The following is a 56,332-nucleotide window of genomic DNA, read 5'->3' as shown; positions in this document are numbered from 1 at the left end:
ATGGCTTCGGGAGTTTTGGCCGTGGGAAAGGTGACTTCGGTCAGGACTTTCCAGGATTGCTCGGTCAGGCCGTATTGCTGCGCGGTCGCCGGCATGGGCAAGTCGCGGGTTTTATCGGGGTTGCGTTGGGGTTGAGCCATGATCGTTCTCCTAAAAAAAGGGGAACGACATTGCCCCACGGGGGATGTGTTCCCCGGTGGGTGAATGGTTGCGCCTGAAAGACGCTGGATTTGAAGACTGAGCTTGACGCACTCAGTACGGAAACGTCAGTTCCCGCCGCCTAAAGACGGAACGCCTGCGGTGCAGGATTTTCAGCGTGCAATTACGCTAAAAACTAGGACCAAGTTATAACAAAAAAAATTGATCGGTGGAAGTGGTATTGGGGCGCTGGAGAGTATCCGGTCGAAAAGCGCTTGTACATTACTTTCTTACTTACTTACTTTATTTCTTGTTATATGCCAAACTAGGGCCGTCGCTAACGATGGGGGGTACACCATGCAAGAAGAAATCTTAGAGTTAAACGCCAACTTGGGCCGCCCGGCCAATATCGACAACGATCAGATTCTCGACGCCGGTAGGATGCTCACCAAGGCCAATCGCAATGTGACAGGATTTGCTTTACGGAAAATAATAGGTGGTGGCGATCCCAAAAGGCTCAAGGAAGTCTGGGACAGGCACAATGCCGCTCAAGCGGTGACGAATGCAGAGCCGGTGGCCGAGTTACCGGTGGAAGTCGCTGAAACCTTGTCCGCGTTGACCAAAGCCCTGGTCGACAAAGTTAACGCATTAGCGCTGGAATTAAACGACAAAGCCGTCAAAACCCAAGAGCGACGAGTGGGAGAGGTGTTAAGGGCGGCTAACGAGCAGCAAGCCCAGGCGGAACGCGAACTGGCCGATGCCTCGCAAGCCGTGGATGAACTGGAAGCCATGCTGGCGGACGAACAGGCCAGGACGGAAGCGTTGACCAAACGGCTGGCCGATTCGCAGGCGGAGAACCAAGCCCAGGCGGTCGAGCTGGCCACTTTGCGCGAACGATTGGAGGCGGCCGAGAAAAACGCGAAGGCGGCGACCGAACAGCATGAAGCCGAGCAAGCCAAACTGCGGCAACAATTGACGGGTCAAAAACAAGCCGCCCAATCTATCGTAGCCGAACGGGATCAATTGAAAACGGAATTGGTGAAAGTGCAGACCAAGGCGGATGCCGCCGAGGAGTCCCGTAAGGACGAAAGGAAACGAGCGGCGGCGGAACTTCAACGAACCGCCGATAAACTGATCAAGCTCGAAGCGGAGACGGACAACGCTAAACGAGAAGCGGGGAGTGCTCGAGAGCAGGTCGCCCAACTAACCGGCCAACTGACAGCCATGAAATCGCAGGTCGAGCAATTAATGAAAGCCATTGGGAATTAGGGGTCTGCAACAGCATCGTGGTTCGATGACTGATGGTCATGTCGGCTGTTGAGCGCAAAGAGCTGGAGGACTGAAAAGCCGCCGTTGGCGACCTTACACAATCGGCCAAAACAGGACATTAAAGTAGATGAAACGAGCTGTTCAATAATGGCCGGTTTGGGTTTTATAGCTGACCACTTTCTTGAGTAAAGGTATGGACACTAGCTTACTTCCAAAACAACAAGTTAAAACAACTGACCCTTAAAACACGGTATCAACATGTAACTACATGATCCCATCTATAGATCGGGTATTGTGCGCGAAGTTGCGCCATTTCCCTGATGGTCGCCAGTTTCGTGCGCGGATAGCGGGATGCCAGAAATCCAACGCATTTAACAAAGTAATTCTAACTAGACTACAGCAACTGGGAGCCCCTAACGGCCCTACTGCTCTTAAACGAACTACTATCATGACTCGCCCCTGCGCAATAGCCTTGGACTTGAGCTTGAGAAAAAGCCTTCTGAAATTAAATACTTAAAGAGCAAATCTCATTCTAAGATTCGGTCACCATCCGCCTCCTAATGCTTTGAACAAGGCCACATGAGTATTCGCCCAAGCCAATTGGCTTTGTGCAAGTTGCTCGCGGCTTTCATGCCAGGTTCGGCGAGTATCCAATACAACTTGTAAGTCAACTTCACCTTCTCGATAAAAAGCCAGTGCTGTATTTGCGGCTTTCGCAGCTGCCTGTTCTGCGCTTTCCAGTGACTCACGCTGTTTTTTTACGCCCTGTGCAGAGGCCAGACTGTCCTCTACTTCTCGTAATGCGGTTAATACTGTTTTGTCGTATAAGGCTATCGATTCTTGATGGCGTTGCTCCTGTGCGTCGATGTTTGCCAACAATCGTCCAGCCTGGAAGATCGGTAACGAAAGACGTGGGCCAAAACCATAAAAACCACTCGACAAGCTGGTGAAATTGCTCAGGTCTTGGCTTTGAAAACCGGCTGCACCGGTCAACGAAATTTTCGGGAACAATTCAGCCACTGCCGCGCCGATCGATGCAGAAGCTGCTGCAACCGTGCGCTCTGCTTGGCGAATATCCGGTCTGCGCTTTAAAACTTCAGAAGGCAGGCCGGGTTGAATGCTGGGGGGAAGCGGGATAGACAGGGGTAAGTTTGCCAGTTGTTGATCCAAACTCCCCGGACTTAAACCGAGCAATGTCGCCAACGCATGGCGGTTGTTCTTGATCTGGGCAACAAGGGGAGCAAGGGTACTTTCAACTGATGACAGTTCAGCATTTACTCGCTGCCTGTCTAGAGCGGTCACGAAGCCTTCGCCGTAGTTAGCCTCGGTGAGTCGCTGTAATTCATGTTGATTCTTCAGACGATCTTCAGCGATTTGTAATCGAATTTGGAGAGCACGGTGCTCCAAATACAACCGCGCAACCTCAGCGCACAGACTGACCTGAATGTCATGCAAGCTCTCACCAATGGCTTCAGCATTGGCATTCGCCGCTTCTTCTTGGCGGCGAATGCCTCCGAACAAGTCCAGTTCCCAACTGGCATCAAAACCGGCCTGGAACAGATTAAAAGGCGTCCCTAAGGGACCTAGCGTTGACAATATGCCGCTGTTGCTGGCATTGTTTCCGCCCTGGATAGAGCCGAGAGCACCGAGCAAGGCATTTGGACTGATTCGTTGCCGCTGGTAGGCACTGGAGGCATTCACGCTAGGCCATCGCTCAGCCTCGGTTGCAGTAATTTGGGCTCTGGCGGCTTGAATTCGGGTTTTGGCCGCCTTCAAATCGAGATTGCCCTGCAACGCGCGTTCGATCAACTGATTGAGCTGCTGATCCTGGAAGCCACGCCACCAATGCGTGAAGTCTTCCAGGTTGACAGTGCTCGGCGATGGGTCAGCTTCAATCCATTGTGATGGGACACTTGGCTGTGGTTTTTGATAATCAGGCCCTACAGTGCAAGCCTCAAGCAGTAACGCGAAGCTAAAGATTGCCAATTTTTGGAAAGGGCCGGTACGAAACAAAACTGTTGGCATGGCCGGTTACTCCTCTGTTATTCCAAACCAAGTTGCATACAAAGCAGGCAAGAACAGCATTGTCAGTACTGTCGCCACCAGCAACCCACCCATAATCGCGACGGCCATGGGTCCCCAGAACACACTGGCGGTCAGCGGTATCATGGCTAAAATTGCCGCTGCGGCCGTCAATAGGATTGGGCGTAAACGACGCACCGCCGCCTCAATAATGGCATCCCGAGGGCGTTGTCCCGCAGCAATGTCCTGATCGATCTGATCGACCAGAATGATCGAGTTACGCATAATCATGCCAGCCAAGGCAATAACTCCCAGAGTGGCCACAAATCCAAATGGAATACCGAAAATCAATAGAAAAGCGGTGACCCCGATCATCCCCAGTGGCGCGGTCAGCAACACCATTGCAGTGCGCTTGATGCTTTGCAGCTGCATCATCAAAAGGGTGACTAAAAGAAAGAGCATAATCGGCATCACGGCATTGATGGATGCTTCAGCCTTGGCGCTGCTCTCAACGGCGCCACCCAGTTCTATGCGATAGCCCGCCGGAAGCTTGGCACGAATGGGTGCCAACAAGGGTTCGATTTCAGCGGCAACATCGGGTGCTTGCGCATCATCGCGAATATCGCTACGCACCGTGAAGGTTGGAAAGCGATCACGCCGCCAGATAATACCTTCCTCGAAGCCGTATTCAATCCGTACCAACTGGCTTAGTGGCACGGCTTTCCCGTTGCGTGCCTGAATGTTGATTTCCCCAAGTAGTGAAGGATCTAGCCGCTCGTTTGGCTCACCGCGTCCCACAACATCAATCAGCTTATTGTCTTCGCGGTATTCAGTAATCTTCAGTCCGGTCAACAGCGTATTTAAGGCGAAAGCGATGTCTTTAGAACTGACCCCTAATACCCGAGCCTTGTCTTGGTCGACCGCCAGGTGAGCCACCTTACTGGGCTCACTCCAATCCAATTGGGCATCTAAAGTATGCGGATTGGCCCGCACCACCTCTGCCACTTCTTCAGCGATACGGCGGGTTTCGTTAATGTTGCGTCCTGAGACGCGAAACTGGATCGGGAAGCCTACTGGCGGACCGTTCTCCAATCGGTTAAGTCGGGCGCGTAGTTCGGTGAAGCCATTGTCGAACTCCCCGCGTAGTCGCGTTAACAACCGCTCCCTCGCTTCTAAATCTTTCGTGAGTACTACGAGTTGGGCAAAGTTGTTATGGTCTTGCTGTTGATCTAAAGGGAGGTAAAACCGAGGCGATCCCGATCCAACATAACTGACGTAATTGACCACATCGGGATCATTAGTCAGCAAGGCTTCGGCTTTCTTAGTTTGCTGCTCGGTGGCATGTATCGAGGAGCCTTGCGGTAACCACAAATCAATCAATACTTCTGGTCGATCTGAGAACGGAAAGAACTGCTGCTCCACCAGCCGAAAGGCACCAATGGACAATGCGAACAAACAGGCTGTGCCAAACAGAACCCAACGCCGCCGACGCAGGCAAACGGCGATTAGCTGCCTAAACCGAGTGTAAAAGTTACCGCTGTAGGCATGGCCCCCATCATGTTGGTCCTTATTATGCAGGTCCGGCAGAATGAGATAGCCGATGTAGGGCGTGAAAATAACAGCCACAAACCAAGAAGCAAGTAAAGCGATGCCGACCACGGCAAAAATCGAGAAGCAATATTCGCCAGCGGAGGATTTGGCAAATCCCACTGGCGTGAAGGCGGCAGCCGTTACTAAAGTGCCAGTAAGCATGGGAAATGACGTTGAGGTATAAGCGAACGTGGCTGCCTTGATTCGATCCCAACCTTGTTCCATCTTCACGACCATCATTTCCACTGAAATGATCGCATCGTCAACTAATAACCCCAGTGCGATAATCAACGCACCCAGAGAAATCCGCTGCAAATCGATACCCACCAACTGCATCACCACGAAAGTGATCGCCAATACCAAAGGAATCGATAAGGCCACCACCAAGCCCGTGCGCCAACCTAGGGACAAAAAGCTCACACCGAGAACGATGATCACTGCTTCAATCAAAGTCTTCATGAACTCGTTGACGGAATGCATGACAACTTTCGGCTGATCTGAAACTTGGAGTATGTCGATACCCATTGGTAAGTCAGCCTTTAGGCGCTCAATCTCGGCCGAGAGACGCTCGCCCAGCGTCAAGATGTCGCCGCCCTTGGTCATAACGACCGCTAAACCAATGGCATCCTCACCTCGATAGCGGAATTTTGGGTTAATAGGCTCTGCATAGGCCCGGTAGATACGGGCGATATCGCCCAAACGGAATTGCTTCCCGTTGGCTTCGATACCAATTTCGCGGATCGCCTCGATAGAATTAAGGTCTCCGCTAACCCGTAGGTAAAGCTGATCACTAACGGTTTCGATGCTACCAGCGGGGTTCATTGCGTTCTGTTCCCGCAAAGTCTCGCTGATCTGTTGCGGATCGATACCCAGCGTAGCCAATTTACGGTGCGAAATCTCAATGTAGATCTTTTCCTGCTGGACTCCGATCAGGTCAACCTTAGCTACATCGGGTATACGCAGCAACTCCTGACGCACGTCATCAACGGCATCTTTCAATTCGGCATAATTGAAGCCGTCGGCGGTGAACGCGTAGATCGTACCGTATGTGTCGCCGAATTCGTCGTTAAAGAACGGTCCCAGGACACCTTCTGGCAGGGTATGACCAATGTCCCGCAGCTTCTTACGAACTTCATACCACGCATAAGGCACCAGCGCATTAGGGGCATAATCTTTGAGATTGACGAAGACAAGGCAGTGACCAGGTTCGGAAAAGCTTTGCACAAAATCCAAGAAGGGCGTTTCTTGTAACTTTTTTTCCAGCCTGTCTGTTACTTGTTGTTCCATTTCGCGAGCCGTCGCTCCGGGCCACTCGGCACTGACAACCATGGTTTTAATGGTGAATTCAGGATCTTCCGCCCGACCTAGCGTGAGATAGGCCATTAACCCGGCAATGACGATTACTCCCAACAGATAAACGACAAACGACTGATGGCGTAACGCCCAGTCGGAAAGGTTGAAAGATTTCATGGCTGCACCTCCAAAAGACGAACCTTCTGGTTGGCAATCAGTTTATGTACGCCGGCCGTAACCACCTGCTCGCCTTCGGCAACGCCGCCCAGCACCGTTACCGCAGTACTGTCATAACCCGCTAAAGTAACACTCCTTGGTTTAACCGACTGAGCATCGGGGTCCACTACCCACACTGTAGGTTGATCTTTGAATGTGGTCAAAGCCGTTAGGGGCAAACGGGCCGATGGGTTAGCTGATGGTGTTTCCACCTGCACAGTTGCGGTCATGCCCAAAGCCACAGTGTTATCAGTACCTGTTAGCGCAATTTTGGCCGTGTAAGTCCGCAATACCGGATCGACACCAGGTGATATTTCCCTGAGCCGCCCAACGTAATGATTTTCAGGGGCAGCCCAAAGACTAACCCGAAGGGCAGAAGCTGCACGTAAATCCTGCAAGCGATTTTCCGGCACGCTAATAATTACTTCTTTGGCATCCGTACGGGCGAGCCGGACAATCGTTTGGCCTGCCTCGATAACCTGTCCGGGTTCAGCTTCGACAGCAGTAATGACCCCGTTAAAATCTGAACGCAGCTCGCTATAGCCTGATTTTCGGGTAGCTTGTCCGTGCAACGCTCGGGCTGAGATAACCTTGGCTTCCGCAGCGTTCACCTGATCCCTCCTACGCTCCAAAGTCGCCTCACTCGCCAGCTCCATTTGTTCAAGATTGGTTAAGTGACGCAACTCACGACGTGCTAAATCTAATTCAGCTTGGGCTGCCGCCAATTGTCCCGCTGAACCCGCTTGGTCAAGCAGAATGTCAGCCGGGTCAATGATTGCCAGAATTTGACCCTGTTTGACAACCGTACCGACATCAACCAGACGTTTAACTAACTTACCACTAACCTGGAAAGCCAATGGATTTTCATAACGGGCTTTGATCTCACCGGAATAACGGACACTGGTGCTACCGGTGTCAAAGTGAATGGATGTGACCCGCACCGGCCGAGGCTTAGGCTCTGGTGCGGGTTCATGAGAACAAGCACTCAAACAGAAAATGAATGCCGCCAAACTTACCCGACTGCGTTGACAAGTGGCTAGGTCAATATGATTCTTCATTTCATCCATCCCTTTAACATAGTGTCGATAATCAAACGAGCGGTATCCTCCAGGGTGCGCCATTCGACCCAAGGATCGCCGTAATTGGCAAAGTGCAACGCAACTGCGCCGTGGATGCTCCCCCAATACGCTTGTGCCAATAAATGCGGATCGGTCAGGTAAGGCTGAAAACTCCCCTGGCTGATTGCTTCGGTCACCGTATCCAATAAAAAGGCATAGGCATCTTGTTGAGGATTGCCGTGCCCCATCACGTCCAAGTCTTCTTCTCGGATAATCCACCCGCTCATAAATAGGAAACGGTAATGATTTGGCCGCTCAATACCGAAACCAACATAGGCCAACCCGATTTCGCGCAGTCGTTCTAATGGAGCTGGGTTTTTTGCTATAGCTTGGAAAGATTCTGCCAGTGTTGCGCAATCAATCATGCACAACTCACGTATCAAGGTATCTTTGTCTTTGAAGTGTTGATACAGGGCCGTCGCGGAATACTCAACTGCATTGGCGATACGTCGCATCGTGACCGCTTCATAGCCTTCGGCGGCAAAAAGCTCACGAGCAGCATCGAGGATTTGACTGCGGACATTCAGGCGGTGCCGCTCCCGACGATTAAGATTCAACATAAACAAAGTTAATTAAGTTAACGTTGTTAGATATTATTACGCCGGTATTTTTTGTCAAGTGAAATATTTGCCAATTTACGAGGTAAAGGTTTTACGAAGGTAGTGTTTACCCAACGGGCAAAATCACTGGCTCAATCCACTAGAGATTGCATCGACTATCACAGCGACATGTATTGGAGTCGAGGGCACGTAGCTTTTATTGCCCGCACTCACAGGAACCTGATCTCGAAAGCCAGTAACATCAAGCTGATGCGATGATCGATCATTTAGCGAGGGGCGGATTTACTGAGTTCGGTTTATAGGTAAGGAATCCATCTCAGAAAGCCACAACCAATTTCAAACTTTCGGAGGATTAAAAACTTTCTTGGGGCTACTTTGGGGCCATACCAAGGAGTTACGAGAGGGGAAGCCAGACTAGACTTATTTCGAAGGGACTGATCGATAGCCTGCTGAAGGCGCGAGAAATCCAGATCGATCTGAAAGACCTTTAGAATTGAAGGTGTCGCCTACGCCTATTTCCTCGGTGTCCGCCGACGTTCGCATCAACGACGACTAATTGCCGATTAGTATCAACATACAAAGCGTGAAGCAAGGGCTAGATCGGTGTGAATGTCCGCTAATAGTAACACTGTGGACATAATTGACTTTTATATGTGATAGGCAGCTTGGGGTCGTAAAGCGCCGGCCAGATCTTCTTTTTCATCGCCCGAAAGCGGTCTTTCCCGATAAGACACCCGCCAAGCAATGCCCAATGAACGTAAATCGAGGTGGTGGCGATGTTTTGTGACTGTGATTAACCGATCGGTTTGAGCTGCCGGTCCCGCAAATGGGCATTGATTTCGTCTATCAGTCGTGGGCGATCGGGACTTGGCGTTGCGCCTTGCCTTTTCCGACTACGTTTAAGCCTTGGATCCAGCCCCGTACCAGCGCCAGTTCCGTTGGGTTCATCCGGCCGCCTTGTCCGGGGTGGATGGGGTCGGCCGGCGTTGTTTCCTGACCAGCTCTTGAAGCTTGCGGCTTTTGTCTTTTTCGGCTTGAAGTTCCGCCTCTCGCAAGGCCAACTGCTCGCGTAACTGGGCGAGATCGGCTTCCCATTTGAGTTGATGTGCATGGCGTTCGCCGAGTTGTTGCATCAACTGGGTAATCCGGGCCTGAGCGGTGGCTCGTTCTAATCTGGACTCTTCCGCCGCGCGCTCGAGCGTCGCAATGGTCCTGGCGTGTTCCTGACGGGCGGCGTCTTTTTCCTGCTCGATGCGGTTCAAGTGCCAACCGTGCTGTTGTTCGAAGCGATCCGACCAAGCGGTTTCTTGCGCTTGAAGCGCGGCATTGGCCGCCGTTAAGCTGCCTTCCGCTCTGGACAAGGCCTCACGAGTCGTCGCCAGTTCGGCAGTCGTCTGGCTGATGGAAAGCCGTGCTTCGGCCAACGAGGTCGACAATTCGGTGTTGGCTTGCCGTAGTTCGGCGTTGTGTTGGTTCTGTTGCGCGCGCTCCGCCGCCCATTGGGCTTGCTGCGCGGCCAATTGTTGTTGCAGTTCGGCGACCAGTGCCCGATCGCTGGCAGCGTTTTGTTCGAATGCTTGGCGCTGTTCGTCGAAGGTTTTATCGGCTTCCTTCACGGCCAGTTGCCACAGCGAGGTGGCGGCATCCACCAACACCGCGGGCATATCCGGCCGCTCGAAGGCTTGTCGGTGCTTGTCGACAAAATGCACGGTCCAGTCTTTGATCGCCCGGCTGATCACGGTCGGACTATTCACGCCGATGCGATCACGAATCGCTTCAATGGTCGGAAAGCGGCCATCTTCCATCAAGACGATATCGCAGCATTCGTACGCCAGGGCATAGGTATCGGATTGTTTACGCATTGGCGGAGCCATGAGTTAGGAAATAGGGGCCATCTTCGCATGAAATTCAGGACATGCAACCGAACAACCCGCTGGGAAGATGCGTTTTAAAAGCATCTAGCCAGCGGGTTGAAAAAATCAAATGCGTTAGCATGGCAGACTCTCAAATCCTGTTAGGTAGGTGAATGTCATGGCTGAAACGCAACCCGAAACCACGCTCTATAGTCGCCCCAGTTTTACCCAGACCTTGGTGCTCAATAGCGAATACACCAAGCGTGTTCACCAACGCTACTTCAGATCGGTGGTCACCGCGCTGTACATGCTCGATACGATTTTGTACGTCATCGGCGAGAAGGCGCATATCGATCAGGTGCAAGCGGGGGTGTCCCAGCTGATCGAAGCTTGCACCAGCGATTTGGGCAGGGAAATCGAGCGTTTGGAGAAACTGAGAGACGATAACGGTATTTCCGGAACGCCCAAGTACAGCAATCCCGGCAGCTACGAGATCGAAATAGTCTCGCCGCAAGTGTCGCAATTCGTAGCGTTGATGCTGAAAATGGACGACGTCATGAAGTTGGTCGATACCTTGTGGCTGAGCAACGTGATTGCGAACGACAAGCGAGCGGACACCGAACATCAATGGCAATTACGGATTCAGAAACTGGCCCGTCGCATCATCAGTTTGCGCACCGCAGCCTATCGGGAAGCCCGAACACGCGGCAAGACCGACGAAGTGGCCTCCGCCCGGCAGGTATTGATCGATAAAGGCATCGACTTGGATGACGACGAGAAGGACGATGCGGATGCGGAACTCGACGCGGCGGCGTCATAGCGAAATGCGCGCGATTTGGGGGGGGGGGCATGCCCTGCGGTTTGGAAAAAACCCGCTGGGAAGATGCGTTTTAAAAGCATCTAGCCAGCGGGTTTGAAATGCGATTTTTGCTATAACGGTTCTCGCTAACGTTCAAGGAAGTCGCTGGCTTCTTAAAAAAATCAGCATATCTAACCGACGCCCGGCAACGGGCCGTCCATTTCAACCCTAAACGGGGGAATCCTCCGTTTAGGGGTTCCTCCGTGTTTTAGGAGGAGCTTATGCAAAAGCGTACAGCCACTGCCAGGCGGGTGTATCCCGGCGTGGAGCAGTTCGATATCTTCGTGATCGATTGGGACAAACTGCCCCAATTCACGGAACAGGAATTCAGCGAGTTGCGGTATCGCTTGCTGTTGGTGATGTTAGGTTCGCTCAAAGACGGACGGGTTTCGGCCGAAGAAAAGTCGGAATCGCGGGAATGGTTAATGAGCGAGGACCTGACGCCGTTTTCGTTTCGCGCTTGTTGCGAATCGGAAGGGGTTGATTACCTGGAGATGCGTGATCTGATTTTGGATCACTTGAAAATGTAACTTACCAACGCATCCCATGTTTCATGGGATGCACTTCTATCGACGGCCTCGAGGAACGGTTCGATGAGCCCAATGGAACATGCTAAACAGCCTGGCGCCGAGACCGAATCGGCCGGCGAGACCCAGCCTTTCAAGATCCGTCGAGTCAAACCCCCTTTTTGCGATCCCGGTTACCACCATCCGGATGTTGCTTGCCCGGTGTGCGGTACCGGCCACTACGCCGATGACGCTGCCGACCGTTCGATCATTGAGGAAGCAACATGAGTCATTATCGCGTCGGAACGATCGAATTCACTGAGGACCACGGCCACCTCCAGACGATCTTGAAACAGGCCTACGCCAACCAACAACGGCCGTTGTGTTTATGCACGGCTCAGGGTGTCGAGCTGTATATTGCCTTTGCTTACGACCGCTATTGGTTGAAACGGATGCCCAATTCCGGCGAGCGGCATCATCCGGGCTGTGATTCTTACGAACCGCCGGCGGAATTGTCCGGTCTGGGACAGGTATATGGATCGGCCATCAAGGACAATCTCGAGACCGGCATCACCCAATTGAAATTCGATTTTCGTTTGGCGCCAGGTAAAAGCCGAACGCCGGTCGCGCCTGTCGAGGGCGAGGAAGCGACCAAGCCGACCAGCATCAAGGCGTCCGAGGCCAAGCTCGGCCTGCGCGGTTTGCTGCATTATCTGTGGGAGCAAAGCGGTTGGCAGCGCTGGACGCCGGCGGCGGATTCCCGGCGCAATTGGTATGGGCTGCGCAAAGCCCTACTCGAAGCCTGTGCCGGCAAAGTCGCCAAAGCGACGGCCTTGGATCGGTTGGTGTTTATCCCGGAAACCTTCAGCCTGGACAAAAAGGACGAGATTAACGCCCGAATCGCCAAGGACTTGGCGTATTCGGACAACCTCAACCGCTTTCGTGTGCTGATCGGCGAACTCAAGGAGGTCAAGCCGGCCCGATTCGGGCAAAAGCTCATCATCAAACACCTGCCGGAGTACCCGTTCTATCTAAACGATCAGACCTACAAGCGCGTAGTCAAGCAGTTCGATACGGAATGGTTGTTGTGGCGGGGTAATGAGTCCAGCCGTCTGATGGTCATTGCTACGTTCTCGATTCGGCTGGGTGGCTATCCGGAAATCGATCAGCTCAGCCTGATGAATGTTTCTTCGCAGTGGATTCCGTTCGAGACGGCCGAGGAACTGGCTTTGATTGACTATTTGGTGGCTCACGGCCGTTCATTTTCAAAATGCCTGCGCTACAACCTGGCCAGATCAAAACCGCTGGCGGCGGCGGTGCTGGTGGATACCGACACGCCTAGCGCGGTCTACGTGGGAGACACCGCTGCCCATGACGAATCAACCGCCGCACTGCGTGACATCATCGCCGAGAGCCGAACCCCGTCGCTGATCTGGGATCCTTTACATCAGGCCTTGTGCGAGGCATGAGGACCGATACGATCATCGGCGTGGTAACGCTGCATTCCGCGCCGGACGACGGCGGATGGTTTTGTGTCGGCAACTTCCAACCTGTGCGGGTCACCGCCGGCGTAAAAGCCTGGATCGAAACGACCGACTTAACCGGACTATTGGCGGCGGTGGTGTCTGATCTGTTACCCCTCTCCGCACAGTATCCCTGGCTTAGAATCGAGTTGGTTTACGGCGCCGGACTGGCGCAATGGTCGGTGACCGACGGTGAGGGTCGAGCGGTGATGGAGACTGCCGTGGCGTGCTCTACTCCGAACGTCGGGCGGCGGTTGTTCTATTGGGCGGATCGGGTTTTCATGGTGGCCGACGAATATTGAGTCAGCAAATTGAGTCTGGGCTGTAACAGTGTGTAGGCGCGGGAGCACCAATCATGACACATCAAGAAGCAAAACAAATTCTAGAGCAATCGGATGCAAAGATCAGTATTGATGAAGATGCAGGAACGGCAACAATCGACGGCGAACTTACTATTGAGGAACTGCACGCTGTTTTGCAACTGCTTGAGTACGGCGCATAAAGTAGAGTGAATATTATCATTTGAGTGCCGAATTATCAAAATACAAAGAAGGTGTATCGCTCTGATCTATCCAACGTGTAGATTCGATGAAGTCCTCGTATCCCTAAATTAATACCACCGGTTTGGCTATTGCATATTCAATTATCCGTGCGATGTTTTTTTCGTGAAATGCACTGACCACCTTAATTCATGCAATAGGAGAAGACCAATGGCAAGCGCAAAATCCAAAGCGACCCAATTACCGAATTTAACGTATTTACCACTGGATAATATTTCAATCCAAGAGGGGTTCAATCCCAGAGTTTATTTTTGCAACAACGAAATGCAGGAATTAATCGCATCGATTAAAGCCGAAGGCGTGTTGCAAGCCATTATCGTCCGACCGCAACCGGGCGGGGACACGTATTGGGTCGTGGCCGGCGAGCGGCGGTATCGGGCCGCCGTCGCGGCGGGAATGTCCGACATTCCGGCCGTGGTGCGTCACCTGGATGACAAGCAGGCACGGCTGCTGGCCACCATTGAAAACACCCAGCGAGCCGATATGAGTCCAGGGGAGGAAGCGGTCGCCGCCAGAAATGTGCTGAGCGATTGCGGGGGCGATAGAGCGGAAGCATTACGGTTGTTAGGCTGGTCCGCTCAAAAGTTCGAGGGGAGGTTGCTGCTGTTACACGCTTCCGTAGAGGTCTTAAATGCCCTGACGGCACGGACGATTAAACTGGGCCATGCCGAGCTACTCAGCCAATTACCGACCGACTTTCAAAATGCGACCTTGGAGAAATTGCTCGAGCATCACTATTCGGTGGCCGAACTGAAAGTGCGACTTAGCCAATTTGCCAGACCGTTGGCCAGCGCGATTTTCGATACCGCCGACTGTGCGGCCTGTCATCACAATTCGCGTTTGCAAGCGACGTTGTTCGATGAGCATGTTGAAGAAGGCCGATGCGCCAACCCGGATTGCTTCTATCAAAAAATTCAGGACACGGTTGAAATGCGAAAGCGCGATCTGCAAGACCGGTTCGCGGCCGTGTTCGTCGACACCGAAAAGCCGCCCCACAGCTTCACGGTCGTCATGCAATTGGGCCAAACCGGGGTCGGTAAAACGCAGTTGGAAACCGGTTGCCGCCAATGCCAACATTTCGGGGCGTTGCTGTCGACCAACCCCGATTCACCGGGGAAGGTCACCGAAGATTGTTGTTTTGAGCTGGACTGTCACAGCCAGAAAGTTCAGCACTATCAGAAAAGCCTGTTACCCCCGACTTCCTCCAAGGCCAGGGCAGGCGCTCAGGCGGCCAGGAACGTAGCGAGCGGTGCGGGTCACCCGGACCCAAACGATCCGGCTAAAAAGCCAGCCACCGCAACCAGTGCCGCCCCGCCGGGTAAAGTGCTCGAACACATCGAAGGTTTCTTCCGCGATACCAGCGCCCAGCACATCGGCCAACACCGGCATGCAAAGTTGTTGGTTAACAGTTTTGCCCTGTACCGACTGATACAAAGCACCTTTCCCAAGGAGGCCTTGCCGGCCGTTCCCGCAACGACGCCAGCGAGTTGGCCAATGTTCGGCAACCTACGCGACTTCATCGACGCCTTCGGTGGTCTGAGCGTTGAAGAAGCGATGGCTTTCAACGAGCGAATGCTGATGCACTTGCTGGGACAGCATGAGCGGACGAATACCACAATGAGCAAAGGGTGGGCGATGGGTTCGGCCGGGGTATGCCGGTTTATGGGAATTGCGCTCCAGGAAGCCTTTATCGTGACCCGCGAGTTTCTCAGTGGCTTTACCAAATCGGGGATGGAGGGCTTACTACGGGAAGCGGTCAATGGCAACGGGGTGGGGTTTGTCCGATATTACGAAGGCCTCAACGAGAAAAACACCTTCGCCAACCTGATGAAACAGAAAAATGGCGAGATATTGGATGAGGTATTCAGTTGCGGCTATGACTTTGCCGGATTCGTCCCGGCTTGCGTTATCCAATTCCTGGGAGAGGATAAATCCGTCGCCGTTACCAACGCCACGCACGCGGTCACGACAACCATTGATGCTTTAGGGTTGCAGGCGACCAACGATACCACTGAGCTGGACTGGTTCGATGACGATGACGAGCGCATCGCCCATCCTGGCTACACATTCGACCCTGAATTAGAGGTTTAACCATGTTTGCACAGTTCGAAGCAATTTTGGGCGATGGGGAACGCGTCGACTTCTCTATCCGCCGGCAAGGCGATCGTTTGACGGTATTAATTCAACCCTGTTTCAAGGGACCGGAACCCGCGATCGACGACCCGCAATTGGAACAGGTCAGAGCCGCACTGTCGATGCCGCTATGCGTCACCGATACCGCCGCGAATCTGGACCGGGAGTTTCCGTCCTCTTTGTTGCAATACGTGGGCGGGGTATCGGACGGCAAAACAGCGTTGAGTCAGGCGCTATCCCGGATCAAAGAAGCCGGGAAAACGGCGACAACGTTGGTGGCGCCGAGCACGGCAGGGGAGGCCCAGCCCACCGAAGCCACCGCCGAGCCGCGCGAAAACGGCACGGCGGCGATTGGCGCCCATTCTTCAACCGCTAGCAAAAGCTTATTTTGAGGAACACGACATGACCGATGCCATCGTTATCAGACCGACCCGCGTCTTTAAAATGGGCGCTATCCGACTGGAGGACCCCAACCCGACGTTAGCGCCCGCCGAAGCGGTCAAGCTTTATGAAAAAGCCTATCCGCATCTGGCCCATGCCGAGCTGGGCGAGCCGCAACTGATCGGTGAGGAATTGCACTTTCCCATCAAGACCCATGACGTTAAGACCAAAGGCTAAGGCGGATCACCTCGCCACGTTGCGCCAGTGGGCCAGCGAAGCGGCCACGACCGACGACAACCCGACACCGGAGGTGATGCCATGCTTTTTATTCCAACTTCGGAAAAAGCACCGTGGGAAGCGCTCGGCGCTGACCCAGGTCGACGCGCGAACCTTGCCCCTGATTTGAACCCGATGTTCAGGGAAATCCATTTGGACTTCGACTTACCCGCGCTGGTCAGCGAGATGGTCGAACAGCAATCGATCGCGTTATTCCGGCAAAACAGAGCGGTGTACAGCACAGCAATCCTATTGGCGCATGAAATGGGGGTGGTTTCGCTCGACGAGGTTGACACCGGCTTTGCTGGCGGACCGCCAGCCATCACCGAGTTATACCGGGAAAGCTTGCAGCGGATCGATGGGCAGCTTAACGCGCTCGCTCAAGCGGTGGTTGGCGAGGATGACGAGGCGTTCGAAACGATCGGTTTCGAATTCAGGGAGCGGGATCGCTCCCTGAGTGACGGGCGTCACCATCAGGTCGATCTGGTATTGGCGGTCAATCCGCGTTTCACGCCGTTGAACTTGGTCGAGATAGCGCTGGATCTGGCGAAGGTGGTCATTGGCTGTCTTCACTATATCCAACAAGCCGGCGGAATCGGCCTCTGTACCGGCGACATTCAGCGGACCGGCGTGGGGTTCTATCTCGACGAGGAACTGACCGCACTGCAAAACGCGTTCAATGCCGGCGAGGCCGGCAGCGATCGGGAGTTGGCCGAGCGGTTTCTCGAAGAAGCTCGGCCGCCGTTCAACGAAATCACCGATGAGGTCGATTATTTGGAAGAGCGTATCGGCTTGCTACGGCAGATTATCGAACACAACCCCGAGAAGGCTTTCGGCGACATACCCGATTTGAAGGGGATTCGCCGGTTTTTTAAAGCCCATAAAACGCAAGCCGTCTATGTCGACCATCTCTGGTGGCCGTTCATTGCCGAAACCCTGGCCTTTAGTCGGTTTGTCGAAAACATTAAGCGGCGCCATCCGCCCGAGTTTTCGATCTTCGAGGCTGATTTCTTTTATAGCGATTGCGGGATTGGCATCGGTCATGCGGTGGGTTTTGGCTTCGACTGGGAGGAAGAACTCGTCGCTCAGCTATACGAAGATATTGCCAATGCCGGCGAAACGCCGATGAGTCACATGGTGGTAGACCCGCTTGCATTAAGCGCGACCGTTGAGAAACTGAGGATACTGGCTAAAGCGCGAGGTTTACTGCGGTTGGCCGAAATCATTGAACTCACACAGCAAGATTACGATGACTGAATTTTTTGCACACTGCGTCGAACCGTCCGCCCGGATTCAACCGTGGACCGCCATCGTCATACACGAGTTGAAACACCAGGGGGCAGGCCCCTATAGCAACGGCACAAGCCAACTGATCGCCTCCGCGCACGATTTTTTCAACGACGGTGCCGGCCAGCCGACCGTGGGCGCCGGCCGGTTAATGGGCCGTCACGACCTGGAAAATTTGCTGCGGGAAATCCTGAATCGCACGGCCAGGAAAGCGGAATTATTGCCCGCGTCGGTGGTGTCGGTCAGCCATACCCATATCGCCTGGACCACGCCGGCGGCGGTGCGGCCCATGTTGTTTAAACCGGTAGGCTTGTCGCCGCAAACGCTTAGGGTACCTTGGCCGCGCTTGCTGATGGTGGCGAACAGTCATGGGCAGCTCTCGGTCGCCGCGCTCGCCAGTCGCCGGCCGGTCGCTGCCGGCTCGAAGCTTTACCATGCCCCGCTGATGAATGTCGACCAACAGGGTAGGGTGTGTACCGGTAATGCGCTGTTGCCGGGCTATTGCGATGGCGGCAGCTTACCGGCCTGGGAAGCGGTGATGTTCGAATCGGCCTTCACCCACGTCAATCATCCGCACAGCCTGAAAACAGGGCAGCCAAAACGGGTGGTCGAAACCAAGGACGCCTTTGGATTCTGGTCGGACTTGGCCCGGCAACCCGTGGAGCGATTCCCGAACCGCGCACTCAATCCGCTCAAGCTTTCGGTCACGGATTTTATCAGCCGACACGCCTAGATCGCCAACGATGATAACGGATACCTATTTAACCGATCCGCGCGACCGGATTTTATTTGGCGAAACGCCGACCTATCTGCAACCGCTGTTCGGTGACAAGCTGCCGGCGCCGGCGCTGGGCAAGCACCGCTTTGTGATGGGCCAGGAAGGCGTGGTGCTGGAAGCGGTGAATGAGGTGCTCGAGGTCAGGCTCCCGGTGGCCCGCTCGATCATCCCATTGCCCTACGGCGCGCTGGGTGAGCAAGGGATTCGACTTCGAAACGGGCCAATACCGAGACCAATATTAGAAACCATCGAGTACAAGGCCGCATCGGCGTGCCCCAACGAATGGGCGGGCTGGGTGATTTGGGATGTTGTTCAGCAGCGCTACGCGCTGTTCGAGCCGGCGATCCTCAGCGTCGGATCGGGGCATGTGTCGTATCGCAATCGGATACCCCGCCACGCCGTGCTCGTTATGGACGTGCATTCGCACGGACTTCATCCCGCGTACTTCTCCGAAACCGACGATCTATCCGACCAACAAGGGTTTTACGTGGCCGGCGTGATCGGCCACTGCCAGGGGCCAAAAAGCTACGCCTCCCGAATGAACGTGAATGGACATTTCTTCGATGGCGTGGATTTCAGATCACTGTTCCAATGACAAAGGCGATGGCTTTGACCATTCGCAGGACGATTTTATGGGGTCACTATGAGTCAAACGCATTTTAATTTTTATACCCCGACGGACTGGTTGGATAAGCGCGTGAAAATCGCGTTGATCGGTATCGGCGGCACCGGATCGGAAGTGCTGACCAGTTTAGCTCGCATCGATTATGCGATTCGCGAATTAGGCCATGAAGGCTTCCATGTCACCGCGTGGGACGGCGATCGGGTCGAGCGGCCCAATATCGGCCGGCAAGCGTTCTACCCGGCCGATTTGGGCCATAACAAGGCGGTATTAACCATCCAGCGGATTAATTTTTTGTACGGCCAGGATTGGGTCGGTATCCCGGACATGTTTGGTATCGGCCGCGATAAGCCGGAAGCTTTCGATCTAGTAATTACCTGCGTGGACGTGGCGCAATTTAGAGCCGATTTGAGCCAAGCGTGCCGGTCGAAATATTGCCGAACGCTTTGGTTGGATACCGGTAATGGGTCGCACACCGGGCAAGTGATATTAGGTCGTTTATCGCATCACGCCGAGAATCCCATCACGTTGCCCTCCGTATTCGATTTTCACCCGGAATTGGAGGGCATGGAGGATCACAATACGCCGTCTTGCAGTATGGAAGAAGCATTAGCCAGCCAAGAATTACCGATCAACCGGGCGATCGCCAATGTGGCCATGCAATTGATTTGGGGCTTGGTCAGACAAGGTGGATTAAACTGGCAAGGAGCTTATCTTGATATTACAAAAGGCTCGCAGATACCGATTAATATCGTCTAATTCTTTCTCGGACAATGACTATGAACCGGTTTTATCGTATAGTATGATGCTCGTTTATTCCATGAATAAAGATTCTAATGTGCGATATTTATATGGAACGCCACGATGAGGCATCGAATGTCCATCGATTCTATACCTTGACCGTTTCGCCCGGTATTTTTGACAATTGGTCGTTGGTGCGTGAATGGGGACGAATTGGATCACCAGGAACCGTGCGCTCTAACTGGTATCGTTCGGAAGAGGAAGCGGTTACTGCTAAAAATGAGTTACTCAGCGCAAAACAAAAAAGAGGCTATTTATTAGTGGGAATATTTTGCTAGGCTTTTTCCGCTTTGAAAGGATTGTGGCAACATGCAATCTGTTTTTTTAACTGTTATCGATCTAAGGAAATGTAATGTCTGTGTTTGAACTTGAAAGTAAATCGGAAGCTGAATTAACCCGTCTTATTCAAAACGCGAATCAAGAACTTCAGGCGAGAATCAACGAGAAGCGTAAGGACGTGATTCGCCAAATTCGCGCGTTAGCCGACTCCATCCAGGTCACCGTGGAATTGATCGAGATTTCCGGCAAGGGTTCGATCGCCAGCAACAGTAAGGTCGTGGCCAAATACCGTAACCCGGCCAATGCCGCTCAAACCTGGACCGGTCGCGGCGTGGCGCCAAAATGGATGCAGGCATTGCTGGAGGCCGGGCGGGACAAAGCAGAGTTTGCGATATGAGATATCCGGTCAATGCGCGGTGCAATGGGTCCCGATACGCGTAAAGATCGACGTATGACCAGGCGCCGCACGTTCTTGGTGTCGATCGGCGTGATCGTCTGGCTGGGTCTAAACGGCTGCACGTCGCATATTACGCTAAAACCCGATGCCGACGATAAGGCAAAGAATTACGCGGCCTGCCGGGAACGAGCCGATAGCCTGTATGCGGTGACCCCCAGGTACCCGACCCATAGCCGCTATCCTTGGCGGACCTATTCGCCGTATACACCGGGGTTTCGGTTCAATATGGGGGATAACCTGGACGACGGCGATCTGGATGTGGCCGCCGTTGGGAAATTGCCCTGTTTTCGGCAGTCGCCGCCCGCCGGCGTCGTACTCGACGAACGCATCTGGGGGCAGATTCTGAGAGAACGCGAGTTTTTGACGACCGGCGAATATTTTCAAATGCGCGCTCTGTGCGGCGATCGGTACCAGTTTCTCGATGAATGTCCGGAATATCAAATCCGGGCTGATTTGTGCCAAGAAAAAGGCCGCAATTGCAAGCTTGACATGACCGATCTCACCGACGAAAACCGGAAAATTGCGATGAATGCCTATTTGCGGAGCTTGCTCATTAGAACCTTGCGCAAGGAAGGGCGCATCGATGATAAAGGCCACATCATTCGCGGTAATAGGCCAAATTACCTTCAATGAATAGAGAGAAGGACTGATGAATCAGAATACAATTTCTAAACTGAAAAGAGTCGCGCCGATTTCTTTGATAGTTGCCATATTGTTCGCCATGCGCTATGGCTGGACGTTATTTCCCACCATAACCTTGATGCTATCGGTATTGGTATTGAGCCTAGGTAACTAGCAAGCTGGCGATTTTGATGCACGCCTTATGCTGTCCTCGATAATCCTTGCTGCCTCAGAAGCTATCTTTCCGTTTTAAAAATTCGGTACACGTCGGCTGTCCGTCACTGCCAATTTGCCATTGTGCAGGATAATCATCCTCCTCGATTTGATACAGGGCAGTCTTGCCTGGAATTGTGCAATGCGTTTCCAATTGACACCGCCAACAATATTCCGACATGAATAGATCCCCTTCCGTCCCGTTGCTGGGACGGTATTTCTGGCCTGCATCTTCTTTTAGTATTTCAGCTTGATAGTCCGGAAACATCGATACCTCACGTTGACCAACGGTTTAACACCCAGTGAATTTCCTTGAAATTAATCTTGTGGCCTGGAATGAAGCTTTCGGTCTGCCCCGACTGCGCCAGGCCGGACGAACCAATGTCGCCAATGCCTTGCAATCGCATGTTTTCTCGAGCAACCTCGAAGCCATCGGTATAGCGCACCAGAATCTCCAGGCGCTTTAACGAGTCCGGCTCAATGTCCTTGGGTAAATACAAATCGCAGCGGCCGAACCCGCCGGCCCTGGCCACCCGGCCGCGAATTTGATGCAAGGTATTGAGGCCAAGCCGTTCCGGATGCACGATGACCACGTGGCGTAGTCGTGGTAAATCGATACCGGTCTCGATCGCCGTGGTGCTGATAAGCAGGTCGGCGTCGTTGTCCCGCATCGCCTGCACGGCATTCAGTTTGTCTTGATCCGACAAACGGCCGTGGATATAGCGCACGCGGCCTGGAAAAACCGCATCCCATAGTGTAAAGGCTCCTTCGGCCGATTTACGGTCTTTGACCCACTCCGTTGACGACTCTGCCAAGGGGTAGACGACCAGGGCTTGATGGCCAGTCTGGATAGTACGCTTAAGGGATTCGAACAGCGGTATGCGGTGCGCTTTGGTTAGTAATCGGGTTTTAATGGTTTTATCGACATGGGGCCTGGTTAAGCAGGAAACGGCCATGCCGGCAAAGGCCACTAACGCCGCCGTTCGCGGAATACAGGTCGCCGTGCAGTTAAGAAAATGGGTGTGCTCGCCAATAAGTGACCGAATTTGAGCGAGCCCGAACTTCTGCGATTCGTCGCAAACCAGAAAATTGATTTGCTTATTCGGCGGCAGACGATGCATGAGTGCTGTGGTACCTACCATAAAGCGAGCTACGGATGCCGTTTGCGCTTGGTTACCGAGGATCAAGGCCGGTTCGAGATCCGGCCACCACCCAGCAATGGCTTGTTGCGTTTGCACGGCGAGCGGCTGATTCGGGCATAACCAGGCTACCGTGCCGCCGGATCGAAAAACCGCGGCCGCGGCGGCGGCGGCCACATAGGTTTTTCCGAAGCCCACGTCGGCGGACAACAAGCGGTTCATCGGGGTGTTCGAACGCAAGTCTCGGCAAATATCCTCGACCACTGCTTGCTGCTCCGGGGTGGGTGTTAGGGCGGCTTCCGAGAACAATTTAGCGGGCAACGCCGGGGAGATCGATATGGCCGCATGTCCATTCACTGGCCGTTGCGCCTCACGTTTCGCACGACTCAATACATGGCCTGTCGCCACCAGCTTGAGCAATTGAATCGCTTTGCCGCCTAATTCCACTGTCGCTGGCTGATGGATGGCAGTTAACAAGGCGGAAAGCCTGCTATCCCCATTGCCGTTGAGTACCAAGCCGATTTTTTCCGATTCTTCGGCCACGCTCCAATTCAGATCCTCCAACAGCTTTTGAGCACAGGCCGGTATCGCCTCCGGCAACAGGGCTTGCATCGTCTCGAATACCCTAGCGGAATGGATGACGCGAGGTTTTCCTGGATAAACCGGTATCACCCGGCCCAATTGGGTTTCATCCACCCATTCGGGATTTTTGAGTTGCGGTCGACCCGAAAAAAAACTCATCGTTCCGGTCATGGCCACGGTGCTATGTTGCTTGTCGGCCAAAATGGGTAGTAGGTCTTTCGTCCGACCGAAAAAGGTGGCTTGTACCGTTAACCCTGATGTGTCGACCAAGGTCACAATCATGCGATTCGGAACGCTGTCCCGCACGACGCGATACTCCGTTAATACGCCACGAACCACACAAAACCGCCCTTCTAACCAGACGCGAAATTGTTCGACAATGGCTGAATCGCGCAGATCGATATAGTGTTTAGGCAGTAATAATGGTAATTGCCAAAACTCCAAAATACCGAGCGTATTTAATTTACCGAGTGGTGTCGCGTTCATAGAGAATAATGCCCTGCTAAAACATAACTCAATCTTCTCACGACTTAGCAAGATTGCAACGGCTAGTTTTTGATGTTCCTTTTTTACGTGACGGACAAATACTTTGTAGTGAACGTTCAGAATCATTACCCATACCGATCCTGGTTTTTATTCTCTATTGCATATTCACAGAACGCTATTAATTTAATCGCAAAACTGGCGTGGTCGTAGTCAGTTGATTCACTCCCCCTTATCTTTTTAGCGAGCGTACCATGACTTCAAACAATCCGTTGGTCGAAGAAAAACACTTTCCATTTTATTCAGGGCCAGGCGTGGCTTTTATCACTCTGTCGACGAACGATCTGTGCTTTCAAATCCTGTATTGCCCCTACATGCTAACGAATCACCCCGTGACCACGGGCTACCATCCTTTGCAAATTCGATTAGTGAAATGTTTTATTGGCGAAGTGAACGCTAGCGAACCGATTGCTGAGTTTGTCTCATTATTGGATGGATTTGAAGGGGCGAAATCCATCGTGCATTCCTTGATAAACAGCCAGCAGATATCCCCATAATACGCGGTTGCATTATTGAGATGCCGTATTAGATTGACTTCATCATTTAGAAAACTAAGGATAATTTAATGACTTCGCCTTCAAGCCTTGAAAAAACGATGACCGATCGATTGAATGAAATGGTCGAATCGCGTTTCGAGTTGATTAAAAACGCGCAATTTTTGTCTATTTTAGGCATCGATAATAAAACGACATCGCCTTATTACATTGGTCATTGTATAGAGTCTGTCGCTGAACAAGCGATTAATGAGCTATGCCAGAAACTCACGCGGCAACACGCCAAAGGAACCCCCGCGAGAATTCATGTTGAGACTGGCCTCTACAAAGTGATCTCCGATCGATATAGCGATCATTCAATTCGAGAATATTACATCCGTCATGCAGAAGGTAGTTTGGATGACGACAAACAGTTAGTTTCGGTTTATTTGTCTCACGTTGATTTCGCTGGCATCACCCGGTCCATCGAGGAACAGGTTAAGCATTTGGAAAGCGCTGGATTGTCGATGTTGGCAACGAGTGTGGTCGATGAATTCGGCTTGCGTTATTTGGATCGACATCATTCCTTTCATGCCAAAAACGGCTGGTTCATTTGCCAAACCTATGCGCCGAATTGGAATCATAGTTTTGATAGTCAATGCCAAACCCGCTACAGCAACATTCTCAGTGCGTTTCGATGGATACGGGAAGATGCCGGCATTGATTTAGAGCCCAGTTTCTCGAATTACGTCGACGCGGTAAAGGGATTAACCTATTCCAATGCTCGAATCGAATCGCGAACCGTATTCGGTAAAGGCTCTTCGCTACAAATCGCCTGTTTCAAAGACAAGATCGAGTATCGCTTCACCCGCAGCGCGTTTGAAGCGTTAGCGGCTTTTTTAATGCTGAATGGGTTCGTGCCTCAAGCGACCGCTATTCTGGCCAGAATGAATACCTTGCAGGCGGCATGATGGCGACGGTGCATTTACCCGCTGAGTTAGGGCGGCTGGTTTCCAGGGGTAGCCAGGCAGAGAAACCCGGCTCGCTGGCCGGTTTACATGCGACTCGCAAAGAAACGTTGTCTCAGTTTTTTACGCCGGCCTGGCTTGCTCGTTACCTCTGGGAGGCCATCCAGCCGGCGTTCGATGCCGAAGAACGTTACCGCTTGCTCGACAACAGTCTCGGCAACGCCGGACTATTTCGGTTTGCCGATCCCAAGCGCTTTCATTTGTGCGGCTTGGATGTCGACGAGACGTTGTTAAACGAAGTCATTCGAATCGTCGACACCACCGACTTCGAAACCGATTTCATCGTTGCCGGCATGGAGGCTGTCGAACTGGACCGATTTAGCGCGGCGCTGATTAATCCGCCGTTCTCGATCACGCTATCCAGCCCACATATGCAGGCTTACGAAGGGATCACGCATTACGGGAAACACGGCCCCAACACCTCGGCTTTATCCCATGAATACGCACTCGCTCAAGCCCTAGCCCATTGCGATATCGTCGCGGCCGTGGTGCCGGCCTCTGTCATGGCCTTAGTCGAATCGATCCCGGCCTACCGTGCCCGGCTCCGGGCGGTATTCGTTCTACCCAGCGATACGTTTCAGGCTGAAAATGTCGAATCGGTGAGCACGGTATTACTGATTCTCGGCTCGGAAGACCATCGCAATCCGGCACATGGTCATCGCATTGTTCGGGAAACCATCACACCCGAATCGATACCGCCTCATTTGGAAAATTTGTCCTGCCGTACCCGTGAAGCGTTAGGGAAATCGACCTTCCCGATTCGTCCCGTGTGGGTGGAAAGCCGCAAAGCGGTCGTGACGACGCCGCTCAGCGACGATAAAACGGTGATCCTCAATCGGGCGGGACGCTGGATTAAGCTCAAATTTTGCGATGGCGCCACCGAAGGCCGGGTTATGAATGCCTTGTATCGTAGCCGTCTGTATTCGACAGAAATCCATCGATACCCACGATCGACCCGCTATGCTGGTCAATTTCAACTCAATTTGGATGTGATTAGCCTACAGTCGGATCCTTTCCTGGCTTTGCGCCAGGTCGCGGAAACCATCCGCGCCGCCGGCGGGAAACCGGTTATTTCGCAACAGCTCATCGGCGGCCTGAAAGCGATTCTGCGCGAAAACGCCAAAATGCAAATCCCGTTCGGCCGCACGGCATACCGGAAAGGGGCTCCCAAATTTAGCGCCGTGGCTGGCAAAATGGGTTTCATCAATCCCGCCGAGCCGGCCTCCGTCGTACGCAAAGGCGATACGGTCCAAGCGGAACGTCAGGCGTCGGGGTTTGCTGTCACCACGTCGCGCGGTACCTTCACCTGCGATGAGGTTCGCTTTTTCGATGGATTTCTCCCACAAAGCGAGGTGATCGATGCCGGCTACTGGGAAACAATCTACCCGCCGATCGAGCAGAGCTTTCCGGGCGATATCGACCGGTTAAAAGTCAAGGCCCGCGCTTTAGGCATAGACCGCTGGTTAACCTGGGATTTTCAGCTAGAGGACTTATGCGAATTGGCGTTTAAGCCTCGCGGGGCGATCTGTGCTTGGCAAATGGCGCTTGGTAAATCTCGGCTGGCCATTTCATTGGCCTTATTACTGGAGGGAAGGTCCCTCATCGTGCTGAAGTCGCGCTTAATCGCCGAAATGGAGAACGAACTTATAACATTGGGTATTCGCGATTACACGATCATTCGGGAGAGGGCGGATCTTTCCGCACTTAACAAACTCAATGTCATCAGCTATGAACGCCTAAAGCGCCCTTTTGACCCACGCTATCCGAAATTAACCCTGGCTAAAGCCCTGCGAAAACGGATTAAGAACGTGATTTGCGACGAAGGCGGGCTGCTGGCGAATCAATTTTCGCAGCAAAGCCAAGCGGTTTGGTGCTTGGGCGCCAAACGTCGCTATCTATTCGATGGCACGCCGTTTCCTAACTATGTCAGAGAATCGCAAAGCCTGGCGGCCTTCACCGCCGGTCAGGAGCGAGCCTATCAGCCTTTTTCATTGAAGGGCGGCTTTCTGGAACGGCGATTGTTCACCAGCGCGGAATTTCAACCGACCGGCCGGGATGAATTCGCCAAACGCTATGTGACGCTGGAATGGGCCACCAACGAATTTAAGGACACTCACGAGCGCGGCGCCAAGCGTGAAATACCGAAAATCAACCCGGCCTATCTGGACGATTATCGGGCGTGGGTCGCGCCCTTGGTCAAACGCCGCGTGCAACAAGAGCCGGACGTGGCCAAGCATGTGCGCTTTCCGGAGCCGATACTGCACCCGCCCATTAGGGTCGAGTGGGCAATCGATCATTTAGTGCTGTACATCAAAACCGCCGAGGAATTCGCTAGCTGGTACCGGCAATACGCCAAGGCGCAGCAAGATAGGCAAAAAGCCCTCAATTTGACGATGATCCTCGCGCGGCTGGAAGCCTGTTTCAAGGCGGCCAATACGCCGAGCATCGTCTCGGGCTACGGTCGCGGTTTCGCCGAGCTGACCACCAAAGAGCGGGCGTGTATTGAACTGGTGAAGCAGCAAGTCGAACAAGACTTGAGGCCGATTGTATTCGCGCGCAATCCCTTGGTGCTGCGCAGACTGTCTAAAGCGTTAGACCAATCCGGGATCAGCCATTTGGTGTTTTCCGGGGAGGAAACGATCGACAAGCGAATTAGCCGGCTAAACGACCGCATCCGCAATGGCACCGATCAGGTCATGCTGGCCAGCTTGGGCGTCACACAAGACGGATTGAATTTGCCGATGCTCAATAGTGTGATCTTCTACAACCGCAGTTATAAGGCGAGAGAAGAAAGCCAAGCCATTTACCGATTAATTCGGCCCCAACAAAAACATCCGGTGAATTGTTATTTCCTGGAATTGGCTGGCAGCATCGACGAGTACATGAGTCAATTGGTCTCGTGGAAGAAAATGGCCAGCGAAGCCGGCTTGGATTACGGCGATCAGGTCGACGGCGCCGATTTTGTGCATTTCGACGCGTTCATATACCGCTTCATCAACTCAATTCCGGAACTGAAAGAAACCTTGGCTTGCATTAAACGGGCGGCGTGAGAGGATAACTAAAAAAACCGATCTATTTATCAGAATTATTAAAACCGCTGGTTATGCGGTTGTTCACTTGTACATACGGAGATATGAATTATGTTTTCGGTTAGTTATTATTTCCAACCTGCCACTCGTCTATCAGACTATGAGATGAATAGCGCACACCCTCATAGAATATTGAATGGCGGCGGTTCTGGTGGTGCGAACGATTATCCGGACGAGTTGTGGGCGTGCGCAAAACAGCGTCATGCGGAGGTGTTGGCCTTTGCCGATCAATGCGTAAATAAACCGACAGTCCGGTTTGAATGGAAAAAGGGCTGGCCGGCTGGATATGCTGTTTGTGAAGGTTCGTTTTGCTCCCTTGATGGTCACCCCGAGGAAATATCCATGGCTGTAATACCGGACAACAAAACACCAAGAGTCCGTATAGAAAGTTAATAATGAATGCTTTAAAACCATACAAAACCATTAAAGAAATTCAGATAGTGCCTGATGAACATGGCCTCGCTGAAACCGTCTATATTCGGTTTTCTGGACTCGCCAAGGCCATCACGGCTAAATGCCTCGAGCTTAGAACGGACGAACATGGTAATATCACTTATCTTTTGTTAGATAGGTTGATTCATAGCGGTTCTGATATCGGTTTTGAACTGCGAAAACCTGATCACGATAATATTTATTATGCGGTAAGTGGGTGTTATGTTAGCGAATTATTTAGGATTAATTAAATTTAAACTTAAGAGGTATGTATCTTATAGCGCATTGTCAGACCATTTTAGACGTCTGATATTAGACTACTCGCCTTTTCGCGCCGTTTATGTTGAGAATCACGATTCGATTGGATGCCTTACACCGTGGGCAGCCATCAAGGAAGCAAAGGATTGGAAACTTGATGAAGAACGAATCTGGGAGACGGATTGTGGCGATTTCGATGTACGCTTATTTGGTTTCCTTATTAAACGGTTCTGATGGAATATCAATTATTAAACTCTGTATTTCTATATAAACTAATGAACGGCTAATGAAACTAATAGTTGTTATTCTAATTTCGATTGCTATCGTTTTCGCCGCGTCCTTAGTCTTAGGCAGGCCACCGGAATGGCTGATCGACGGTGCAAATGATAATCCCGTATTAACGGCTATATTCTTGATCTGGTGTAGTTTCTGCTCATGGATGATGACTTTTGTGCCGAGTCGAAGTAATGATTAGGTATATCTATCCAGATGGCAGTGAAGGTAACGAATACCAAGTTGGCGATTTAGTGATTGTAACTCCGGATCACTACAATCAAACCCGATGTGAAGCCGAAATTGAAGCGATAGGTGAAGTAGTTAGCCTATTGCCTTTTATTTACGAATGGAATCGCCACACGGGAACCTATCTTGTTAGGTCTCCCGTGTTTTACGGGGCTGATAAATGCGTTGGCTACCAACTTAGGCCTACCGCAGAAACCATAAAAGTCGCAGAATTAATTTTCGTTGACGTTAAAAATATCCCTAAAAACAATTGAGAATTAATCAGATCGAAGGCAATAGTATAGGGCGAATGCAAGAATTGGAAAATCTGGTCGAGCGTGAAGGTACAGGCTTGGAATTTTGCCTTGGACGGTGAGTTGTTGTGGCTGGGGTAGAGCAAAACAACGAATCATTTTCCATAGATAATTTGGATATGGATAATGATAGATGGATTGGCTGCAGAGGAGTGGTGTCGAAAATAAAAAAACGTTAAAATTCTGATAGAACCAATTGTTATGTTTAGACATTCATATTTACATTACCAACTAAATGATATTCCGTATCGTCGATATTTTTTAAATAATCCCCGGCCTTTCGCCGGAGCGCCAAGGAGAAACCATGAATACAAAGATCAATAACGTATCACATTTAGAAGCTGACGCTTTCTTGATGAATTACGAATATTATGATTATACGATTAGCTTTGACGAGTTTGACGAATTAGACAACGATGGACCCGGTCGATACTATGGAGTAATTGTTTCAGACGAACAGGCTAATATATATATTGACGTTATTGCTAAATTAAAATTAAGCGGGATCGACCCGTTATCTGAATTAGGATTAGCTGAGCGTCTTCGTGCCTCAGGTAAGCGTGAGAATAATTCCTATCGTGAGTTAGTTGCCTTAGCCATTGAAAGACGCCAAGTCGATGAACAGCGAGAAACAGAAAATATACAATTTAATCGCATTACTAGCGGATATTTCAACATCGGTGCTGATAGCTATAGCGGTGAATGGTGGGGGCTAAATAAAAGAGCCGATTTACCTGTATTGTTTTCCTGCAAAGATCACAGGCTATTACAATTGCCTAACGGTGATATTATGCAGATACATAAAGGTGTCACCTGGTCGCGCTGGACTCTGGATCAAGAAATTATCGATGATTACTTGAGAAGGAAGGCTATTTCTGGTTGGCAATACTCAAAAGAATTAGTGCTACTTATCTGCGCTGCTGAAAAAACCGGGCTATCAAATGTTGGTTTATTTAGCTATCTGGGCGGCACAGCCATGATTGACGGTTTTGCTCAATCCGGATTTATCCATAATTACACTGGTGGACACGCCGAAACAGGACCGGAAAAAATTTTGTCTGCGATTAAATTCTTCACTGGAATCAATCCAAATACCGATGAAGACAAAGCGATAATCGCCGAAATTTTGGAGAAGTTGATCCCTGGATCTATCACTGAGATCTACTTGGCGGAATAACAAAAGTCCTACAAATTATCCCAGACTTTTAGCATCAATCCGGCTCACCGCCGGAGGAGCGACAAATGACACACCACAAACACACGGCGCAGGAAATGCGCAGCAAATTCCGAATCAAATCCGAGAATCACCAAGGGCAAAGGGTTGCCTGGGTCAAGTACAACGACACGCTCCGTCTCGGCAGTATCGTCAACAATCAATACGTGCCGCGCACCACGCCGCAAACTATGGCATGGCTGGCAGAGGCAGGTAATGCCGCCGAACTTGACGATTGGCTGACGACGAAACTCGCAACGCCGCCTGACGTAGCGTGGCCGCCAATGGTGCCTATGCAGCCAGTGCCACGAATAGCCGTAGCCTATGCGCCGCCCGGAGCCGACCCTGTCGCCGGTTGGCACTACTGGAGCATCATACCCAACTGGGACACCGAACCTCTTTTGCCGCATCCACAAGCTGGATGGACGGTCTACCGCGCAGCAGATACGACAGAACTTGATTTGCCAACCGGTTGGACATGGGCTGATCCGCTGGACACATCGGCCGACGATATTGCCGCCGTCGAATCATTCCGCAAGACTAAGGCGGAAGAGAATCGCCGAAAAATCGACGCCGGTGAGATCTCAGATGACGACGCCGTAGATTTGGAGACCACTTATCGCTCTGGGTTGATCACGCCGGATACAGTGAGGGCCTGGCGTGGAGACCCGTATCTCGACGAGAATTTATTGCATGCTGCTTTGGCTTGCCATGCTGGCCAAGCCAGCATCGCCGCTGCGGAGCATTTTGATAGCCGGCACCGCAACATCGTTATCCGTGCCTACGGCGACAAAGATAAACAGCGCTGGACTGCGCATACCGGAGTTGGAGGTTTTATGACAATTTGCCCTGGAGCGCCGTCTTACGCGACCAAATCGGAAGCGATAACAGCCGGTATTGCCTGGTGGCGTGCAGGCGTTGTCAATCGGATTTCTGAGATCGCCAAGATGCGCGGAGGCACTTGCGCATGGGGCTGGCGGTTGAATGTGCGGCAATCTCCAGAGATTAGTGTTTACGATTGGAATGGCGAGATCATCGAGGAAAGCGACTAAGACTAAATTAGTCGTTTAAATTTCTGTCGGTTCTTCAATGAGGCCTTGATGATCCCGAGGCCAACTATATAGCAAAGTGGTGACAAAATGGAATCTGATGAAATAAAAAAACTGGCCGAAGCGCTGTTCTCGGCATTAACTGACTCTCAGGACGCGCTTGACGTGCCTGAAACGGAAGTAAACCTGTTGCACGCGCTTGGGGATTATCTTAACAAGCCAGGCTATCGAGGTGCGGACGGATGCAGGCTGGTCGCCGTATGGGAATGATTACACCGGCAAAGGCCGCATACATTGGGCCGGACGAAGACGGTAACGGCGCAACATACTCAGCGTGGTGCGTCGATGCTGAACAAGTGTATGACCATAGCGCATACGTTATCGCCGAGGAAAACTACTCCTAAATCAATAATAGGATAGCGACAATGAACACAGCACAAAAAGCGATTAAAGCCTTCGAAGAAAGCGTGGACTTCGACAATGTTGCCGCCATATTCGAGGCCGAATCTTTCGGAACAAGGGGGCGATACAATTACGCCGTTTTCGCCGACGGATCAGCGATAAAAAGCTGTTCCGACTACGACATTGAAGAATGCGGCAACGACGAAGCCATTGACGCTATTGAACAACAATAGCAGGAGAATAGCCATGACAGCCAAAGTTGGCAATTTACAACAAGCGGTTTTAAACCAAAAACAAATCATTCAAACTCAAATAAACGAAGCCGCTGGCGACTATCACATAAAGGTTAAAGATCATGTTGGGGCTATCCAAATTCCAGAATAATCCCGCTTGCCGCCCAACCGGGCGGCATTTAAATCTCGAATTGATAGGAGATAGTCATGAAAAAAACCATAGGCCGCGCAGGCCACACCCAATTAGCACTTGAAAAGCCGTTGATTGACGGCGGCATCTGGCTTCCGGTAGCCGTTGAAAACGGCTATGTAGAAGAGGACGGTTTATCGTTTTCATTGCCCGTCGATGACGGCGCCTATTCATTTGTAACCTATGAGCGCGCGGTAGGCGTGCTTGCAGACGACACGTATTCGATGCTGTGCGATGCCGAGCGGCGGCCAAAAACGATTTCTCTATCAAATTACGTGTCATTCCGCACAATCGAAAACTGGAACGACGGTTTGCCGCCGCTGACCGAGGACGAGGTCGAAACCGGATTTTGGGGATGGCCGCAAGAATGGCGTGACCGCTATGAGCAAATACACGAAAGACATGGGGTCGAAGATCGTAACAAACCCATTTTTACGTTTAACGGTAGCGAACTGTATCGCGACGAAAGCGGTTTTTACGCCAGATTAATTGGCTGGCATTATGACCGGGTTGTGCCGGTCGATTTCGACGAAGGCATGGATTTTGAGATATTACAAGATATTTTTGAAACAAAACGTATTGAAATAGCGGCATATAACCAGCGTAGCCAACTGATTAAAGAAAATCTGAAGGTGTTGGCGGCGATATTCGGGTCTGCGTAAAAACGTGTAGAAACGCCGTTAGATAAAGATATTTATTCTTGGTGTTAAATCGTAAAATTGAGTTAATCCTACAAAAGGAAATGAACATGAATAACGACACTATCGATATAGTTGGGGCTATCTTCGCGCTAGGTATTGTGTTTTGGCTGGCAGGCGGTGCATCTTGGTTATCTGAGAAGACTAGGCAGATGAAGCTTGACAACGACCGTAAAGAAATCGAAAACAAATCTGTAAAGTGAGTGGGTTCCGCTGACAGCGTTCTTGGAAATGATTCGTTTCAACACGAGGCAAATAATTCGTAAAAATGTGTTTTCAATACGATTTTACGCAGACCCCGATATTCAATGGCGAGTAAATTACGCCCATCTGAACACCTAGCCGCAGCAATGCGGCTATACCCATCGACTGGAAAACTGGTAGACGAGTTTAGGCGCGACCGTGGCCGCGATCTGCCAAACTGGCCAGCCTGGTGTTTTATGCCGATGGCCGGTTGGTATGCGGTGGTCAGTCAGGACAATTTTAACCAATTGCTGCCTGGCCGGCGCTTGCCTTTGCACTTAGTCGGCGACGTGGGACGACTGGCAGCGATAGGCACTTGGCGCTATAGCCAGGGCGTTTACCAGTTCGACGCCGATTTCATGGGTGCGCTGGCCGATACACTGGTAGTCGGAGATATGCCGAGCGAGGTGTTGTATCGGCTGCCGGAATGGTGCATTTACATCGAAACACCGGGGCGACAATGGCTGGGCGGCGAATTGCACGGCTACTGGGTGCATTTGGAATACGATGTTAATACGCACCGTAGCGAGTTGCGGCTGCTGCTCGACACTGCCGACGCGTTGATCCCGGTGCCTATTCACCTGGGGCCGTGGACCGTGACCGAGGCCGTGGACCGTGCAACAGCTGAAGCGGCGCGGCAGGCCGGCGCGGCAGGCATCGCCTTTGCGCCAGGCATGGATCACGTGCAACAGCTCGCCGCGAATATCAATCCGCTAATCTCGTTGTTGCTGTACATTTGCAGCGATGCGCCGGAGATCGACGACGACCGCGCGCCGGGCACGTCGCCGAAGCGGCCGGCGCCGACTAAAACGAAGCGCGGCTGGCGGTTATTCCCGGCCGAAAAACCGCGCGTGTGGACAGTGGGCCGGCAGATCGGCGATCAGTTGCGGGCGGTTAATCATTCCGTCAACGACTGCGGCCGGTCTGTTAAAGCTCATTTACGCAAAGGCCACTGGCACGGGTTTTGGAGTGGGCCGCGCGATGGCGAGCGGCGGTTCAATTACAAATGGTTGACGCCGATGGTGGTTGGGGTAGTGATGCAGACGGAGTAAAGCGCGTTGTAAATAGACGCAGCGCGGATTAATATGCCTTATAGGCGTTATCAATGCCTGCCGCCGACAAGGCGAATCATCTTTGGGTGAATGATCTTCTTATCAATCTTGGTTTGCCTTTCAACTGCGGCTACCGGAAGTCGGCACCGATAACCCGCATGTTAAAGGAAACTGCAATGAAACATATCCATACGACTGCCACGGTTATTCGTAAGATTAAAACATTGGCAAAAAAAATCAAAGCTGAGAAAGATTCAGCTAGCCGCCGGACTTGATCTGGCAGCAAAAGAATCCGGATAAGAGGGTGATGGCAACGCGTACGGTGCCGATCGCGGCCGGCACCGTACGCGTTGAAATGGTCGACAAAACCCGGACATGTAGGTAAGTACTTATAAAGCTGCATACTGGAGCCGTGCGAAGTTTTAGGAAATCCCTCTACCCTTTTTTGCATCCGCGTGGAATATGCCAGGACGCGGTCGGCTTGTCGTGTTTGGCGTAGGCGGCGACCGGGAGGGTTTCACCTATGAGCTGTTCCAAATTGCCGACCGAGATCAAGTATTGATCCAAATTGCTCTTGGTAGCCGCTGGGCTATTCGGCACCACCCAAGCAACGACTCGTTGATCTTGATCGCTGCCACGGATAATCACTTTCCAAAAGGCGTCCGGCGTTTTGACGCCGTGTGATCTCAAAAAATAGTCGTCGGCGGGGTTATTCCCCCAAATCACGCCGCCAATGACGTGCAGGTCTTCGAGGTCGCGGTAACACTCGATGATTTCCTCGGTTCGCTCCCAGGCTCCCCGGTTCATCTGCGCCACTTGGGGCAAGATATTGGTCATGTAGTTCGATTGCCGGAGGGCCTCTTCGGAACCGTCAAGATGGTTGGCCGGCACTTGATGGCCCCGGTCGTAGCCGTGACCATAAGCGGCGGCGCTGAACTGCTGGCATTCTTTGGGGACAGCCGGATCGAGCGTAAAGTCTTTCGCGCGCGGTAGATCACCGCTGTCTTTGCTCGCGATGTACTCGAAGCGAACCGGGCCGCGCTGCTGGCAGTCGAGCCAGACCGTAAAACCCTGATAGTCAAGCTTCAACAGGTCGCGGGCGATCGTGGGCGCTTCGGTCGGACTGACGGCGCTGGATTCGGCAGGACTGGATGCCGATGGCGACAAGATCGGTTCGCTGACCGCCGGTGCCGGTGCGGTGGCGGGCTTGGCCCGCTCAGGATGGCAATGATATTCGCCGGTCTTGCGCTCGGTGTGGCAGCCTTCGGCGTTGACTTTGCCGGGGTGGGCCTTGCCGGACATAGGGAGCGCCGCGAGTATTGCCAGCAGAAGTAAAGCGTGAGCGGTAAGTCGGTCCGTCATGGCGGCAGCTCCTGGTCTAAGTTATCGGCAATGAACAATCGGCAGTTCCCGCCAAGACGTGGTGTATCGTGGCGACAAGCAGTGTGCTCTAGGTTTCCAGTTCTGGTCGATCCAGGCGGCGGCCACCGCAATGCCTTTAGGGTAGCGCCGATTGATGGCGTCGACGGTTTGCATCACGCGTCCATCGGCCTTGCCCGCGCCGGCCCGATCGTCAAACAGGTCCAATTGATTTGGCGCTAACGCGGGTGAAATGTCGCCGAGTTGCACGCCGCACTTGTAGTAGCCAAAACCTGAATGGTAGACGCTGGACAGCAAGCTTTCAACCGTAGCCAGTATCACCCGAGTGTCGCTAGCGGGAAAGACCAGGCAGCGGCTGGCCTGACGTTGATACTGCGGTTCGTGCAGGGCAAAGCCGTTGGTGCGGATAAACACCGACACTTGACCAGCAACCGATTGTTGTTGGCGCAGTTTCTCACAGGCTCGGCTAGTGAACTCGGCCATCGCAGCGTGCAACTCGGCATAAGAAGTCAACCGCCTGCCGAAGGTGCGTGAGCAAACAATTTGCTGCTTGGCGGGCGCCACAGTCTCCAGATCCAGACAACTGATACCATTCAATTCCATAATGGTTCTGGCCATGACGATGCTGAAACGTTGCTGCATTTTCTGCGGCGATTGCTTGGCCAAATCCCAAACCGTCCGAATGCCTAGACCATTGAGTTGCTGGGCGAGCTGGCGACCGATGCCCCACACCTCATCGACCGGCACGATCTTCATCAGCTTTTCGCGTCGGTCCGGATCGGACAGATTCACGACGCCACCGGTTTTCGGCCACTTCTTCGCGGCGAAATTGGCCAACTTGGCCAGGGTCTTGGTCGGCCCCAGTCCGACACAGACTGGAATGCCGACCTGACGCTGTACCGAGCGCTTGATCTGTTGGGCGTAAGCGAACGGGTCTTGACGGCCGGGATACAGGTCGGTGAAGTCCAGAAAGGCCTCGTCAATCGAATACAGTTCCTGCGTCGGCGAGTAGGTTTCCAACACGGACATCACTCTTGCCGACATATCGGCGTTTATGTGGAATTAAAAAGCAAGCTATTTTTGAAAACAAACAGTTATCATTTTGACGAACGGCAAAATTGGTTAAAATTTTAACAAAACCGACTTTTCAACAGAATCGGCCAAAACCCGCCGCTCGGAGTAGCTATCCCATTTTAATAATTAAGGCACCATGTAACCCAATCGGCTGTCCGGTATTCGGCTTCGTTTTGGGTCGTCGTTTGATGGCTCTAGGCTCAATACGTCCAGGTCGGTTGTCAACCAACTGTTCAGCCACTAAAAGGAGCAGGCAGACCCGAGAGGAATCTGGGTGACCGTTTGCTTTCGGGTTTACCTTTGCACCCATTACGATTCATATAGAGCCAATTTCACTTTGCCAGTGGGCTAACTTGAGTCGCTGACACAAAAAACTCGACAATATCCTGACTTCGCTCGGGCCAATGTGAATGGATTTGATCACCTTCACAGTACAACGTTTTTACGCCCCCGGCACACCCTGAATAAGAGGAGCAACCATTTGCGATTTTATCCGGAATAGGATCACATTTATTACAAGCTGCCCACCAACCCACCGCTTGCTGACCATAACCAGGAAACAGGCGATCCTTGCTGCTGTGCATGATCATAACCGGCAAGGGCTCGGGGCATTTGCGGTCGCGTAAATCATCATACGCAACCCCTGCTGCGCTCGGCGCAATTGCACGTGGGATGTGTCGTGTGCCAGTCATAAACGCTAATGCCATTGCCGAAGTCCCTCCATCGGAATGTCCCGTAACATAGACCTGTTTTTCATCAATACACCACTTTTTGGCCATTAAACTGGGAATGGTGCCTAATTCTACGGTAGTGCTGGGCGATAATTCCGGGTGATCCGCATAGGCCACGATGAAACCGGCTTGGGTAGCAGGAAAAGTGAACCCAGTTGTTTTTTCGGTTTTAGCCCGATTCGATCCGGCCGGAGAAAATACCAGTAATAGTGGGTGGGCAACGGATGCATCATAATTGGCTGGTGTGCGGACATTGTATTTGATGCCATTTTCGGTTTCTTCACCATAAGTCTCTCCAGCGTCTCCACTGAGTTGATCAGCTTTGCAAAGACGTTTCAGCATCTCAGGTCGATACACGGCCTGCCCCAATTCTACCGAGTCGCCGCTATGATCCATCAAAAGCATGACAACCATTACTAATATCGGTAACCCGAATAGCACTTTCTGCCAAGAATTGGTTCTTAAAAGATAAACCTTTAATTGAGTCATATTCATAGTCATATTCCCCCTAAGTACGTTTGACTCGCCTGTACCATTCGATCATGCCTCAGGTGAGTGATTGGGCGCTTCCTTATTCGCTAACTTCATTACAATATAAGCCAGCAACAACAAGCTTCCGATTATCACAATCTGCAGCATATAGCTTTTTCCCGGAACCGATTCCAGGCCAACAGAGAACGGAATATGAGTGTCAAGACGCTTATCCTTGTCGACAATAGCGATGTGAGCCAAATAATTACCAGCACCATATTGACTAAAATCGACCATACTATCGAAAGTGCCGTTTTTAACTTTTTTCGGCTGCTGATAAAAAACCCTTTGCCCTTCAGGTTCTTTGGTGATTTCGAATTCCACGCTGACATTGCGCAGACTTTTACCTTCGTAGTCGAACACCAAATTAGTTGGGCCGATTTCGGGAATGATGCTGCAATATTCCCGATCCCCTGACAGAGTCGGGGTATAGGCCGTGAAATGGACTCGTTCAAAACCAACTCTCGTAACGCAAGCATCGGCCTCGTCAGGCGCACCGCGATGCGCTTGGGCAATAGTTGGCATTAATCCAACCAAAAAGACAACAGGCAGCAGACCCAGCCACCTAATGCGCTTATAAGCCACCTTTTTTAGTTTGATAGAGTTAGACATTGATTTGCCTCCACTGTGATTATGTTAAATCCGATGGTCGGATTAGAAATCAAAGGTTTCCACCTCGGAGATCAGAAACAACGGATCACCACCGCTAGAAATCTCAACGGCATGCTGAGCTGTTTCTTGGCCGCCTGGTGAATTCAGACAAGCCTCTAATTCGGCGAGGGATGGAAAATAAACCTCGGCAATCCGATGAAACTGCGCTGCAGATTTGTCTGCATTGGAAAGAATCAATGAGGCGACAAATCGTGTTTTGCCGGCCAGCTTTTCGACCGCCATCGGCACATGCTCATCAGCATAACGACGTTCAAAAGTTTTTAAATCTGTTGGTGTAGGGTACATTACGATTAATTTTGCTGTTTTCATAGGAATATTGAATATTTAGGTGACTTGGTGTTTATATTAAATAATGAGTTATGTTAATTGTAAAATACCAATTTTCTATGAAATAATAGGTTTTTCCTATTCAAGAAAGGAGACAAGCTGTGGAAATGCAACAAATTCGCTATTTTCTGGCCGTCTGCGATAAAGGCTCATTCACTCGCGCTGCACAAGCAACCTATGTGGCCCAACCCTCCCTGACGCAAGCAATTAAGAAATTGGAAGATGAACTTGGCGGTGAGCTATTTAGCCGAGACCGCGGCGGATGTAGGTTGACGGCCTTAGGACGTTTGGTTGAACCTTCTATACGTGAAATAGTGCGCAAGACGCAAGCTGTCAAAGCTGAGGCTGTGCGTTTCAGCCGCTTAAATACTGTGCCACTTCGCATCGGCGTGATGACGACAATTGCCGCACACCATTTAAGTCCATTCTTCACTGACTTTCAGCAAGAACGACCCCATGTAGAACTGGAATTAGTCGTCGACAGTGAATGCAATCTATTGAATCAACTTGATGAAGATAGCCTGGATTTAGTTATCAGTGCACCAACATCCTTACCGGTAGGGCATTACCAGTCTTTAAAGCTTTACGAAGAACGCTATGTTGTTGTCTTCAACGACAAACACCGTTTCAATCAAATGCAACAAATTGATTTAGCGACCATACAAGCTGAACCTTACTTGGATCGCCTGAACTGTGAATTGCGTGAAACACTGAGGAATGTGTGCCAGGGGCGGCAGGTCAATCTTTATGCTGCCTATAGAAGTAATAGCGAAGAGTGGATACTGAGTATGGTACGCGCCGGAATCGGCGTTGCGCTAATGCCGGAATTCACCATCACCAAAAATGCAGATAAGATTCAAGTTCGTTATCTGTCAGATCCGGAAATTCGTCGCACCATCTGCGCTATATTCCCGCCCACATCGGCCGCAAAACCCGAAGTGGCAGAAGTATTGAAAAGTCTGCGGATAGGTTTTTAAAAAATCACAGGTTAGGCAAAACTAAATCAAAAGTCCGATTATGGCGTTTAAAGGGGTTAGGAAACCTCTGATTATTGCAGTTTTTCAAGAAAAATTGACGCGCAAGCCATTGCTTTAATTGGTGCTGAACCAATCTGCCAGAAAGCCGCCATACATGTTTCTCAATAGCTGACCTTCAAATAGGCTTGAGCAGACCTTCACCAACTCAGTTTATTGTTGAAGGTTACAATGAAAAGCCCAGTTTTATTTGGTCATTTGCTTGGCAAATCAAAAATCCTTTTAATATTCAGACATCACGTTCTCAATACGTCGATCTGGCACTAACCATAGCAATGCGACCAGCACATAAAGCCCTTGAGCTAACCATGGCGACCAAAACGTGCTTAGTGTCGCTATTAAGTAAATCAATGGTGAGGATTTACCCTTCCAGTCGCTACCGACAGATCTTTTTAATAGCGAATTTGTCCCTTGTGAAACGATGATGAGGTATTGTAATAATATATAAGCGATTGCTGCCATCAATAGAACCACTCCGTAAGCCATCGTTGGTATAGCCGCAAAGTGATTTTCCCCCATCCAGGCAGTTGTGAACGGAAATAACGATAACCAGAACAATAAATGCAGGTTTGCCCACAGTATCGAACCAGTGACTTTTTGGCATGTTTGCAGTAAATGGTGATGGTTATTCCAGTAAATGCCTACATAGACGAAGCTCAACACATAGCTTAAAAGCACAGGAATCAAAGGAATCAGCGCATTGATGTCCGCAGTATGGGGTACTTTCAATTCCAATACCATGATGGTGATAATGATGGCCAGTACCCCATCACTGAATGCCTCCAGCCGACCTTTACCCATGTCTTACCTCGTTAACGTACTGTAGTGATGGGTAGCTATTATTACAGCCTATGGTTACGCACAGTTTTTTAAAATACAAAATTCAATTGGGTTCTTACATAATCGCTATCATGTCCACCTTCAGTAATCACTTGTCCCGCAAAAAATGGCTGTAAGTAAAACCGAGTGAAAGGTGTTTATTGATTTCTCACTCTGTGTTTGCCGAAATGGCGAGGGCTCGATATTGGCAGGCACCCTCTATATGTGGATGTCGCAAAATTGGCCGTTGGATGCGGTCGCCAATGGCCGCTTTGTAGATCTCCAGTTCCCAGGCGCTGGATTTAGCTGACTGACTGGTTTGGAGAAGTGCGACCGTCAAGTTTGGGTCGTTGCTTGCCTTTCACTACCCATCCAGTAAGCACATCAGGTATCTTTTTGCCCACTCTGAGTAATGATTAGCTAGCTGCATTTTACAATCGCCAACTCATCCCACTGGGTTGTATAGCGTTTTGACATGCGTTCGGGCTGGAACTGCCAGCTTTTGTTTAATCCTGTGGCGGCTATAGATATGGACTTAGGAAACCGATGGTTGATTTTATCGAAGCAGGCCATTAACTCTCGCTCCTTTGAAGATTTTGGGTTGGCAAACAAATCCGTCTGACCAGGCATGGTATTGGGGTAAAGGCCACTTAATTGGATTCCGCATTTCTGGTAACGGTAACCCTCCTTGTAAATACCCTGCAACAACTGCTTGGCAACATTGATCAACCTGCGTGTATCTTGCGTGCCTATTGCCAATTTCAAAGTTGCTGAACGTTGATATTGAGGTTCTTGTGGATTAAACGGGTTAGTCCTGATAAACACGGTTAAACGATCTGCTGTCGAATCCTGTGCTCTGAGCTTTTCCGCTGCCCGGCTGCAGAACTCGGCTAAAGCTTCCGATAATTCCTTCAAATTTTCTAAAGGCCGCTTAAAACTTCGGGAACACATGATTTCTTGTTTGTCCTGCGCTATTTCTGCAAGCTCCAGGCAGGAAATGCCATTTAATTCCATGATCGTTCGAGCCAAAACAACACTAAACTGCGACTGCATTCGTTGAACGGGCTGCTGCGCCAAAGTCCAGACGGTGTGAATGCCGAGTTGCGAGAGCTGCTGGCTTAGGCTTGAACCGATACCCCAGACTTCATTGACCGGTAACAGGCGCATTAACCGCTCCCGCCGTTGAGGGCAGGACAAATCCACAACACCGTTGGTTTTAGGCCATTTTTTTGCGGCAAAATTTGCCAGTTTCGCCAACGTTTTAGTCGGCCCCATTCCGACGCAAACTGGGATGCCGGTATTTTTCTGGATCGATTGTTTAATAGTGAGACCATAACCGATAGGGTCTTGCTGACAAATCCCGGTCAAATCTAAGAATGCCTCGTCAATCGAATAAATTTCGGTGCTCGGTGAAAATGTCTCTAATAATGACATCACTCTGGATGACATGTCGCCATACTGCGTAATTGCATTTACTTGCACACCCAAGTGCAGAGCATCTGCACACCTAGGTGCATCACTTGCACACCCTTGGCCTGAAGGATGCGCAAGCAATGGGTTTAGGCCTCTAGGCTGTGTTTTTACCTTTCAACTTCCGCATTGATTCTCCTTTGAGTTCTATCGGATGCGCCCGATGGACGATCCGGTCCAAAATTGCGTCGGCGACCGTGGCGTCTTCGAACAATTCATACCATTTATTGGTTGGATATTGACTGGTGAGGATTAAGGAACCAACCATCGACTGCTGATCCAGGATTTCTAAAAGTATTGGCCCTAATTGAGCGGGTACGCCGCCAATACCAACATCGTCAATGATCAATAACGATGCACTAACCAGTTGACGACGTAGTTTCGGCAAGCTGCCGTCGGCCAGCCCCACGGTCAAGTTTTCAAACAAACGCGTTGCGGTCATATAAAGCGTACCTAACCCTCGTCGGCAAGCTTGTTGACCAAAGGCACAGGCGATCCAACTTTTGCCGGTGCCGGTCGTACCGGTCAGAATCAGGTTTTGCTTTTGCCGCATCCATTCACCCGTCGCCAATGTCTGGATTTGCAAGGGGTCCAGGCTACGTTGATTCCGGTAATCGATGTCTTCAAGTACCGCCTGCGGATAACGGAGTTTGGCGCTTTTTAGTAGTCGTTCGATCTTACGGGCATCTTTACTCAACAGCTCCCGCTCGATCAACAACCCCAGACGTTGCTCAAACGGCATGGCGATGTATTTCGGTTCGGACTGCTGTTGTTCCAAGGCCGCCGCCATGCCGTGCAGACCGAGTTGAGCGAGTTTATGGGGTATGGTTCCTGCGATGATCATTATGGTGCCTCCGGTGTGGTGGTGAAATAATCGGCACCACGTAAGTTCTCGTGTTCAATCACCTTTACGGTCGCCACTGTGGACAAGCGATTGTCGGCATGGGTGCGAATAATGCCTCTTAACCGATCAAAACCCACGCAGTTCAGCAATAGCGCATGCGTACATGCCGACTCAATGCGCCCCTGCCAGTTTTCTTTCTGGGCGTCTCGGCGTAGTAATTGGGCGGCTTTCAGACGGCTGGCAAAGTGGCGTTTGTCTTCAAGACTGCGTTGTAAAAACGTCACGGTGGACGGGCCGACCGATTGCGCCCAGGTCTGCAATCCTTCCAGCGTCCCTTCGCGAAACAATCGGTGGTTGGGCGGCATATGCTCATCCAAGGTGGTTCGACCGGGACCGAGTTTTCGTGTGTGCGATGCAATTAATCGGCGTTGGTAGTAGACATGGAGAAACTCGTCGTTGGCTCGAATATCAACCTGTTGGTGAGCATAGGTATACAACACCGAATAGTGGTGTTGCTCGTATTCAACGTGATAGCTTTCGTCCACTCTGACCTGATAGCGCCATTGACTGTAAGGATAAGGATCATGGCGTAGCCCTTGTAAGACCGGCGCATCCAAATCGAAAAAGCGCTGAAAACGGCTATTCGGATACGTCCGGGTGGTACGTTCGTTGAGCTTTTCCATCCAGTAACGAATCGTAGTATTCAAGTCGTCCAGACTGAAGAACACTTGATCGCGCAACCGGGCCAACACCCAACGCTGCACGATTTGCACGCCGATTTCGCCCAGTGATTTATCCTTAGGTTTGCGCGGTCTAGCCGGTCTTATGATGAAATCGTAATGTTCGGCAAATTCCTGGTACGCCGAATTCAGCAATAATCCCTGCTTATTGTTCTTCAGCACGGCAGATTTTAGATTGTCCGGTACGATGTAACGCGGAACACCGCCGATGTGTTCCAACATCAAGGCGTGAGCCTTAAGCCAGTCGGCGATTTTCTGAGACGCGATGGCTGTGGCGAACAAATATCCGGAAGCGCCCAGTGCCCCAACAAATACCTGGGCGAACCAAATGTCCCCGGTTGTGGCGTCACGAATCGGCATGGTACGTCCGCAAAAGTCGACGAAAATATATTCGCCTGGAAAATAGATTTGCCGCAGACTGATCTTGCAACTGCGTTTCCAGGTTCGGTAACGGCGGCAATATTGCTCATAAGACAATCCATCGGTATTGCGTTGACGATATTCCTCCCAAAGCAATTGCAAGGTCATATCCCGTTTGTATAATTCGGAATGTACCTGAATCCAGTCCGGTACAGGTTTTCGAGAATCGCCTGGCTTTTTATCGCCGAACAGCGTTTGGTAAAGTTTGCCATCATCCAGGGCCTGGAGATCCGCCCAACTCAATTGTTTGTTGACCAATTGGGCGTGAACCGCTTTAGCGGTATTGGGAGCAATGTGGCAGGTGCGCCCAATGGTTCGCAACGAGAGGTCTGGGTCCGCCAAGAGCCGAATCACTTGGCGTAAAGTGGTTATGGATATTTTCATTGTCTTTCCTAGCGACGGGGCGCACGAAATCCTTCGCCCGTCGCGATGTATTTAAAAAAAGGCATAGGAACAGACAGCCGACTTGACGCCGGCCTGGATTAGATCGACAATGAAATCGTCATGAGTGGTTGAATTTCTTGACGGTTTCTTGAAAAGCCCGAGGTTGCCGCCTTGGGCTTTTTTCGTTCTAAGTCTGCGAATTTAATGCGACTAGTCAGTTACGTCATTTGATGTCTCCAGGTCTTTATTTGTTTGCGGGATCGATAAGCGCTGCTCGGCCAGCCAACGGGCGACATCCTGCGTCAACGCAAAACGGCCGCGCCGGCCTTCAATTTCAAACTCCACCACCGGTATCCGCTGCCGTAACCTGGCTTGGCGGTATGCCGCCGGGTTGGTAAATCCCAACAGCTTCCACAGGTCTCGACTCGCCAACAGCGGGCCGTACAGACGAGTCAATGTGTCCTGCAATTCCTGTACTAAAGGCTCGATTGGCTCGGGTTGTGTCATGTCACGTTCGGTAGCAATTTTTGATGTGCCATAGGGTAACTGATGTACGCTATCCGCGAAACAGGAGAGATTGAGCAAACTTTTACCCTAAAATGGCAACAATAAGTCAATTAAAACAATCATGTATCAATTTTCGCCTCGACGACGCGAAAAAAGCGATACTTCAACCAATTGCCGATAATCCCTACAATCGTCGTTTGATCAACCGTCTGAGAACGCAGTATTGGTATATCGGTCTTCAGCAGAAAGCCCAATTAGCCACCGCCTACCAACTGGAAAAGCACTTCGAGCCCCAGGATAAGACCAAGGATGGCATACCGTTACCTGCAAAAAACAAGTGGAGTAAATACCAAGCCGGTAAACACAAGCCCGGCGCCGCGTTGATTGCCTTGGTGGATGCCAAGGCACCGGGCTCCGCCCGAGACATCAATCATCCGCTCTGGGAAGTGCTACGTCTGGGCAATCGGGTGCTACCGAAAATCGATCATTGGCTGGAAAAGTTGGAGCCGCAGGTGCAAGCGATTGTGTATCGATCCGCGAAAGACGGCGGTATTTGCGCCGCTAAGCGCCGCCAACCTTACTCGTCGTCAGTAAGTCGCCGGTTGCTCAAATTGGCGAGCCTCGATACGTTGTCGGCCTTAGTGCTGTATTGGCGTGAGTCCAAGCAACAGGACGATCATGTCCACAACCGCCAGCTAGCCCAAGACATTTACCGAATGTTACTGATGATGGGGAGGAGTTTCCTATCACGCCGGATTGGAGAAGAATTGTATGTGGTGTTTGTGGCGCAAATCTTTTGCCAAACCGATTGGGGAGATAGGCGGTTCTTGGTCAACTCCGTTCATTACCTTTGGGCTATCGAATTGCTGAATACCGCCCTCTATCAAGTGCCGGCATTAAAACCTTTCGCCTCGTGGGCCAATCGTCGCCGAGCTATGTACCTATTGTTGCAAGGCCAATACGGGTTTGACGTGCCGCTTGGCTTGGGTGTAGTACTCGCACCCAATTGGCAATACGGACCACCGACCGAACAACAATGGAAAACCTGGCAATCGGATTTCATGAAATGGCAATGGGGTTGGATACATCTGTGCCAAGAAACCAAAAGCTCCTATGGTGAGGATTGGCTTTGGAAGGCGTTGGAGAAGGAAATTCAGAGTGGGCGATGACCGACTAACGGTTGGACTGCGCCTGTGACGATATGACGTAGTTCAGATGTTAGGTCGTAAACTATACTCCGTCGCGGGCTAAGCTCGTTGCCCGCAAACTGAAGTACATTTTGGAGTTATTTTTTAGGAGTGTAATGGTATGCTTACAAAATCAATTGGCAGGAAAATTCTTCTCAGTTTAGGCTTAATGGCACTGATGCAGCCTGTAGTGGCTCAGACAGGGTCTGTGGCGGCCACCGTTCAGCTTATACCGGCATCAGAAATTATGTCAGCTCCAATGGGAGCACCATCTGACCCTGTTGAAAGTTTAGGTATTGTCCCACTTGCCACCGGTGGCGCTTGGGCAAATAGCGCCGGAGGTCCGACGCTATATAGCAAAGGGATCTATTACTATCTTCAACTGAATCCAGTTGGTAGTATTCCTGCTACAGCTACCATTACATCCGTGGTTTGGTCTTGGGGGCTATCCCGCTATCCGACCGGCTTGATAGTCTACCTGTGCCACGATACAACAAGTGCTTGTATAAATGTAACCAGTACTGGAAGTGGCTCTACTTCAAGCTTCAATGGACGTCTTGCGAACAAAAAAATGATTTATGCGTTCGGAGTCGCAGGTTCTGGCTCGGTATCTCCGCCTGCTTATGGTCAAGTCGATCAGGTCATTGTGAACTACGAATATTAAGTATGATATAGCCGCCTTTATATTTTTAAATATAAAGGCGGTTTTTAGAATCATCATGTAAATTTTAAATATTGGCTATATTTATCAAGGCCCGTTTTTAATTGGTAATCTTCCGGCAAATTTTTATTAAACTGCATAATCTTGTTAAATATATCCGCGTCACTAGCTCCACTGCCTTTCATTTCAGTATAAATCTGAATTCGCTGGCCCCTAATTTTATCTGCTTCATTTTCAAAGCTCTTGACGTGTTGAGCATATGCGGACATGGCCGATGTGTCACTTAGGCTAGGCAAATCATTTAAATCTACAAGCTCAAAATCTCTAGAGTATGTATATACGTTAGCCATCTCCTTTGCAAATTCTGGGTCACTATTTACTCGATCAAAGATGAGCTTAACGCCATCTGATGTTGTGGCATTTGAGTCGTTTAAAGCCTTATATGCGGAGCCACTTATTTGTACGCTATCACCGCTACTCGCAGTATTACCAGCGATGATATTGTTGGCTGAGTTAGATTGATAATTGCGGGCAACGGATGAGGTGCCGTAAGTCGGGTGCGTATTCGATGTCGTATTTACAAACATGCTCTATCTCCTTATTAAACGGTAATTCAAACATTCAAAATCAGTTTTTAAATTGTAAGCATAATTTGTGCCAGCGAATTTTGACAGTTTTATGGCGTTCTGATGGCCTTTTCGGTATCGGCTTGCCGCTACTCGAAGCTAGCACCAATAATAAGCGGCAATATTTTGCCGCCGTTACGTACAGCTTTAAGTGGCTGATTTCTCCAGATTCTTATGTGCAAGTTGGTTCAATTAGTGTGCAGCACGTAACACACAAGCCGCGCAACTCACATGACCTTGGGTGTGCAAGTGGAAGGTTTTTTCGCAGCCATACAACGCGAAATTTGATGAAAATAGATGGACATCATGTTTTTTAACCAAGTCGGCCACTTGATAAAGCGGCACCCCCATTTTGACACCGAGGGATTTTAAAGCCTTGTTCCTAGCGATAAAGCAACCATCGTTATTGCTGAGTACGCCTACCGGCTTATCCCATAAATCCGGACGGAATACGCACTCGCAACTGACATAAAATGAGTTGCAGTCCACTAAGGCAATCAGGGGTCGCGGCGGCAGTGCAGAAAGGGAATTGCGTAGGTCGGACATATGAATAAGCTTTTTAAGTGGCGCCAAAGTATACTTTTTGTTCTAATTTATTAGGGAACTTCATTCCCATGAATTTGCTGCGGCGTTCTGCCATCCAGGGTTGGAACATTTTTTAGCTTGTCCAGCATGGCTTCCAGCTTCTGAAGGTCACCCTTGACGATCTGTTGTTCCTCGGGCGTTAATGGCACCTCCTCAAGATAACGGTGCAAAAACGCTTTGGCCGCCAGTGCTTCACCCTTGACCGAATCCTTGGGTATATTGAAGTCGCAGCCAGCGCAGGCCATACGGTGTGGGCAGGTACTCCAGAAGGGGTTCGAGCAATAAGAGGAGCCTAAATCATAATATCGGTAAGGCTCACCCTTGGCTGCGGCTCCACTGACCACGGCTGTATGGTCGATAAGTACTTCGATTAGGTGTGACATCTGATCAGCTTTCGCAAAAGCGCCGGCTAACTGCGTAGGTTTCGTGCGAATATAGTACAAAGTAGATTTTGGACTGCGATGGCCTGACCATCGCATCAAATCAAATAGGGACATCCCTTGAGGTACGCTAGCTAAGGCAGTGACAGCCGAGGCGCGTCCCCTGTGGCTGCTGATTTTGCCTCTGCTGTCCTCTACAGGCAATCCGGCTTTGGCGCATAACATCGGGATGATCGTATCATTGATTGCCGAGTGTCCAATCGTCTTGCCACGGTACTGAAACAAAAACCGTACGCGTTCACCTGTCTTGGGATCGATTAAGAAACCTTGTTCAGGCCGAATTGCTTCCCATTCAGTGATAAACTGCCGGACGATTGCACTCACCGGTTTTGCGAAGGCGGTGAAGGTTTTGCCGGCCGGCACATCTAAATAGCATAATGTACCGGCGGCAATTGTTGTGCCGGTCGTTTCATCAATAATGGGATCATTTTGGGCTCGCGCACAGCCGACGCGAAGGCGGATGATTTCGTTCTGGCGCAGTCCGGCATGAGTCCATACGACGCTGATCGCCCGCAACATTTCTAAGGGATACCAAATCTCACTCAGTTTATCGTTCGCCTCAAGATTGAGGCTGGCCCATACCAATTTGAGCCAAAAATTGTCGTCTATGGCTCGCGGATTGGGGCCGCATAATCTCAAGATTGAATTCGGTGTGGCCAAATGATAATACGGATTAAACTTCAGCCGGACCCAGCCCCAATGTTGAATGTCACGGAAGAAACGCCGCATGGCATACAGTACCGAGCGTTTGGAATTAGCGCCAAGCGGCGTTCCTAGATTAACTCGCCCAGTATAGTCGAACGAATGAAGCTGCCATTCGCCAACCTTGAGCCGATTTAGGGCTGCGAGAAAATCAGCACAGGTTTCGACCGTCCAATCCGCCGGACTGGTGATTTCTGGATGAATTTGGGCTAGCCACAGGCCTGCACGCAGAATATAGCTGTAGTTAGACTCCCGTGTTTTAGGTTGCAAGGTCGATGTTTCCCGCCATCGCCGGCAATAATCGACCCATTGCGGCGCAATACCACCACCGCTTTTTTCCTTCCATGAGACATAATTGCGCATCCGGAGTGGCTCGGGCAGGATTCCCAGTGCGGCCAACCCGTGGGAGAGCTTGCCGATACCGTGAGCTTGGGCGCTGTACTTTTCACGGGTGCGTTCCAAGAGTTCGGTATCGAAACTTTCTAGGTAGGGGTTGCGGTTTTCCAGCATTACCGCTGCCAGGATGGATGGAAAATTCTGTTGCAGATTAACTTTGCCATACCCAATTTTCTGTAAAGCCTGATGTAAACGCCCACATTCGCGTTCGAAAAGTTCTTCTCCGAAAATCAATCGCCCAAGACCGGATAAATAAAATATAGGGCCAATGCAATGGACGAGGCGGAAATCGCAAAGAAGATAAGCATTCGCGGTGATGAAAAGTCGTGCGCTTGAGTGGATTAATGGGTGGCGGACTAAATCAATCCAGGCCTGCTGACTCCAAGCCCAGTAGGGCTGCTGAGTTCGCTGAATCTCTTGCAGGATGGCGGTCTGAGCTTTGGCGTGCCTTTCTAGCAGGCTTTGCTTCGAACTCAAAGCCGCCACATCCCGTAGCGGCAAATAAAGCCTTGGCACAGCAGCTCTAACCCTCATGGTATTACTCCAACTGACCAATGCACATTCTTCAGTTTCCGATAGATATGGACTTCGATCATACTGAGCCAAATCAAGAGGCCATTGCCAATTCTTCGCACTTACAGAATCTAATTGAGCCATAGGGCATTACTCCATCTTCGCAAATAAAGCCGCGTCGATTTTGGCATCGGCATAACGGATGGCCTCAGTCATCCGGTTTAGTAGGTCTGCGCCGGAAAGATGAAGGTACATCAATGTCGTTTGCGGGTTGCGGTGTCCTGCATAGGCACTCAGCTCATGCAGTTTCCAGCCAGCTTGTGCGAGGTGAGTCAAACGCAGATGGCGCAAGCTATGTGTACTAAAGCCCTCGACACCGGCCTGTTTTGCCAAGCCTTCGACAATCTTGCTCCAGGTCCATTTCGAAATTGGCTGACCAGCGTTGCGGCGTGATTCGGAGAAAAATACTAATCCGGCTTGCTGATTGATCCGATGACGATAAACCAAATATTCGCTCAATGCATTTCCAGCAGTAGCGGCATAACAGACTGTTCGAGGTGTACTGCTCTTTGTGGTTTCGGGTCGAATACGAATGAGGCGATGAGCAAAATCGAAGTCGGTGACACGCAAATTCACCAATTCCTCACGTCGCAAGGCGCCATAATAAGCCAGAGCGAACATCAATCTATTTCGAAGAGATTCCTGAGTAACCGCTTCGATGAGTTTTTTCCAATCCTCTTCCGAGGGAATGGCAGGTAGTAGTTTAAGTCGCCGAATCAAGCCGTGCGCAAATCCAGGATGGTAGTCGCTATTTCGATTCAGATAAGTGCCACGAGGGACTGGATTAAAGTCCCGAATATCTTGGTAAACCAAATGGTCATACCACAGGCGAACTGCCGTAAGGTACTGCTGCATCGTAGCATTCGAGTGGCGGTATGACGTTTTTCCATCCTGAGCATCGCCACCCAGATACCGAACATAAAGGGAAACGTGCTCCAGCGTGGCTTTTTCGGCTTCCACTCCCAAGCCTTGGCAAAAACGAAAGTAATTGCTGAGTGCGCGGGCATAAGCGTCGAGCGTTGCGTCGGCACGTCCCAAGTTTCCCAGCAGAACCAGCCATGATCTACCGTTCGGGTTTTCAGAAAGAAAGGGGTAACGTTCCCAAACGAGATTAGCCATGAACGTGTAACTCCACTCGGAACTAAATCTGTTCACCAGATTATGGCACCAATAATTTTGATTCCAAATAACTTACTACAGGCTGTAATTGGAAGAACACAGTTGAATCCGATGCCGGTCAATGAGGTCGCGCACTTGAAACACCGGCACGCCCATTTTAATGCCCAGGGCTTTGACTTCGTTACTGCGGGCGACAATGCAGCCGTCGTTATTGCTGAGTACCGCCACCGGCCGTCCGATCAAGTCGGGCCGAAATACCCGCTCACAGGAGACATAGAAATTATTGCAATCGACCAGGGCGATCAGTTTGGAGTGGTTCGCCGCCGTCATCTCAAACCGGATGAATGACGCTGGTGACTACTCCCCAAATCACCAGCTCCAGTTCGTCCGACAGGATCAAATCGGGGTAATCCGGATTCTCGGCGCGCAATCGCCAGTGTTCCTGCTCAAAAACCAGACGTTTAACCGTCAGCTCGCCGTTCAACGCGCAGATCACAATCTTGCCCGACACCGCCTCCACGGAGCGGTCCACCACCAGAATGTCATTGGGATGAATGCCGGCACCGAGCATCGAGTCGCCTTGAGCCCGCACAAAGAAGGTCGCCGCTGGCTTTTGGATCAACAGTTCATTCAGATCGAGGGTTTTATCGACGTAATCGGCCGCCGGCGACGGGAAGCCCGCCGATACCTTGCCGGCGAACAGCGGCAAGCGTAGCGCCGACAACCATCTATTGGGTCGAAAGAATCCCACCGGGGCCGCCGAGATTGGATCAGCGGCGATAGCGGGCTTGAATGGAACTGACGGATGGGACATCATGGCAAGTTGACGGAGACAAGGGGCGGATAGTCTACCGTCGAAACCGGAATTGTTCTATATTTGTTCTAATCATGTTGCGGAGCCTATACCCATGTGTGGCCGTTACAGCTTGACCGCAACCAGCGAAGCACTGGCCGAGCATTTCCAGGTGCTGAAGTCGATTCGCATGCAACCCCGTTACAACATTCCGCCCGGCCAGAAAATTCTGAATATCGTCGAGCGCGCCGACGGGACGCGCAAAGCCGTGAATTTGTGGTGGGGCTTGGTACCGCCTTGGGCCAAGGATCGCAAGATCGGCTGGAAATTGAGCAACGCCCGCCGGGAGACCCTTACCGAAAAGCCGGCCTTTCGGGAAGCCGTAAAACACCAACGGTGTTTGATTCCCGCCGACGGCTATTTCGAATGGCAACAACGCCCGGACGGCAAGCAGGCTTTTCACATACATCGCGCCGATCGCGGCTTGTTCGCCTTTGCCGGACTATGGGAGCAGTGGCAATCAGGTCCGGAGGCTTTGTATTCCTGCACCATCATTACCACCGCCGCCAACGTCCAGATGCAAGCCATTCACGAACGCATGCCGGTGATTATTCCGCCCGATCAATATCATGCTTGGTTGGACAAAGCCGCCGGAGCCGACACGGTATTGTCGTTACTCGAAAACGATGCTTATGCCGACATCACCCTGACAGCGGTCAGCGATTGGGTCAATAAACCCCAGCATGATGATGCAAAATGTATTGAACCTTCTGCCGAACAAAATGCGCACCATTAGCCTGGAAGTAATCACTGAATTTTCTGACTACAATAATCTCGCGCAATCTCAATCAGGCTAGCAAATTCGTCACTCAACTGCCTTCATCGTCAGGAGCAAACCGATATGAATAAATCTGAACTCATTGATGCCATCGCCAGCCACGCCAAACTGACCAAAGCAGACGCAGGCCGCGCTTTGGATGGGCTTATCCAATCCATTCAATCCGCGCTGAAAGCCGGTGACTCCGTCTCACTTATGGGCTTCGGTTCCTTTGAGGCGAAAGACCGCGCCGAACGTAGCGGCCGTAATCCACAAACCGGCGAAGTAATCACCATCGCAGCCGCTAAATTGCCCTCGTTCAAAGCCGGCAAAGGTCTAAAAAACCTTCTTTGAAATTAGCAGTCAGTCGACGAGCAGGATCGACTGACAGTAGGTGGCCGGTATAGTGAGCTAGCGGCTCCTGTTGCTAACGTTTAAACTTCTTGAAACCAAGGTACAGACCGAAGTAAAAGAACCGCCCATTTTTTCCACTCGTGTTTCTCCAAAGCGGCCAGTAAGCCAAATCGAGGTGTCTAACCGGAAGTCACATAGCCGCCGTTGGTGATCTCACCCAATCGGCCATTACCGGCCGGTGATGATTGCGGCGAAATTTTTGATCCCTATCGGCAACGAATGGCGGCTTTTTGGCAAGCAACCTTAGGCCGTGTTCGGCTCGACCCGGCCAAATAGCTGTCTCTAGGTATTGTCCTACTAATAGCACGTAAGAGCCCAAAAGCAGCCGCTTAACGTGAAAGTGAAAGGCGAGCGCGGCTTTTCACGCAGGTCCGCTCGACTGTCGGGTTGGGCAACTCTATATCCAGAGCAAACGGCAGACCCATTCAGAGACCTTCTTAGGAAAATTGCCTGTTTGAAGGAGACCTCTTTCTCTTCGTATATGTTAAGGTAGGCAGACAATCAAATTTCTAATTCTTCAGCGCTGCCAGCCACGAATACCCCCTTTGAAGGTCGCTTATTCGCACGAGTAGGACGCCGGGGTCCAAGGAGCACCGTTCCACGACGTTTCGACACCTTTCGGCAGCAGAGCGAGGATGTCGTCCGACACATTGCCGCCACCATCCTTGCAGCGCTGAAACAGTTCCTGGGTCCCATGCACGAACAACGATGCAGCCTCCCCGCAGACTGCCGGTTTGCCGCTGCCGTCCGGGCCCAATTCGGCGGAAAAGGCCATGACGCGCATGGGGGCGTAAAGATACTGTTCCAATTCCATGAACGGATACTTGCCAGCAGGTATATCCGGCCGCACTCGCCAGCCAAACGTGGTCTCGAAGGAGATAATGTCGGCGCCCAATCTTTGGGCAACTTGCATGGTGCGTGCATCGGCATTGCGTTGTACAAATACCTTGTTAGCCCGTCGAAGATGGCGCATTCCACAGACATCCGCTCGCACTTCCTCCGGCGATGGCGGGCGGGCACAGAACAGCTCCCCACTCTGTTGAAGCGAGATCAACCTAGAAATTAGGCCGCTCTCCTCTGCCCTTGCCTTGTCCGCAAGGGGACATTTCTCTCCGGATGCATGGGTAATTTCGTGGCCAACCAACGCGGCGAGTGCGAAGTCTACAGTCGCCGTAAACATCAGCTCGGTCCTGGTGACTGAAGAGGCGGCATGGGAAGAGTCTGTAGTCTGGTAACGCCGGTAAGCCTCCCTCATGCTTCCTAGAGCCATGTCGATGTTGGCCTCTGGCGCGACCCCGTCTGCGTACTTGAACGCACTGACATTCCAGCGTGGCACATTCGTTCGGAAGGCATCGTAGGAAGTTGCACCGCTTTCCTGATACTTCAGGGCTCCCCAGGCGGCAGCACGCAGGATGCGCTCGACCGCCGAGATGCGGCACATGAGGAATTTGTCCCCCGCATAGCACGTAGAGTCGGGAATATTCCCTTCGCAGGGGCCGATTCGAAGTGCAACCGTCTTGCCGTTGGCGGCGGGGGTAATTGCTCGGATGACGGCCGAGCGCACGGTCTCATCAAGGTTCACCGGAGTCCGGGAGTCGCTGCACAGGCCAATTCCCAGATCGGGGCCTTGCGGGTTCGTCTGTACGGGGGCCTCAGCCAGGGCTTGGGCGAGACCCAGGCTGGACAGCACGGCAACGAAGAAGATAGACCTGACCATCATAACCCCCTTGATCCCAAAACCTTCACCAGAACCTCGTCGCAATCCGCCTCATGCCTCCGGATGGCTTCCGCGAGCGAGGTAACGGTCTGGTCATTCGCCATGGCCAGCAGAGGCAGGCGTTTCAAACTGTGCCGGCACGTCTCTACAGCATCTGCAGTCGGGCCCGCACTGGCGATTGACTTACCCGAGTCGGACTTGCCCATGTACGCGACGGCAACACTGACTGCCGCGGCCAACAGGGCAGAGGCAATGCTCCATTGCCAGGTCCGTCGGCGGTTCGCCTCTTCGAGTGCCAGCTTTTCTCGTTCCAAATCCAACTTGGCGTGCTCCAAGGCCGAGGGGAGCATGAGATCGCTGGGAACTTCTACAGTAGCCATGACCGGGCTCGGGCTATCTGACGCGATGGCCAGTAAATCACCCTCCAACATTGCGTCTGTCCGCGCCCTACCACCGGCATCGTATACCGCAGTCAGTTTGGTTCCTGGCAATCGAAAGGCGGGGGACGTCCAACGTCCGGGGGTATTGCTGTCTTCCGCCACCTGCACCGTGAATCGCAAGTCATTCTGTGCCAT

At 51.4% G+C, this 56,332-nt stretch carries 60 protein-coding genes and 2 pseudogenes (1 of these 62 cut by a window edge); 37 read left to right on the top strand and 25 right to left on the bottom strand.

All coding sequences use genetic code 11. The features are described from left to right. Nucleotides 1–140, bottom strand: partial view of a phage recombination protein Bet gene (gene bet / locus ACQE3E_RS23380; protein ID WP_427501784.1) — the beginning only. The gene continues 871 nt to the left of window position 1, outside the view; only the first 140 of its 1,011 coding nucleotides appear in the window; the start codon lies at nucleotides 138–140; its stop codon lies beyond the left edge, outside the window. Between the two features lie 355 nt (nucleotides 141–495). Between bet and ACQE3E_RS23375 the strand changes: the two genes are divergently transcribed. Further along, complete coding sequence (locus ACQE3E_RS23375) at nucleotides 496–1,407, top strand: DNA-binding protein (protein WP_427501783.1); 912 nt, start codon at nucleotides 496–498, stop codon at nucleotides 1,405–1,407. Nucleotides 1,408–1,950: 543 nt separating this feature from the next. Here the strand turns inward: ACQE3E_RS23375 and ACQE3E_RS23370 are convergent. The 5 genes from ACQE3E_RS23370 to ACQE3E_RS23350 all read right to left on the bottom strand — a co-directional run bounded on the left by ACQE3E_RS23370 (nucleotide 1,951) and on the right by ACQE3E_RS23350 (nucleotide 10,068). Next, the gene (locus tag ACQE3E_RS23370) at nucleotides 1,951–3,432 is read right to left on the bottom strand and encodes an efflux transporter outer membrane subunit (protein WP_427501782.1); all 1,482 of its coding nucleotides are present in this window, start codon (nucleotides 3,430–3,432) and stop codon (nucleotides 1,951–1,953) included. Between the two features lie 6 nt (nucleotides 3,433–3,438). Beyond that, on the bottom strand, nucleotides 3,439–6,489 hold the full coding sequence (locus tag ACQE3E_RS23365; protein ID WP_427501781.1) for an efflux RND transporter permease subunit: 3,051 nt from the start codon (nucleotides 6,487–6,489) through the stop codon (nucleotides 3,439–3,441). Next, nucleotides 6,486–7,586 (bottom strand): efflux RND transporter periplasmic adaptor subunit, encoded by a 1,101-nt coding sequence (locus ACQE3E_RS23360; RefSeq protein ID WP_427501780.1) that lies wholly within the window; start codon nucleotides 7,584–7,586, stop codon nucleotides 6,486–6,488. The genes ACQE3E_RS23365 and ACQE3E_RS23360 overlap by 4 nt, the downstream gene beginning before the upstream one ends. Continuing rightward, on the bottom strand, nucleotides 7,583–8,206 hold the full coding sequence (locus ACQE3E_RS23355; RefSeq protein WP_427501779.1) for a TetR/AcrR family transcriptional regulator: 624 nt from the start codon (nucleotides 8,204–8,206) through the stop codon (nucleotides 7,583–7,585). The genes ACQE3E_RS23360 and ACQE3E_RS23355 overlap by 4 nt, the downstream gene beginning before the upstream one ends. Nucleotides 8,207–9,150: 944 nt before the next feature. Then, complete coding sequence (locus ACQE3E_RS23350) at nucleotides 9,151–10,068, bottom strand: DNA-binding protein (protein ID WP_427501778.1); 918 nt, start codon at nucleotides 10,066–10,068, stop codon at nucleotides 9,151–9,153. 169 nt (nucleotides 10,069–10,237) lie between these two features. Between ACQE3E_RS23350 and ACQE3E_RS23345 the strand changes: the two genes are divergently transcribed. The 16 genes from ACQE3E_RS23345 (at nucleotide 10,238) to ACQE3E_RS23270 (ending at nucleotide 21,154) form a co-directional block, all read left to right on the top strand. Beyond that, on the top strand, nucleotides 10,238–10,879 hold the full coding sequence (locus ACQE3E_RS23345) for a hypothetical protein (RefSeq protein WP_427501777.1): 642 nt from the start codon (nucleotides 10,238–10,240) through the stop codon (nucleotides 10,877–10,879). Nucleotides 10,880–11,139: 260 nt separating this feature from the next. Continuing rightward, nucleotides 11,140–11,448 carry a hypothetical protein gene (locus ACQE3E_RS23340; RefSeq protein WP_427501776.1) on the top strand — a complete coding sequence of 103 codons (309 nt, stop codon included), beginning with the start codon at nucleotides 11,140–11,142 and terminating at the stop codon, nucleotides 11,446–11,448. A gap of 63 nt (nucleotides 11,449–11,511) precedes the next feature. Then, entirely contained in the window at nucleotides 11,512–11,712 is a 201-nt protein-coding gene (locus tag ACQE3E_RS23335) for a hypothetical protein (protein WP_427501775.1), read from the top strand. Continuing rightward, complete coding sequence (locus ACQE3E_RS23330; RefSeq protein WP_427501774.1) at nucleotides 11,709–12,893, top strand: DUF1173 family protein; 1,185 nt, start codon at nucleotides 11,709–11,711, stop codon at nucleotides 12,891–12,893. Before ACQE3E_RS23335 ends, ACQE3E_RS23330 begins: the two co-directional genes overlap by 4 nt. Continuing rightward, nucleotides 12,890–13,249 carry a hypothetical protein gene (locus tag ACQE3E_RS23325; RefSeq protein WP_427501773.1) on the top strand — a complete coding sequence of 120 codons (360 nt, stop codon included), beginning with the start codon at nucleotides 12,890–12,892 and terminating at the stop codon, nucleotides 13,247–13,249. Before ACQE3E_RS23330 ends, ACQE3E_RS23325 begins: the two co-directional genes overlap by 4 nt. Nucleotides 13,250–13,302: 53 nt before the next feature. Then, nucleotides 13,303–13,449 carry a hypothetical protein gene (locus tag ACQE3E_RS23320; RefSeq protein ID WP_281023442.1) on the top strand — a complete coding sequence of 49 codons (147 nt, stop codon included), beginning with the start codon at nucleotides 13,303–13,305 and terminating at the stop codon, nucleotides 13,447–13,449. Nucleotides 13,450–13,657: 208 nt separating this feature from the next. After that, nucleotides 13,658–15,598: a PRTRC system ParB family protein gene (locus ACQE3E_RS23315; RefSeq protein WP_427501772.1), complete on the top strand. Its 1,941-nt coding sequence runs from the start codon at nucleotides 13,658–13,660 to the stop codon at nucleotides 15,596–15,598. Between the two features lie 2 nt (nucleotides 15,599–15,600). Next, a complete protein-coding gene (locus tag ACQE3E_RS23310) occupies nucleotides 15,601–16,032 on the top strand; it encodes a PRTRC system protein E (protein ID WP_427501771.1) in 432 nt (143 codons plus the stop codon). Nucleotides 16,033–16,042: 10 nt separating this feature from the next. Beyond that, nucleotides 16,043–16,258, top strand: a complete 216-nt coding sequence (locus tag ACQE3E_RS23305) for a PRTRC system protein C (protein WP_427501770.1) — start codon at nucleotides 16,043–16,045, stop codon at nucleotides 16,256–16,258. Between the two features lie 174 nt (nucleotides 16,259–16,432). After that, a complete protein-coding gene (locus ACQE3E_RS23300; RefSeq protein WP_427501769.1) occupies nucleotides 16,433–17,554 on the top strand; it encodes a hypothetical protein in 1,122 nt (373 codons plus the stop codon). Beyond that, entirely contained in the window at nucleotides 17,547–18,317 is a 771-nt protein-coding gene (locus ACQE3E_RS23295; protein ID WP_427501768.1) for a PRTRC system protein B, read from the top strand. The genes ACQE3E_RS23300 and ACQE3E_RS23295 overlap by 8 nt, the downstream gene beginning before the upstream one ends. A 10-nt stretch (nucleotides 18,318–18,327) precedes the next feature. After that, nucleotides 18,328–18,957: a PRTRC system protein A gene (locus ACQE3E_RS23290; protein ID WP_427501767.1), complete on the top strand. Its 630-nt coding sequence runs from the start codon at nucleotides 18,328–18,330 to the stop codon at nucleotides 18,955–18,957. A gap of 48 nt (nucleotides 18,958–19,005) precedes the next feature. Then, the gene (locus ACQE3E_RS23285) at nucleotides 19,006–19,743 is read left to right on the top strand and encodes a PRTRC system ThiF family protein (RefSeq protein WP_281023435.1); all 738 of its coding nucleotides are present in this window, start codon (nucleotides 19,006–19,008) and stop codon (nucleotides 19,741–19,743) included. A 92-nt stretch (nucleotides 19,744–19,835) separates the two neighbouring features. Continuing rightward, a complete protein-coding gene (locus ACQE3E_RS23280; RefSeq protein WP_281020256.1) occupies nucleotides 19,836–20,063 on the top strand; it encodes a WGR domain-containing protein in 228 nt (75 codons plus the stop codon). A gap of 74 nt (nucleotides 20,064–20,137) precedes the next feature. Next, nucleotides 20,138–20,461 (top strand): H-NS family nucleoid-associated regulatory protein, encoded by a 324-nt coding sequence (locus ACQE3E_RS23275; protein ID WP_427501766.1) that lies wholly within the window; start codon nucleotides 20,138–20,140, stop codon nucleotides 20,459–20,461. A 54-nt stretch (nucleotides 20,462–20,515) separates the two neighbouring features. Next, entirely contained in the window at nucleotides 20,516–21,154 is a 639-nt protein-coding gene (locus ACQE3E_RS23270) for a hypothetical protein (RefSeq protein ID WP_427501765.1), read from the top strand. 476 nt (nucleotides 21,155–21,630) lie between these two features. Here ACQE3E_RS23270 and ACQE3E_RS23265 read toward each other — a convergent pair whose 3' ends face one another. After that, the gene (locus tag ACQE3E_RS23265; RefSeq protein ID WP_427501764.1) at nucleotides 21,631–23,688 is read right to left on the bottom strand and encodes a helicase-related protein; all 2,058 of its coding nucleotides are present in this window, start codon (nucleotides 23,686–23,688) and stop codon (nucleotides 21,631–21,633) included. Between the two features lie 125 nt (nucleotides 23,689–23,813). Here ACQE3E_RS23265 and ACQE3E_RS23260 point away from each other — a divergent pair, with 125 nt between their 5' ends. The 15 genes from ACQE3E_RS23260 (at nucleotide 23,814) to ACQE3E_RS23190 (ending at nucleotide 35,069) form a co-directional block, all read left to right on the top strand. Further along, nucleotides 23,814–24,116 (top strand): hypothetical protein, encoded by a 303-nt coding sequence (locus ACQE3E_RS23260; protein ID WP_427501763.1) that lies wholly within the window; start codon nucleotides 23,814–23,816, stop codon nucleotides 24,114–24,116. Nucleotides 24,117–24,184: 68 nt separating this feature from the next. Continuing rightward, nucleotides 24,185–25,063: a hypothetical protein gene (locus ACQE3E_RS23255; RefSeq protein WP_427501762.1), complete on the top strand. Its 879-nt coding sequence runs from the start codon at nucleotides 24,185–24,187 to the stop codon at nucleotides 25,061–25,063. After that, a complete protein-coding gene (locus tag ACQE3E_RS23250) occupies nucleotides 25,060–28,170 on the top strand; it encodes an SNF2-related protein (RefSeq protein WP_427501761.1) in 3,111 nt (1,036 codons plus the stop codon). Before ACQE3E_RS23255 ends, ACQE3E_RS23250 begins: the two co-directional genes overlap by 4 nt. 90 nt (nucleotides 28,171–28,260) lie before the next feature. Next, nucleotides 28,261–28,602, top strand: a complete 342-nt coding sequence (locus ACQE3E_RS23245) for a hypothetical protein (protein WP_427501760.1) — start codon at nucleotides 28,261–28,263, stop codon at nucleotides 28,600–28,602. A gap of 2 nt (nucleotides 28,603–28,604) precedes the next feature. Then, on the top strand, nucleotides 28,605–28,892 hold the full coding sequence (locus ACQE3E_RS23240; RefSeq protein WP_427501759.1) for a hypothetical protein: 288 nt from the start codon (nucleotides 28,605–28,607) through the stop codon (nucleotides 28,890–28,892). 474 nt (nucleotides 28,893–29,366) lie between these two features. Beyond that, nucleotides 29,367–29,675, top strand: coding sequence for a hypothetical protein (locus ACQE3E_RS23235; protein WP_427501758.1), 309 nt, complete (start codon nucleotides 29,367–29,369; stop codon nucleotides 29,673–29,675). A 343-nt stretch (nucleotides 29,676–30,018) separates the two neighbouring features. Further along, nucleotides 30,019–30,891, top strand: coding sequence for a hypothetical protein (locus ACQE3E_RS23230; RefSeq protein ID WP_427501757.1), 873 nt, complete (start codon nucleotides 30,019–30,021; stop codon nucleotides 30,889–30,891). Between the two features lie 65 nt (nucleotides 30,892–30,956). Then, entirely contained in the window at nucleotides 30,957–31,979 is a 1,023-nt protein-coding gene (locus tag ACQE3E_RS23225; RefSeq protein ID WP_427501756.1) for a hypothetical protein, read from the top strand. A gap of 87 nt (nucleotides 31,980–32,066) precedes the next feature. Further along, nucleotides 32,067–32,246 (top strand): hypothetical protein, encoded by a 180-nt coding sequence (locus ACQE3E_RS23220; protein ID WP_427501755.1) that lies wholly within the window; start codon nucleotides 32,067–32,069, stop codon nucleotides 32,244–32,246. Nucleotides 32,247–32,401: 155 nt separating this feature from the next. Continuing rightward, a complete protein-coding gene (locus tag ACQE3E_RS23215; protein WP_427501754.1) occupies nucleotides 32,402–32,611 on the top strand; it encodes a hypothetical protein in 210 nt (69 codons plus the stop codon). 13 nt (nucleotides 32,612–32,624) lie between these two features. Further along, nucleotides 32,625–32,762, top strand: a complete 138-nt coding sequence (locus ACQE3E_RS23210) for a hypothetical protein (RefSeq protein WP_427501753.1) — start codon at nucleotides 32,625–32,627, stop codon at nucleotides 32,760–32,762. Between the two features lie 56 nt (nucleotides 32,763–32,818). Beyond that, nucleotides 32,819–33,463, top strand: a complete 645-nt coding sequence (locus ACQE3E_RS23205) for a hypothetical protein (protein ID WP_427501752.1) — start codon at nucleotides 32,819–32,821, stop codon at nucleotides 33,461–33,463. An 86-nt stretch (nucleotides 33,464–33,549) separates the two neighbouring features. Beyond that, nucleotides 33,550–33,702, top strand: coding sequence for a hypothetical protein (locus ACQE3E_RS23200; RefSeq protein WP_427501751.1), 153 nt, complete (start codon nucleotides 33,550–33,552; stop codon nucleotides 33,700–33,702). Nucleotides 33,703–33,945: 243 nt separating this feature from the next. Then, nucleotides 33,946–34,794: an AcrVA2 family anti-CRISPR protein gene (locus ACQE3E_RS23195; protein ID WP_427501750.1), complete on the top strand. Its 849-nt coding sequence runs from the start codon at nucleotides 33,946–33,948 to the stop codon at nucleotides 34,792–34,794. 53 nt (nucleotides 34,795–34,847) lie between these two features. After that, nucleotides 34,848–35,069 carry a hypothetical protein gene (locus ACQE3E_RS23190; RefSeq protein WP_427501749.1) on the top strand — a complete coding sequence of 74 codons (222 nt, stop codon included), beginning with the start codon at nucleotides 34,848–34,850 and terminating at the stop codon, nucleotides 35,067–35,069. Between the two features lie 160 nt (nucleotides 35,070–35,229). On the opposite strand, the gene ACQE3E_RS23185 is transcribed toward ACQE3E_RS23190, so the two are convergent. From ACQE3E_RS23185 to ACQE3E_RS23165, 5 genes are all read right to left on the bottom strand, one after another. Then, on the bottom strand, nucleotides 35,230–36,156 hold the full coding sequence (locus tag ACQE3E_RS23185; RefSeq protein ID WP_427501748.1) for a DNA/RNA non-specific endonuclease: 927 nt from the start codon (nucleotides 36,154–36,156) through the stop codon (nucleotides 35,230–35,232). 21 nt (nucleotides 36,157–36,177) lie between these two features. Further along, nucleotides 36,178–37,218, bottom strand: coding sequence for a Y-family DNA polymerase (locus ACQE3E_RS23180; protein WP_427501747.1), 1,041 nt, complete (start codon nucleotides 37,216–37,218; stop codon nucleotides 36,178–36,180). A gap of 362 nt (nucleotides 37,219–37,580) precedes the next feature. Beyond that, nucleotides 37,581–38,474, bottom strand: coding sequence for an alpha/beta hydrolase family esterase (locus tag ACQE3E_RS23175; RefSeq protein ID WP_256612427.1), 894 nt, complete (start codon nucleotides 38,472–38,474; stop codon nucleotides 37,581–37,583). Between the two features lie 45 nt (nucleotides 38,475–38,519). Beyond that, nucleotides 38,520–39,122: a hypothetical protein gene (locus ACQE3E_RS23170; protein ID WP_427501746.1), complete on the bottom strand. Its 603-nt coding sequence runs from the start codon at nucleotides 39,120–39,122 to the stop codon at nucleotides 38,520–38,522. Nucleotides 39,123–39,164: 42 nt separating this feature from the next. Continuing rightward, complete coding sequence (locus ACQE3E_RS23165) at nucleotides 39,165–39,491, bottom strand: EthD family reductase (protein ID WP_096876911.1); 327 nt, start codon at nucleotides 39,489–39,491, stop codon at nucleotides 39,165–39,167. 119 nt (nucleotides 39,492–39,610) lie between these two features. Here ACQE3E_RS23165 and ACQE3E_RS23160 point away from each other — a divergent pair, with 119 nt between their 5' ends. Next, entirely contained in the window at nucleotides 39,611–40,486 is an 876-nt protein-coding gene (locus ACQE3E_RS23160; protein ID WP_427501745.1) for a LysR family transcriptional regulator, read from the top strand. Nucleotides 40,487–40,765: 279 nt separating this feature from the next. Here ACQE3E_RS23160 and ACQE3E_RS23155 read toward each other — a convergent pair whose 3' ends face one another. The 5 genes from ACQE3E_RS23155 to ACQE3E_RS23135 form a co-directional block, all read right to left on the bottom strand. Further along, nucleotides 40,766–41,344, bottom strand: coding sequence for a TMEM175 family protein (locus tag ACQE3E_RS23155; protein ID WP_256612423.1), 579 nt, complete (start codon nucleotides 41,342–41,344; stop codon nucleotides 40,766–40,768). Nucleotides 41,345–41,782: 438 nt separating this feature from the next. Next, complete coding sequence (locus ACQE3E_RS23150) at nucleotides 41,783–42,844, bottom strand: Y-family DNA polymerase (RefSeq protein ID WP_427501744.1); 1,062 nt, start codon at nucleotides 42,842–42,844, stop codon at nucleotides 41,783–41,785. Nucleotides 42,845–42,929: 85 nt separating this feature from the next. Continuing rightward, nucleotides 42,930–43,676, bottom strand: a complete 747-nt coding sequence (gene istB, locus ACQE3E_RS23145; RefSeq protein WP_427501743.1) for an IS21-like element helper ATPase IstB — start codon at nucleotides 43,674–43,676, stop codon at nucleotides 42,930–42,932. Further along, nucleotides 43,676–45,220 (bottom strand): IS21 family transposase, encoded by a 1,545-nt coding sequence (gene istA, locus ACQE3E_RS23140; RefSeq protein ID WP_427501742.1) that lies wholly within the window; start codon nucleotides 45,218–45,220, stop codon nucleotides 43,676–43,678. Before istA ends, istB begins: the two co-directional genes overlap by 1 nt. Before the next feature lie 210 nt (nucleotides 45,221–45,430). Continuing rightward, on the bottom strand, nucleotides 45,431–45,727 hold the full coding sequence (locus ACQE3E_RS23135) for a hypothetical protein (protein ID WP_064029161.1): 297 nt from the start codon (nucleotides 45,725–45,727) through the stop codon (nucleotides 45,431–45,433). Nucleotides 45,728–45,924: 197 nt separating this feature from the next. Here ACQE3E_RS23135 and ACQE3E_RS23130 point away from each other — a divergent pair, with 197 nt between their 5' ends. Further along, on the top strand, nucleotides 45,925–46,896 hold the full coding sequence (locus ACQE3E_RS23130) for a hypothetical protein (RefSeq protein WP_427501741.1): 972 nt from the start codon (nucleotides 45,925–45,927) through the stop codon (nucleotides 46,894–46,896). 139 nt (nucleotides 46,897–47,035) lie between these two features. Then, nucleotides 47,036–47,578: a flagellar protein FlhE gene (locus ACQE3E_RS23125; protein WP_427501740.1), complete on the top strand. Its 543-nt coding sequence runs from the start codon at nucleotides 47,036–47,038 to the stop codon at nucleotides 47,576–47,578. 53 nt (nucleotides 47,579–47,631) lie between these two features. On the opposite strand, the gene ACQE3E_RS23120 is transcribed toward ACQE3E_RS23125, so the two are convergent. From ACQE3E_RS23120 to ACQE3E_RS23095, 6 genes and pseudogenes are all read right to left on the bottom strand, one after another. Then, a complete protein-coding gene (locus ACQE3E_RS23120; RefSeq protein ID WP_427501739.1) occupies nucleotides 47,632–48,162 on the bottom strand; it encodes a hypothetical protein in 531 nt (176 codons plus the stop codon). A 309-nt stretch (nucleotides 48,163–48,471) separates the two neighbouring features. After that, nucleotides 48,472–48,747: pseudogene (locus ACQE3E_RS23115) on the bottom strand (DNA polymerase V subunit UmuC); the annotation flags it as partial. A 50-nt stretch (nucleotides 48,748–48,797) separates the two neighbouring features. Continuing rightward, complete coding sequence (locus ACQE3E_RS23110; protein WP_064029222.1) at nucleotides 48,798–50,981, bottom strand: tyrosine-type recombinase/integrase; 2,184 nt, start codon at nucleotides 50,979–50,981, stop codon at nucleotides 48,798–48,800. A 6-nt stretch (nucleotides 50,982–50,987) separates the two neighbouring features. Beyond that, on the bottom strand, nucleotides 50,988–52,016 hold the full coding sequence (locus tag ACQE3E_RS23105) for a tyrosine-type recombinase/integrase (RefSeq protein ID WP_427501738.1): 1,029 nt from the start codon (nucleotides 52,014–52,016) through the stop codon (nucleotides 50,988–50,990). A gap of 78 nt (nucleotides 52,017–52,094) precedes the next feature. Beyond that, nucleotides 52,095–52,346, bottom strand: a pseudogene (locus ACQE3E_RS23100) (DNA polymerase V subunit UmuC); the annotation flags it as partial. Nucleotide 52,347: 1 nt separating this feature from the next. Next, nucleotides 52,348–52,767: a LexA family protein gene (locus tag ACQE3E_RS23095; protein WP_427501737.1), complete on the bottom strand. Its 420-nt coding sequence runs from the start codon at nucleotides 52,765–52,767 to the stop codon at nucleotides 52,348–52,350. Nucleotides 52,768–52,924: 157 nt separating this feature from the next. Between ACQE3E_RS23095 and ACQE3E_RS23090 the strand changes: the two genes are divergently transcribed. Further along, nucleotides 52,925–53,605, top strand: coding sequence for an SOS response-associated peptidase (locus ACQE3E_RS23090; protein WP_427501736.1), 681 nt, complete (start codon nucleotides 52,925–52,927; stop codon nucleotides 53,603–53,605). Nucleotides 53,606–53,656: 51 nt separating this feature from the next. After that, nucleotides 53,657–53,980, top strand: a complete 324-nt coding sequence (locus ACQE3E_RS23085) for an HU family DNA-binding protein (protein WP_427501822.1) — start codon at nucleotides 53,657–53,659, stop codon at nucleotides 53,978–53,980. A gap of 616 nt (nucleotides 53,981–54,596) precedes the next feature. Here the strand turns inward: ACQE3E_RS23085 and ACQE3E_RS23080 are convergent. Beyond that, nucleotides 54,597–55,760 (bottom strand): hypothetical protein, encoded by a 1,164-nt coding sequence (locus tag ACQE3E_RS23080; RefSeq protein ID WP_427501735.1) that lies wholly within the window; start codon nucleotides 55,758–55,760, stop codon nucleotides 54,597–54,599. Beyond that, entirely contained in the window at nucleotides 55,757–56,332 is a 576-nt protein-coding gene (locus ACQE3E_RS23075) for a hypothetical protein (protein WP_427501734.1), read from the bottom strand. The genes ACQE3E_RS23080 and ACQE3E_RS23075 overlap by 4 nt, the downstream gene beginning before the upstream one ends.

This window comes from Methylomonas sp. MED-D (genome assembly GCF_050276835.1).
GTDB lineage: Bacteria > Pseudomonadota > Gammaproteobacteria > Methylococcales > Methylomonadaceae > Methylomonas > Methylomonas koyamae_A.
Note: the sequence above shows the minus strand (reverse complement) of the source record. Positions and strands in the feature narration are given on the sequence as shown.

Bases quoted from the DNA above. Each gene is read 5' to 3' on its own strand.
- ACQE3E_RS23305 (WP_427501770.1), top strand. From the start codon at position 16,043: ATGACCGATGCCATCGTTATCAGACCGACCCGCGTCTTTAAAATGGGC.
- ACQE3E_RS23175 (WP_256612427.1), bottom strand. From the start codon at position 38,474: ATGAATATGACTCAATTAAAGGTTTATCTTTTAAGAACCAATTCTTGG.
- istB (WP_427501743.1), bottom strand. From the start codon at position 43,676: ATGATCATCGCAGGAACCATACCCCATAAACTCGCTCAACTCGGTCTG.
- ACQE3E_RS23220 (WP_427501755.1), top strand. From the start codon at position 32,067: ATGGAATCTGATGAAATAAAAAAACTGGCCGAAGCGCTGTTCTCGGCA.
- ACQE3E_RS23255 (WP_427501762.1), top strand. From the start codon at position 24,185: ATGACTTCGCCTTCAAGCCTTGAAAAAACGATGACCGATCGATTGAAT.
- ACQE3E_RS23135 (WP_064029161.1), bottom strand. From the start codon at position 45,727: ATGACACAACCCGAGCCAATCGAGCCTTTAGTACAGGAATTGCAGGAC.
- ACQE3E_RS23260 (WP_427501763.1), top strand. From the start codon at position 23,814: ATGACTTCAAACAATCCGTTGGTCGAAGAAAAACACTTTCCATTTTAT.
- ACQE3E_RS23155 (WP_256612423.1), bottom strand. From the start codon at position 41,344: ATGGGTAAAGGTCGGCTGGAGGCATTCAGTGATGGGGTACTGGCCATC.
- ACQE3E_RS23300 (WP_427501769.1), top strand. From the start codon at position 16,433: ATGTTCAGGGAAATCCATTTGGACTTCGACTTACCCGCGCTGGTCAGC.
- ACQE3E_RS23295 (WP_427501768.1), top strand. From the start codon at position 17,547: ATGACTGAATTTTTTGCACACTGCGTCGAACCGTCCGCCCGGATTCAA.
- ACQE3E_RS23340 (WP_427501776.1), top strand. From the start codon at position 11,140: ATGCAAAAGCGTACAGCCACTGCCAGGCGGGTGTATCCCGGCGTGGAG.
- ACQE3E_RS23205 (WP_427501752.1), top strand. From the start codon at position 32,819: ATGAAAAAAACCATAGGCCGCGCAGGCCACACCCAATTAGCACTTGAA.
- ACQE3E_RS23250 (WP_427501761.1), top strand. From the start codon at position 25,060: ATGATGGCGACGGTGCATTTACCCGCTGAGTTAGGGCGGCTGGTTTCC.
- ACQE3E_RS23325 (WP_427501773.1), top strand. From the start codon at position 12,890: ATGAGGACCGATACGATCATCGGCGTGGTAACGCTGCATTCCGCGCCG.
- ACQE3E_RS23330 (WP_427501774.1), top strand. From the start codon at position 11,709: ATGAGTCATTATCGCGTCGGAACGATCGAATTCACTGAGGACCACGGC.
- ACQE3E_RS23370 (WP_427501782.1), bottom strand. From the start codon at position 3,432: ATGCCAACAGTTTTGTTTCGTACCGGCCCTTTCCAAAAATTGGCAATC.
- ACQE3E_RS23125 (WP_427501740.1), top strand. From the start codon at position 47,036: ATGCTTACAAAATCAATTGGCAGGAAAATTCTTCTCAGTTTAGGCTTA.
- ACQE3E_RS23335 (WP_427501775.1), top strand. From the start codon at position 11,512: ATGAGCCCAATGGAACATGCTAAACAGCCTGGCGCCGAGACCGAATCG.
- ACQE3E_RS23230 (WP_427501757.1), top strand. From the start codon at position 30,019: ATGAATACAAAGATCAATAACGTATCACATTTAGAAGCTGACGCTTTC.
- ACQE3E_RS23170 (WP_427501746.1), bottom strand. From the start codon at position 39,122: ATGTCTAACTCTATCAAACTAAAAAAGGTGGCTTATAAGCGCATTAGG.
- ACQE3E_RS23210 (WP_427501753.1), top strand. From the start codon at position 32,625: ATGACAGCCAAAGTTGGCAATTTACAACAAGCGGTTTTAAACCAAAAA.
- ACQE3E_RS23080 (WP_427501735.1), bottom strand. From the start codon at position 55,760: ATGATGGTCAGGTCTATCTTCTTCGTTGCCGTGCTGTCCAGCCTGGGT.
- ACQE3E_RS23215 (WP_427501754.1), top strand. From the start codon at position 32,402: ATGAACACAGCACAAAAAGCGATTAAAGCCTTCGAAGAAAGCGTGGAC.
- ACQE3E_RS23200 (WP_427501751.1), top strand. From the start codon at position 33,550: ATGAATAACGACACTATCGATATAGTTGGGGCTATCTTCGCGCTAGGT.
- ACQE3E_RS23180 (WP_427501747.1), bottom strand. From the start codon at position 37,218: ATGTCGGCAAGAGTGATGTCCGTGTTGGAAACCTACTCGCCGACGCAG.
- ACQE3E_RS23285 (WP_281023435.1), top strand. From the start codon at position 19,006: ATGAGTCAAACGCATTTTAATTTTTATACCCCGACGGACTGGTTGGAT.
- ACQE3E_RS23245 (WP_427501760.1), top strand. From the start codon at position 28,261: ATGTTTTCGGTTAGTTATTATTTCCAACCTGCCACTCGTCTATCAGAC.
- ACQE3E_RS23375 (WP_427501783.1), top strand. From the start codon at position 496: ATGCAAGAAGAAATCTTAGAGTTAAACGCCAACTTGGGCCGCCCGGCC.
- ACQE3E_RS23105 (WP_427501738.1), bottom strand. From the start codon at position 52,016: ATGGCTAATCTCGTTTGGGAACGTTACCCCTTTCTTTCTGAAAACCCG.
- ACQE3E_RS23110 (WP_064029222.1), bottom strand. From the start codon at position 50,981: ATGGCTCAATTAGATTCTGTAAGTGCGAAGAATTGGCAATGGCCTCTT.
- ACQE3E_RS23365 (WP_427501781.1), bottom strand. From the start codon at position 6,489: ATGAAATCTTTCAACCTTTCCGACTGGGCGTTACGCCATCAGTCGTTT.
- ACQE3E_RS23265 (WP_427501764.1), bottom strand. From the start codon at position 23,688: ATGATTCTGAACGTTCACTACAAAGTATTTGTCCGTCACGTAAAAAAG.
- ACQE3E_RS23350 (WP_427501778.1), bottom strand. From the start codon at position 10,068: ATGCGTAAACAATCCGATACCTATGCCCTGGCGTACGAATGCTGCGAT.
- ACQE3E_RS23270 (WP_427501765.1), top strand. From the start codon at position 20,516: ATGACCAGGCGCCGCACGTTCTTGGTGTCGATCGGCGTGATCGTCTGG.
- ACQE3E_RS23355 (WP_427501779.1), bottom strand. From the start codon at position 8,206: ATGTTGAATCTTAATCGTCGGGAGCGGCACCGCCTGAATGTCCGCAGT.
- ACQE3E_RS23290 (WP_427501767.1), top strand. From the start codon at position 18,328: ATGATAACGGATACCTATTTAACCGATCCGCGCGACCGGATTTTATTT.
- ACQE3E_RS23190 (WP_427501749.1), top strand. From the start codon at position 34,848: ATGCCTGCCGCCGACAAGGCGAATCATCTTTGGGTGAATGATCTTCTT.
- ACQE3E_RS23225 (WP_427501756.1), top strand. From the start codon at position 30,957: ATGACACACCACAAACACACGGCGCAGGAAATGCGCAGCAAATTCCGA.
- istA (WP_427501742.1), bottom strand. From the start codon at position 45,220: ATGAAAATATCCATAACCACTTTACGCCAAGTGATTCGGCTCTTGGCG.
- ACQE3E_RS23185 (WP_427501748.1), bottom strand. From the start codon at position 36,156: ATGACGGACCGACTTACCGCTCACGCTTTACTTCTGCTGGCAATACTC.
- ACQE3E_RS23280 (WP_281020256.1), top strand. From the start codon at position 19,836: ATGGAACGCCACGATGAGGCATCGAATGTCCATCGATTCTATACCTTG.
- ACQE3E_RS23275 (WP_427501766.1), top strand. From the start codon at position 20,138: ATGTCTGTGTTTGAACTTGAAAGTAAATCGGAAGCTGAATTAACCCGT.
- ACQE3E_RS23310 (WP_427501771.1), top strand. From the start codon at position 15,601: ATGTTTGCACAGTTCGAAGCAATTTTGGGCGATGGGGAACGCGTCGAC.
- ACQE3E_RS23120 (WP_427501739.1), bottom strand. From the start codon at position 48,162: ATGTTTGTAAATACGACATCGAATACGCACCCGACTTACGGCACCTCA.
- ACQE3E_RS23090 (WP_427501736.1), top strand. From the start codon at position 52,925: ATGTGTGGCCGTTACAGCTTGACCGCAACCAGCGAAGCACTGGCCGAG.
- ACQE3E_RS23320 (WP_281023442.1), top strand. From the start codon at position 13,303: ATGACACATCAAGAAGCAAAACAAATTCTAGAGCAATCGGATGCAAAG.
- ACQE3E_RS23195 (WP_427501750.1), top strand. From the start codon at position 33,946: ATGGCCGGTTGGTATGCGGTGGTCAGTCAGGACAATTTTAACCAATTG.
- ACQE3E_RS23360 (WP_427501780.1), bottom strand. From the start codon at position 7,586: ATGAAGAATCATATTGACCTAGCCACTTGTCAACGCAGTCGGGTAAGT.
- ACQE3E_RS23345 (WP_427501777.1), top strand. From the start codon at position 10,238: ATGGCTGAAACGCAACCCGAAACCACGCTCTATAGTCGCCCCAGTTTT.
- ACQE3E_RS23165 (WP_096876911.1), bottom strand. From the start codon at position 39,491: ATGAAAACAGCAAAATTAATCGTAATGTACCCTACACCAACAGATTTA.
- ACQE3E_RS23315 (WP_427501772.1), top strand. From the start codon at position 13,658: ATGGCAAGCGCAAAATCCAAAGCGACCCAATTACCGAATTTAACGTAT.
- ACQE3E_RS23075 (WP_427501734.1), bottom strand. From the start codon at position 56,332: ATGGCACAGAATGACTTGCGATTCACGGTGCAGGTGGCGGAAGACAGC.
- ACQE3E_RS23235 (WP_427501758.1), top strand. From the start codon at position 29,367: ATGATTAGGTATATCTATCCAGATGGCAGTGAAGGTAACGAATACCAA.
- ACQE3E_RS23240 (WP_427501759.1), top strand. From the start codon at position 28,605: ATGAATGCTTTAAAACCATACAAAACCATTAAAGAAATTCAGATAGTG.